Below are 56,432 nucleotides of genomic sequence, written 5' to 3'. Positions count from 1 at the left end.
CCTTGCAGGATGCGGAAACCTTTTCGGCGATCCGGCTGACCCTGATCGTCGCGGGCATCAGCGTGCCGTTGAACGTCGTGTTCGGCGTGGCTGCCGCCTGGGCGATCGCCAAGTTCGAGTTCAAGGGCAAGGCCTTCCTGACAACGCTGATCGACCTGCCCTTCTCGGTCTCGCCGGTCATATCGGGTCTGGTCTTCGTTCTGCTGCTCGGCGCCAACACCTATCTCGGCCAATGGCTGAGCGCCCACAGTATCAAGATCCTCTTCGCGGTTCCGGGATTGATCCTGGCAACCATGTTCGTCACCTTTCCCTTCGTCGCCCGCGAGCTCATCCCGCTCATGCAGGAACAGGGAACCGGCGACGAAGAGGCCGCGATCTCGCTTGGCGCCAGCGGCTGGCAGACCTTCTGGCACGTGACCTTGCCTAACATCAAATGGGGCCTGCTTTACGGCGTGCTTCTCTGCAACGCCCGCGCAATGGGCGAGTTCGGCGCCGTCTCGGTCGTGTCCGGCCATATTCGCGGCCAGACCAACACGATGCCGCTGCAGGTGGAAATCCTCTACAACGAGTATAATTTCACCGGGGCTTTCGCCGTTGCCACCCTGCTGGCGCTGCTCGCGCTCGTCACCCTTGTTTTGAAGACCTTGCTGGAAATGCGATACAGCGATGAAATCGCCGCGAGCCGGCGGCACTGAGGAATTAGAATGGAAGTTCGTGTTCAAAACCTACGCAAGGAATTCGATCGGTTTCCGGCTCTGCATGACGTGTCGCTCGATATCCGCTCCGGCGAACTGATCGCGCTGCTTGGTCCGTCGGGCTCCGGCAAGACGACGCTCTTGCGCCTGATCGCCGGGCTCGAAAGCCCGACTGACGGCCTGATCTACTTCGGCGACGAAGACGCGTCTCGCAAGAGCGTTCAGGAGCGCAATATCGGTTTCGTGTTTCAGCATTACGCGCTGTTCCGCCACATGACGGTGCTCGACAATGTCGCCTTCGGGCTCAAGGTCCGTCATTCCTCGCGCCGTCCTCCGAAGGACGAAATACGCCGCAGAGCGCTGGAACTGCTTGATCTCGTCCAGCTCCCCGGCCTCGAAAAGCGCTACCCCGCGCAGCTCTCCGGCGGCCAGCGGCAGCGCGTGGCGCTGGCGCGCGCCATGGCGGTGGAGCCGAACGTGCTTCTGCTCGACGAGCCGTTCGGCGCGCTCGACGCGCAGGTCCGCAAGGATCTTCGCAAGTGGCTGCGCGAGATCCACGACCGGACGGGGCACACGACCATCTTCGTCACCCACGATCAGGACGAGGCGATGGAGCTAGCAGACCGCGTCGTGGTGATGAGCCAGGGCGCGATCGAGCAGGTCGGCACGCCCGACGATGTCTACGATCACCCGAATTCGCCCTTCGTCTTCGGCTTCGTCGGCCAATCCAACTGTCTGAAGGTCAAGATTTCCAGCGGCGACATCTGGTTCGACGGGCGCTCGCTCGGCATCCGCGCCGAGGGCGAGGCTGACGGTGAGGCGAGCCTCTACTTCCGTCCGCACGATATCGAAATTCGCAATGGCGCCGAAGGCATCGCCGGTATCGTGACCAGCAGCCGCCGCGTTGCCGGCACGCGTCACGTGGAGATCGACATCGGGCAAGGCCATCCGCCGATCGAGCTTGAACTGCCGCCGGCGGCGGCAGGGGCCATTGACCACAGCGGCATTGCGTTTCGGCCGACCCGCTGGAAGCTCTTCAGGTCCGCCTGAGGAGCGCCAGCGGCCGGCTCAGCCATGAGGCGCGAACGTGCCTTGTGGTGGCCGGGGCGAGAAATGCGCCGATCGAAACGCTTGCCGCGTCTACTGACGCGGTTTGTCGGCGAAATGCTGTAGCGCGAATTCGGCGGCACGCTGGTTGGATTTGCGGGCATCGTCGAGCCAGAACGGAAACAGCTGCCATTGGTGGATCATTCCCGGCAGCACCTCCGTCGTCACATCGACACCGGCCTCCTTGGCCTTGTCGGCAAGACGCAACGTGTCGTCGAGCGAAATCTCCTTGGAACCGACCTGCATCAAGAGCGGCGGAAAGCCCTTCATGTCGGCATAGAGCGGCGATACGCGCGGGTCCGTGGGCGAGCGATCTCCGAGATAGGCCTTGCGCGCCGTCTCGATCTGCAATGCATTGCCGAACGGATCGTTGGCGGCGTTCGTCTTGATCGATGCGCCTGTGGCTGCAAGGTCGGTGACGGCGCTGATGGTGATGACGGCAGCAGGTGGCGGCCCGCGCAGCTTGATCTGCCGCAGCACCGCCTCGATCGCGAGGTTGCCCCCGACGGAATCGCCGAGCATGACGATGTTGCTGCTCTCATATCCGGAATCGAGCAGCCAGAGATAAGCGGTCAACGTGTCGTCGATCTGCGAGGGATAGGGATATTCCGGCGCCAGCCGATAATCGATCAGCAGCACATCCGCCGATGCCGCCTTTGCAAAGGACGCGGCCGACGCGCGATGCGTATCCAGTGAACCGCTGTAGAAGCCGCCGCCATGGACATAGAGGATGGCGCGCTTACCGAGCGAATAATGAAGCCGCGCCGGCCATATCAATTCGGCGCCGACGCCACCTGCGTCGACTTCCTTGATCTGCACCCGTGACGGGCCCGGTGTCTTTTGCATCAACTGTTCGAAAGCATCGCGACGTTCGGAAAGCGTACTGGCCTTGGCGTAATGCTCGCCCATCTTGTCCAGGAGCTTCGCGACCTGCGCTCTCGACGCCTCCGTCTGTACGGGTTCGTCGGCTGCAAGCGAGGGAACTGCAAGACAGAGCGAAAACAGGGTAGCGGCCGCAGCAATACGCAGTGCAGCCGCTACCGACCGGCCGGCCGCATCTCCATGATGGCGTGCGCTTCGCATTCCCAGACCTCTCCGTGCCGGCCCTGTGCCGATCCGCGCAGACCCTCTCATGACTGGAGGCTGTGTCAAGGTGCGCGAGGCGCCTATGGTAAACCGGCCGCGGTTGCGGCGCCGCCCGTTATCAAGCGGACTTGGCGTTTTCCTGCAGATTGACGAAGGCCTTGATCGGTAGATGATCGGAGGCGACGCGCGACAATGGCGTATCGTGAGCCTCGACCGTGGTCAGCACGCCCTTGCGGTTTGCCATGATGCGATCGAGCGCAAGCACCGGCAAACGCGCGGGAAAGCTCGGCACGGCGAGCGGCTGCGGACCGAAGATCGACTGAAACGAGTGAAGCGACGAGCGGTCGCCCAGGCGCCATTCATTCAGGTCGCCCAGCAAGATGGTCGGCATATCGGACTTATCAGCCATCAATTCGAGCAGCACTTTCGCCTGCTGTGCCCTCGAATGCCTCAAAAGGCCGAAATGCGCGGCGATGATCCGCAGCGCGCCACCCCGCTCGAGATCGAGTTCCGCGACGAGCGCGCCGCGCGGCTCCAGGCCGGGAAGCTTGATCTGGTGAACGTCTCGGACCAGCCCCTTCTTGAAGAGCACCACATTGCCGTGCCAGCCATGCGCCTTGTTCACGCCGCTGATCGGCACGGGCACCAACCCGCTTTCCCTTTCCAGGCGCGGCAGATCGAGAATGCCCGTCCGTTCGCCGAAACGCGTGTCCGCCTCCTGAAGGGCGATGACGTCGGCGTCGATTTCATGGATGACGCGGCTGGTGCGATCAGGGTCGAAGCGTCTGTCGTTGCCGACGCATTTATGCACATTGTAGGACGCGATCAGCGTGCCTTCCGGGCGTGACATTGGACTGGCATGAGCCAGTTCGACGCGCTTCCTGTGGTTTCGGATGGAAGCAAGAATGCTTGCTGGCAGATTGTTGTTCCTGGCATGCATCGCTGTTTTCCGGTGCTCCATGAAGCGAATGGGTTCCCTGGCTTCAGTATAGGCGCTCCGTTTGAAGTTGCCATGTTAAAGCACGCAAAAATCGCTCAGAGATAGGGCGAGCCGAGCCAGAGAACCTTGTTCAGCAGGCGCACCGGAAACGGCGCGGACCGCAAGCCTTGCAGCGTGACCGGCGCTGCGGAGCGGATCGCCTCGTCGATATGTTCCTCGATCTCGTTGGCGAAGCCCTCGTTCAAAACTTCGAGATCGATCTCGAAGTTCAGCCGCAGCGAGCGCGGATCGAGATTGGACGAGCCGACATAGGACCAGACGCCATCGATCGACAACAATTTCGAATGGCTGAACGCGCCGCTGGCGCGCCAGATGCGGCAGTAGTTGCTGACGATCTGATCGAACTGCGCAGTCATCGCCCTGTCGACCAGAACGAGATTGTTGGCGGCGGGAACCACGATATCGACCTCGACGCCCCGGCGCGCCGCCGTCGCCAGCGCGCTGATCAGCTCCCGATCCGGCAGGAAATAAGGCGACATGATCTTGATCGACGTGCGGGCGACCGAAAAGGCCCCCATCAGCATCTTGTGGTTCGTCTCCACCCTTCTGTCCGGTCCGGAAGCAACCACGCGCATGAAGACGGGATCACCCGGCTCCCGCTCAGGTGCTGCGATCCGCCACTCGTCGCCGGTCAGCTCCTCGCCCGTCGTGAAACGCCAGTCTTCAGCTGCGATATCGAACAGGTCAGCGACAACGGGCCCAGTGACCATAAAATGCGTGTCGCGCGCGAAGTCCTCGCCGGCAAACTCGCGCGTGAAACCCGCCCGGATGTTCATGCCGCCGGTGAGCGCCACCCGGCCGTCGACGATTACGATCTTTCGGTGCGTTCTCAGGTTCGCATAGGGCAAGCGCAGGCCGATGATGACATTGCCGTTGAACACAGAGACGGAAACACCGCCATCCTCAAGGTAACCGAGGATGCTCGGCACCGAGTAGCGGGCGCCAACGGCGTCGATCAGCACGCGGACCTGCACGCCGCGCTTCGTCGCCGCGATCAGCGCATCGGCGATCCTGAGGCCGATCGGGTCGCGATCGAAAATATAGGTTTCGAGCAGAACGCTTCGCTCGGCACCATCGATCGACGCCTTCATCGCGGCGTAGCAATCATCGCCGGTTTCGAGCATGTCGATGGTGTTGCCGGTCGCGATCGGGCTGCGGGCCACACGGTCGCCGAGCGTCTGCAGGGCGGCGAAACGACGTCCGAAACCGCTGATGACCATCTCGGCTTCGGCGTCGAAGGTCTCCAGTTCATCGAGATCGGCCTGCGGCATTAGCGCGTCGCGGCGCAGGCTCAAGGACGCTCGCCTTATGCGGTTGATGCCGGCGATGGCATAAAGCACGGCGCCAACGATGGGCGACAGGACGATGACGCCGACCCAGCCGATCGCGGCACGCACCTCTTCCTTCGTCATGGTCGCGTGGATTGCCGCGGCAGCCCCCATGAGCAACGAAATAACGAACAGGATATGCGGCCAATAGGTCGATATGAGATAAAACATGTCACCAAGATATAGCGGCAATTCAGGACTGTTCAATCACGCCCTTGGGTGGCACATACGGAACGCTATCGGCCGGTCTTCGGCGTGGTCTGATGACAGTATAACCGCGCCAGCCACGGCAACGGAATGCCCGTATTTGGGGCAGATGCCGTGCCTTCGTTAAGCATCGTGCTGCAACGCCACATATATTTTTGCAGTGTGTCAGAAATTACTTGAAACAATCCGATTCGTCTGGAACTCTTCAATCAGTATCGCGTTTGAACGATGGCATCCGTGCAGTGGAGATCGGCGATGACGGAAACTCAAAGAGAGTGGGTTCAGAAGCGCGCGTATGCGCTTTGGGAAGAGGAAGGCCGCCCCAGCGGGCGTGATCATGAACATTGGCAACAGGCGATGAAAGAGCGCGCCGCGCTCGAAGGGTCCGCCGCGTCCGCCGATGGCAAGGAAGTCAAGAGCAGAACGAAACGCGCGGCTCCCGAGATCAAGGTGAGTAGCGCCGCCAAGGCGACCAAAGCCGCGCCTAAGAAATCCTCGCCGCGAAAGTCGGCGTGATCTCTGCAAATTATTGATTTAAAAGGGCGCTTAAAGGGCGCCCTGTTTTCATTTCAGTCACATCTCTGCATTAATTCAGTCGTATTGAATGAATGCCAGCAAGATCTCCAGTCTCAGCGCAATTTCGGCCTTATTTAAAAGCGCTGTGGCGGCGGTTCCCAATGGAACAAAAGTGACCTTCTGACGGTTCTCCTGCAAAACTGGGAGAATGGTCATGAACCGCAGCTACTTCGACGTAATTCTCGTTTCCCTCATTGTAGCAGGTTGCTACATGTTCATCGCTCCGGTGTAAGATAAAATGCCGACCCTGGTCCTTGCTGCAACGGCTTATCTGGCGCTCGCCATGCTGCTTGTCGTCGTCGTCGACAATCTCGTGGCCTTCTTCTTCCGAGAAAAGCCAGCCGCCATTTCGATGCGCCGATCGGCATTCGAACGCATCGCAGCCGTATCGCGCTGGTATGGCCGCAAGTAACGAATGGCGGCGATGCCAATCGCCGATAATCTAAACAGGCGCGTCTGCACGACGATCCAGCGACCAGGCGCCCTCAGGGAGGCGCGGATGGCCTATCAACTCTACTATTGGGACGGTATTCAGGGACGCGGCGAGTTCGTGCGCCTCGCGCTCGAGGAAGCGGGCGCCGATTACGTCGACGTCGTGAGACATGAGCAGCCGGGCATGGGCACCGATGCCATGCTGGAAATCCTTGATCACGGGTCGGATTCGACGACCGCGTTTGCTCCGCCTTTTCTAAAGGATGGCGACATTCTGGTTTCGCACGTCGCCAACATCCTCTTCTACCTCGGCCCGAAGCTCGGGCTCGCTCCCGCAGATGAAAAGCTGTGCTACACCGCGAACGGGCTTCAGCTGACGATCACCGATTTCGTCTCCGAGGTTCACGATACCCACCATCCAATATCGACAGGGCTCTACTACGAGGATCAGAAGGCAGAAGCGAAGGCGCGTTCGACGGCGTTCATCGATGAGCGTATCCCGAAATATCTCGGCTATTTCGAGCGCGCGCTGCGGCAGAACCCCAGCGGCCCACGGCATATCGTTGGTTCGGAGCTGTCCTATGTCGATCTGTCACTGTTCCAGGTGATCGAAGGCCTTTGCTACGCATTTCCGAATGCGATGAAGGGATACCAGGGCCGCTATCCCGCCTTGGCCGATCTGCATGTCACGGTTCGCGAGCGCCCCCGGATCGCCGCCTATCTCGCCTCCCCTCGCCGGCTTGCCTTCAGCGAAGACGGCATCTTCCGTCACTATCCGGAGCTTGACGCAGGCAACTGATCTCCAATCTAATCCCGGCGGGACATCATCTTGGCCGGACGCGCGTCGGCCTTTCGATAAAACTGGGAGATCGTTTTCATGGCACATCTTGCGCAATTGCTTGCGGCAATCAAAATTCCCGATCTGGCCGGCAAGGCCGTTCTGATCACCGGCGCTTCGACAGGCATTGGCGCGGCACTCGCCAGAGCGCTTGCAGCACAGGAAATGAAGGTCGGAATTCACTACAACTCAAGCCGAGAGCAGGCAGAAGCGCTGGCAGACGAGATCAAGGCGGCGGGCGGTCACGTCCATCTCGTCCATGGCGACGTGTCGAAAGAGGGCGAAACCGAGCGCGTGGTCGAAGAGACCGCCAAGACATTCGGCCATCTCGATGGCTTGGTGAACAATGCCGGCGGCATGCTAGGCCGCAAGCCGACCTCGGAATTCACCGACGAGCATTACGAGAAGGTAATGGACCTCAACGCCCGCTCCGTGCTGGCCGCAACCCGCGCGGCCCACCCATGGCTGAAGAAGCAGGGCGGCTTCATCATCAACACCACATCGATTGCCGCGCGAAACGGCGGCGGTGGCGGCGCCATTCTCTACGCAGCCGCCAAGGGCTTCGTTTCCACCATCACCCGCGGCCATGCGAAGGAATTCGTGCCCGACCGCATTCGCGTCAACGCGGTGGCGCCAGGCGTGATCGCCACGCCGTTTCACGAGCGTTATACCAACGACGAGCAGATGGAGATGCAGCGCAAGTCGATCCCGATGGGCTTCGTCGGCACGCCCGAGTATTGCGTCGGCGCTTATCTGTTCCTCGCATCGCCAACACTGTCAGGCTACGTGACCGGCCAGATCATCGAGGTCAATGGCGGACAGTTGATGCCCTGATCTTTAGTGGCGCAAATCGATACGCCCTAGCGGTAGTCCAAGGAACTTTTGCAGCGCAACAACGTTCCCTGCAGGCTAACAACCAAGCGGGGGCGTTCCATGAGCTTTTCGTTTTCAGAACTCGACTTTCTCAAGCCTGAACTGGGTGCTGAATACACCGGCCAGGGAACGCATTTCGCGGTGTTTTCTGCCCATGCCGAACAGATGGAGCTCTGCCTCTTCTCGCCCGATGGCAAGGAGGAGGTAGCACGCATGGCGCTGCCAAAGCGCGAGGGTGACATCTGGTCCGGCTACATCGCCGGCGTTGGCCCGGGCACCGTTTATGGCTATCGCGCCCACGGCCCCTACGATCCGCAGGCCGGTCACCGCTTTAACCCGAACAAGCTACTGCTCGACCCCTATGCCAAGCAGGTGCTCGGCGAGCTCAAATGGGACGACGCGCTCTACGGCTATACGATCGGCGCCAAGGACGACGACCTCTCTTTCGACGACCGCGACAGCGCTCCCTATATGGTCAAGGGGATCGTGCAGGATCCGGATTTCGACTGGGATGGCGACCAGGCCATCCGCCGAACCTGGACGGACACGATCATCTATGAAGCGCATGTGCGCGGGATGACGATGACGCATCCCGATGTACCCGAGGAGCTGCGCGGCACCTTTCTCGGCATGTGCAGCGAACCGATCATCGACCACCTGACCAAGCTCGGCATCTCGGCGATCGAGCTGCTGCCGATCCAGCATTTTCCAAACGACCGCTATCTCCTGGAAAAAGGCCTTACCAATTACTGGGGCTACCAGACGCTCGGCTTCTTCGCGCCGCAGCCGCGATATCTGTCGGGAAGCAAGATCACCGAGTTCAAGACGATGGTGAAGGCGTTCCACGCCGCTGGCATCGAAGTCATCATGGATGTGGTCTACAACCACACCGCAGAGGGCAGCGAACGCGGGCCGACGCTTTCCTTCCGCGGCCTCGACAATGCCAGCTACTATATCCTCTCGCCCGACGATCCGCGACACACCTACGACACGACAGGCACCGGCAATACGCTAAACGTTGCCCACCCCATGGTCATGCGCATGGTACTCGACAGCCTGCGCTACTGGGTCGGCGTCATGCACGTCGATGGCTTCCGCTTCGATCTCGCCAGCACGCTCGGGCGCCAGGACCTCGACTTCGACCGCCAGGGTATCTTCTTCGGCGCGATCCGCCAGGACCCTATCCTGTCGGGCGTGAAGCTGATCGCCGAACCCTGGGATGTCGGCGAAGGCGGTTACCAGGTCGGCGGCTTTCCGCATCCGTTCCGGGAGTGGAACGACAAATTCCGCGACGACACCAGGCGCTTCTGGAAGGGCGACGGCGGCATGGCGCCCGACATCGCGTCGCGTCTTACTGGCTCGCAGCTGCAGTTCAACCACTCCGACCGCGCGGCGACATCGTCGGTCAACCTTCTATCCGCTCATGACGGCTTCACGCTGATGGATACGGTCTCGTTCAACGACAAGCACAACGAGGCGAACGGCGAAGATAACCGCGACGGTCACTCGGACAATCACTCCGACAACATGGGCGCCGAGGGTGCCGCCGACGATGCCGGCATCCGCGATGCCCGCGCCCGCCGCCGCCGCAACATGATGGCGACGCTGCTTCTCAGCCAGGGCATTCCGATGATCGTCGCCGGCGACGAGGTCGGCAACAGCCAGGGCGGCAACAACAACGCCTATTGCCAGGACAACGAAATCGGCTGGGTCGACTGGTCCGGTCTCGACGATCCCTTCCTCGGCTTCTGCCAGAAGATGATCGCGCTGCGCAAAGACCACCCCGAGCTTCGCCAGGAACGCTTCCTGACCGGCGCCGTCAGCGAGGATGGGCGCACCGAAATCGCCTGGTATCGTCCTGATGGCGAGCAGATGGGTGAAGAGGACTGGAAGGATCCGGAGCTTCGCCTGCTCAGCGTCTACATGTCCTACAGCGCCAACACGCCTGAGGCTGACAAGAGCGCTGGTGTGTTCATGGTGTTCAACGCCGGCGGAGACTGCGAGGTCCGACTGCCTCAGGTCAACGGGATCGAGGACTGGAGCCGTGTGCTGGCGACTGGTGCGGACGATCCATTCACCAGACTTGATGTCAATGAACCGCTGACGGTCGAGCGCGAAAGCGTGGCGGTGTTCGTTCCGAGGAGCGGCTAGGTCAACGGCGGCGAAAACGAAAACAAACGACATTATCGGGCGGCGCCGGCAACGGCGGCGCCCGATGTGCATATCGCACCGCAGCCATGCGCGACTAAAGATCGGCACCGAAAACGCCTCGTAGCGTCGTCGATACCATCCGCTTTTCCAGCCTGAACCTTCGACTTAAGTGGGATCGGCAGCCATTTGCATTCCCGTATGCGAATTCCCATATATTTTTTAGGAAAATCAGGATTCGACACTGCAAGCTGGCCAAAAGCGCACCGCAATTTACGAAAATCGAACCATAAGCTGTTGCTTTCTGCGACAAAACCCGGTTGCTTAAGAAATTCCACCGGTTGGATTGATAGGGTGGATGCGGTACGTAAAACAAGACGGCTTGTGGAATGCCACGCTTGGCATCAAATGATGATCACGTTAGCGCGGTGGGGTCGGACCATTTTGAAAAAGCGATGAGTAAAGATCTCTTTCAAGTAAAGTTCTGGGGCGTTCGCGGCAGTATCCCGGTCTCCGGACCTGAGTTCGATCGCTATGGTGGCAACACCTCCTGCATCGAGATTCGCTGTGGCGAACACCGTATGATCTTCGACGCGGGCTCCGGCGCCCGCGAAGCCGGGCTCTGCATGCTCAACGAGCAGGTCCGCGACGTCGATCTGTTCTTCAGCCACTGTCACTATGACCACATCATCGGGCTGCCCTTCTTCAAGGCCATCTACTATCCGTCGATCGATCTGCGCATCTGGTCCGGCCATCTCGATGGCAAGATGACCACGCGCGAGATGATCGAGCAATTCATCAGCCCGCCATGGTTCCCTGTGAAGACCGACATCTGCCAGGCGACGATGAGCTTCCGCGACTTTCACGCCGGACAAATCCTGGAGCCGCATCCCGGCGTCAAGATCAAGACCTTCATGCTGAACCACCCTGGCGGCGCGATCGGCTATCGTGTTGAGTATCAGGGCCGTTCCATCGCGCTGGTCTACGACATCGAGCACACGCCAGGCAGCCATGATCCCGTCGCGCTGGAAATGATGCGGGACGTCGATCTCGCCGTCTACGACTGCACTTACAACGAAGACGAAATGCAGCGCTTCAAGGGCTTTGGCCACTCGACGTGGCAGCACGGCATCGAACTGGCGAAGATGGCAGGCACGAAACAATTCGCGCTCTTCCACCACGCGCCCTCGCGCACCGATGCGCAGCTGGAAGACATGGAAAAGCAGGCGCAGGCCGCCTTCCCGAGCTCGTTCGCAGCTCGCGACAACCAGGTTCTTGAACTCTAGGATTAGACCAATGACGCCGCCGATTTCCAGGCGACGGCGGGATGGGCGCTCGTCTCGGCCAGAAGGTGGGCGAGGAACGCCCAGGCGGTCTCATCATGCACGAGATGGTGCGTGAGAATGCCGATCGGCTCCGCATCATCATCGAAGCGCGCCCGCAGTTCCTTCACCACGTCAGCTACCAGCTCCTCATGCGGCCTGCCGCCACGGATGCCGTGCCAGTTCATGATATCGACGTGGGTATTCAGCAGCCGTATTGGGCTGCCCGCCTTGGCGACTCCGTAGACGGACAGGGTCTCAAGGCCAAGTGCCGGCAACTTCGCGATAAGCGCGCCGTTGATCCGGTTCCAGGGCGGCACCAGCATCGAGATCAAGCGCGAGCCGAACAGCCGCTGCAGAATGGCAAAGCCGTCGCGCAACTCGCCGAGCACGATTTCCGGCGCGCGATGGGCGCCGAGTTCCTGCTTCTTCTCGTCAGGCCCTGCGTGATTGGTATGCGACCATCCATGCAAGGCCACCAGTACATGCGGCTCGTCAGCCAGCCGCGCCGCGAGTGCCTCGCCGGTGGACGCCGGAATGACGGCGAGCGTCAATGGCACGTTGGCGTCGGCGGTCACCTTCAGCAGCTGCTCCAGCGCCGGCGTCGGCTCGATCGCATCGTCGTCGCGAAGCCAGAAGCGGGCGGTCTTGCCGGCGGCCTGCCAACGGTCGAGCTCCGCCCGCAATGGCGCCCAGATGTCATCAGCCGTCATCATTGTTTTCCTATATATCTGCATAAAATCTCGTCGATCGCCTTTGCCGCAATCGCAAGCGATCGTTCGGCCAGAACGAAGCGGCGTGCCGCGTTCGCCATCTCGGTGCGTTTCAAGGCATCATCGAGCAAATCGCTGATCGCCGAAGCGTAGGCGGCGATATCCCCCTCAGCCGTCAGCAATCCGGTCAAGCCAGACTGGACGACTTCTGGAACGCCCGCCGTGTTCTGAGCGACCACAGGCAAGCCGGCCGCCTGAGCCTCAAGATAGGCAAGCCCATAGGCCTCACCGCAGCCCGGCCATACGTAGATGCCTGATCTTCCAAGGTCCGCAACGATATCGTCAGCACCACGCTCCCCAAGCCAATCGAGCCTCCCCGGCTCGAACGTTGAGAAAAGGCGCTCGACCTCACCGCGCATCGGACCGTCACCGACGATCGCCAGCGTCCACGGCTTGTTGCTTATCTTGGTCAGCGCTTCGGCGAGCATCGCGTAGCTCTGCATCTTGTCGCCGGCGCGCATCATCGCGACGGTAATCAGCCGTGTCGGCTCCGGCACTGGCTGGCGGCCCTCAAATGGCGTCGTGTCGATGAAAGGGGCGAGTACCGCGATGTGCGCCTCGGGGATTGCCCTTTCGAGGCCCTCTCGGTCGCGTCGCGTGAAGCCGATGTTGACCGCAGCGTCCCTGACCATCGCGCCGATCCGCGCCTGATATGGCCCCCAATCGGTCTGATCGCGCTTGGGGGAGTAGGATGCTTCCGCAGTGACAAGAGGAATGCCGAATTCCGCGCAAAGTGCCGGTCCGAATGGATCGACGGATTTGTAATAGGGGTGATAGCAGAACCAGAGATCGGGCTCGCCTTCGCCCGCCCACGCGGCCCGCAACCGCTGCAACTCCAAGGCCGCTTCGCCTTCGACCTTTGCCGCCGCTTCCGCCGTCGATGCGAAGCTGCGGAATTCGGATGCGACCTCGACCGTATGGCCGCCCACCTGCAAGGCGCGGATCAGCAGCCGCGCCATCAGCCGGTCTCCCGAGGGCACCGGATGGTTGGGCGATTTCAGCGGTGCGTAGAATGCTATGCGCATGTGGTCACGCACTTTGAGATGCAGTGTTCAAGACCGGCCCTGTGCCCGCCAGGCGAAAGTTTGCTATGGTCTTCATCCTTACGGCTTGCTGACGAACATGTGACGTGCACGGACGGTCGAAAGGCGGCAATAAAACCTCAATTGCCCTATCACTAGTGCAAATGTGATTTGGGTTTCAAGAACGGTATTGAATGGCGAGCGGCGCAGTCAGCAGCATTTTTTCGGAACGCTCGATCAGGCGTGCTCGGCTCGGCTCCGGCCTTGTCATGTTCGCCTTCGCGTTCCTGCATTTTTCCAATCATGCGCTCGGCCTCATTTCCGTTTCGGCGGCGGAAGATGGTAGACGGTTTTTCACCGCACTTTGGCGAAATCCGGTCGGCACGCTCGCACTCTACGGCGCGATCTTCACCCATATCGCGCTGGTCTTGCGCTCGATCTACATCCGCCGCAGCCTCGTCATGCCCAAGGGGGAGCTTGCCCAGATCATTCTCGGTCTGGCAATTCCCATCTTGTTGATCGACCACGTGATCGGCACGCGTGTCGTTCACGCGCTCTACGGCTACCGCGACAATTACGAAACGATCATGCGCACGCTGTGGATCAACGCGCCCGGCAATGGGCTGCGCCAGGTGGTCGCGCTCGTGTTCGTCTGGTTCCACGGCTGCATCGGCCTGCACTACTGGCTGCGTTATCGCAACTGGTACACGGATATCGCGGCGTCGCTGCTGGTCGTTGCCATTCTCGTGCCGGTTCTCGCCATTCTCGGCTTCATCGAGATGGGCCGCACCATAGCCGAGCCGGCATACGAGGGGATTGCAGATAGCAGTCGCTACGAATCCAACCTCAATTCGCGCTACATGAAGGACCCGGAAGCGATCGCGGAAGTCAGGATGATCCGCACCGGGCTATACGGCTCGTTCGCAGGCGCCTTGTTCCTCGTCGTCGCGGCCAGAACGCATCGCCGCTGGAGGGAACGTGTCGACCAGATCACCGTGCATTATCAGGGCGGGGAAGTGGTGCGCGTACCGCGCGGCTTCACGGTTCTTGAAGCAAGCAGACTTGGTGGGATACCGCATTATTCCGTCTGCGGCGGCAAGGGGCAGTGCTCCACCTGCCGGGTACAGGTGCTGAGCAATCTCGAGGCACTTCCTGCTCCCGACCGGATGGAGCAATCGACGCTGAAGCGGATCAACGCCGCACCCGATGTCCGGCTTGCTTGCCAGCTGCGCCCAACGCAAGACGTGACCGTGGTGCCGCTTCTGCTTCGCGCGACGGAGACCGCCCTGCCCGCCAACACGCAGGAGACGACGCCCGGCCGCGAGCGCGAGATCGCCGTTCTCTTCTGCGACATACGCGACTTCACGGCGCTGACCGAGGACCGCCTGCCCTTCGATATTGTCTTCCTGCTGAATCGCTATTTCGCGCTGGTCGGCAATGCGGTCGAGAAGGCCGGCGGGCGGGTCGACAAGTTCATCGGCGACGGCGCCATGGCGCTCTTCGGCATCGGCACCTCGCCCGAGGAGGCCTGTCGGCAAGCGCTGACGGCAGCGGCATCGATCGCGCGCGACATTGAAAAGCTGAGCGAGGAACTGTCGGACGAACTGTCCATGCCGCTGCGCATCGCCATCGGCATCCATACCGGCCCGGCGGTGGTGGGAACGCTGGGCTTCGGTCGTGCCCGCAGCACGACGGCGATCGGCGACATGGTGAACGTCGCCAGCCGCCTGGAGGCCGCCGCGAAGGAGTTCGAGGTAGCGCTTGTCGTCTCCGAGCCGGTTGCAGCACTCGCCGGTGCCGACATGGGCGGGATAGAAAGTCGTGAAATCAGCGTCAGAGGCCGCGCGCTGCCCTTGAAAGTCTATGTCATTCCGCGAGACAAGGCGATCGAACTGCTCGAAGGACAGACCTGATGCCCGGCCAATCGCGGCTGACCGCCAAATACTGGATGAAGCGCTGGCGCAAGATGCGCAACGCGATCGCCCGCAAGCTCTTCGATACGCGTACCGGCCGCCGCATCCTGATCGAAAGCATCGGGCCGCGCGTCGTCTCTATGACCGTCGATGCCGGCGACCACCTGATGACCTTCTCGCCTTCCGACTACATCGGCCGCAAGGTGTTCCGCAAAGGGCATTTCGAGCGCGATCACGTCGATCGCTTGTTGACGATCCTGCGCCAACGCGGCCTGTTGCGAGGTGACAGCCATCTGCTGGAGATCGGCGGCAATATCGGCACGCAGACGGTCTATTTCGCGCTCAGCGGCGCTTATCAGCACATCGTCACGATCGAGCCGGATCCGCGCAATTTTCCGCTGCTGCAGCTCAATCTGCGGCAGAATCGGCTCGACGAGAAAGTAACCGCGGTCAATTGCGCAGCCGGCGACATGTCGGGCGAGATCGATTTCTTCATGAATGCCAATAATCACGGCAAGAGCAGCGCGATCCGGCAGAGCGCCAGCGACACGAAGATCAGCGTCCCCGTTCGGCTGGTGACGGAGATCTTGGCCGATCTTTCGATCGACCCCGCCGCAATCGGCCTCGTCTGGATGGATATCGAAGGATATGAGCCGGTGGCGTGCCGGTCCATGCTACCGCTCTTATCGCGCCGCGTGCCACTCTACATGGAGTTCACGCCAAGCTTTTACGGCCCGGCACAGACAGGCGACTTCATCGCCACGCTTGCCGGTTTCTACGATCGCTGCCTCGTATTCTTTGAAGACGGAGAGAAGGAAATGGCCGTGCAGGACCTGCCCGGCGACATCGACCAGTACGACGTGCTGTTCCTGCCCTGATCAGCGCCGGCGGTAGAGGTAGTAGCGGCCTTCCTTGATACCTGCTGGAAGCGGCAGCGGTTCGAGTTCGGGCTGCTCGATCGGCAGGCCGCTGACGGCGATCCCGCCCGTTGCCAGAACGCCAACCATCAGTTGCGGCAGCCACGTCAGCGTCACCGCATCGATCTCGTCATGGCCGGTACCGATATCGGCATGCGCGAGAGCGGCGCCGATGCCGAGGAAGGCTTGGCCCGATTCGCGGATCTCACCGGTCACCATGTTCTCGGCCGGCGGCGTCGAGGACGAATAGGAGCGCACGTCGCGGTCGAAGGCAATGATGCGGCGACCGGGGAAATGCTCGCGCAGATGATCGTAGGTCCGGCCGTTGCCGAGCCCGAATTCGAGCACGGGACCTTCTATCTTTTGAACGAGATCGACGATGGAGTTCAGAATATCACGCTGGGCCGTCAAACGGCGAATGAAGCTGTCGAGGCGGCTCATTTGCGACTGTGTCCGTTCGTAGTTCATGAGAGCGGATGCAAAGACATCACGCTTGTGGGATGGATGCATGCCTGCTGTTGGCGTTTGCCGCAAAACCGATATCTCGCGGTTTCGCAGCCACGCGTTGCAAGCATGGATGTTGGCGACAGAGCTAGCGGCAAAGGGTCAAGCGTGCAAGCCGACATGCGCGGCTGCCTGCCAAACTCACATGAAGGTTATCGTCTTCGCCCCCGCGTGACCGATTGGAATTGAGCAAGATCGGTCCGCGCCGAAAATGCCATTGCCGCAGATCGGCCTGTCTGTTCTAACTCTCATATGAACGACATTCCCGACGACAGCTTCTTTGCCAGCGTGCCGGTCTTCGACCAATTCGAGGGCGTGACAGATACGAACAATTATCGCCGCCTGCCTGATGATTGGGTGTTGGCGGTTGCCGATATCGTCGGGTCGACGCAGGCGATCATGGATGGTCGCTACAAGGACGTGAACATGGCCGGCGCGAGCGTCATCTCCGCCGTGCTCAACGCGCTCGGCAAGGGCGACTACCCCTTCGTTTTCGGCGGCGATGGCGCGATCGTCGCCCTGCCCGGCTCTATGGAAACAGCGGCGCGCGAAGCGCTTGGGGCGGCCCAGCGATGGGCCGAGGAGGATCTGCTGCTGACGCTGCGCGTTGCCCTGGTGCCGCTCAGCGACATCAGGCGAGAGGGGCTGGACGTGCGCGTCGCCCGATATTCGGCAAGCCCCTTCGTCAGCTACGCGATGTTCGCGGGCGGTGGCGGCAACTGGGCCGAGCGGCAGATGAAGGAAGGACGCTACGCCATCGAGCCGGCACCGGCGGGCGCGCGCCCGGATCTGACTGGCCTTTCCTGTCGCTGGAACCCGATCGAATCCCGCAATGGCGAGATCGCCTCGATCATCGCGGTGCCGGGCGACCGTGGCGTGACGCCGGAGTTCCGGCAGCTGGTGAGCGACGTGGTCGCCATCTCCGCCGAACAGAGCCGCGACGCGCATCCGGTTCCGGCCGATGGGCCGGCGCTTGGCTTCTCGCTGAAGGGCATCAACCGGGAGGTCCGGGCGACGGCGCCGCATGCGGGGCGGCTGCGGCAGCGAATCATCATCATGCTGCAGGTCGCGCTGACCGTGATCCTGCACAAGCTGAATTTGAAGTTCGGCACCTTCGACGCCCGGCTCTACAAGCGCGACGTCGCCGGCAATTCCGACTTTCGCAAATTCGACGATGGCCTGAAGATGACGCTCGACATCGATGCGCATCGCCTCGGCCTGATCCGGGCGCTTTTGGAGAAGGCGCAGGCTGACGGCATCGCGCGCTATGGCCTTCACAGCCAGACATCGGCACTGATGACGTGCTTCGTGCCGACGCCGCTATCGCGCGATCATATGCATTTCATCGATGGAGCAAGCGGCGGCTACGCTGTCGCCGCCAGCCAGATGACCGGCAAGACGCTGTCGATCGACGAAATCACGCCTTGATGATGGTCTCGGCGGTAATCCCGAGCCGCGCGAAGACGTTGCGCGTGTCGACGATCAGCGCGCCGCTTTCGGCAAGACGCTTGTAGTCGACGCCATCGTGATCCGTTGCGATCAGGATCGCGTCATAGCCTGCAAGCACCTCATCGGTGAGCTCTACGGACTGACGCCCCTTCAGCGCCTGATACTCACGCGTGGACGGGATCTCCGGCACATGCGGATCGTGATAATCCGCACGGCCACCACGTTCCTCGATCACCTCGATCAGCCGCAAGGACGGGCTCTCGCGAATATCCGCGACGTTTTTCTTGTAGGCGAGGCCGATCATGAGAACGCGCGAGCGGCTGAGCGCCTTGCCGACGCGGATATCCAGCGCTTCGGCAAGCTTGCCGACCACATAGCGCGGCATCGCCGAGTTGATCTCGCCGGCAAGCTCGATGAAACGCGTCGGCAGTTCGTATTCGCGTGACTTCCAGGTGAGGTAGAAGGGATCGATCGGGATGCAATGGCCGCCCAGCCCCGGCCCCGGATAGAACGGCATGTAGCCGAACGGCTTGGTCTTGGCCGCATCGATCACTTCCCAGACATCGATGCCCATGGCCGCGTAGACCGTCTTCAGCTCGTTGACGAGGGCGATATTGACGGACCGGAAGATGTTTTCCGTCAGCTTGACGGCTTCCGCAGTCGCATTTGACGACACCGGAACCACCGTCTTCACGGCAGCGCCATAGAAAGCCGACATCAGCGACAGGGCCTGAGCGCCGTCGCCGGCAACAACCTTCGGGATCGTGGCCGTGTTGAAGTGCTGGTTGCCGGGGTCTTCGCGTTCCGGCGAGAAGCCGACGAAGAAATCGGTTCCGGATTTCAGGCCGGTCTTCTCGAGGATGACCTTCACCACATCATCGGTCGTTCCAGGATATGTCGTCGATTCCAGCACGACGAGTTGGCCCTTGCGGAGATGCTCGGCAATCGTGCGCGATGTCGCTTCGACGAAAGATAGATCCGGATCGCGGTGCTTGGTGAGCGGCGTCGGCACACAGATGACGATAACATCGCAATCGGCAAGGCCGGAAAACTCGGTCGTCGCGGCAAACCGGCCGGCATCGATCTGAGCCTGCAGATCGGCGCTGGTGACCGCGTCGATATAGGAGCTGCGCGCATCGATGGCGACGATCTTCTTCGGGTCGACATCGAAGCCGGTGACCGCGAAGCCGCTACGGGCGATCGCCATGGCGAGCGGCAAGCCGACATAGCCGAGGCCGATGATGCCGGCGCGCGCCGTGCGGGTCTCGATCTTGTTGGAAAGATCGTCGAATACAGAGGTGCTTTGCAAAGCGGGTCTCGCCTGAAACAGAAAGGAACCCTGATCTAGTGTAAGATCGCGGCGAATTAAACCCGCCAAACGGCATATTGGGCAACTGACGCGAACGTGAACACGCGGTGTCGTCTGGCAGGCTGTTCGTCGCGGTGTTGCTGAAATGACTCGGCCTCCCGCAGACATTTGACGGAGCAGCGGAATTTGGTCCGCGCCCATTGTCTCGCGCGTATGGCGGACCTATCTAGAGTATATAACCAACCACCAAAAGGCAGCTTATCCGGCCGCATTCACCTGTGGCCTGACAGGTACCTCCGCCGCTGTGGCGGATCGTTGACACAATAATACTGCTCGTTCATCCTCATTTCGCCTGGCGCACATGGTGCGGCTGGACGATTATCCGACGTTTTTCGGGGGTGACGCGCCTTATGAGGATATTGGCAGGCATGGGCGCGATCGATACTCGGGTTTCTTCAATTCTACTGGACCGTGTTGCCGAGTGGCTGACGAATTCGTCGCTCGCTGGCGACGATCTCGAAAACATCGTCCGCGGCTTCTGCGAGCGCATCGCGGCCGCCGGCCTTCCGATCGCGCGCGTTCACCTCACCTTCTCGATGCTGCATCCCTTGTATGATGCGCTGAGCTTCACCTGGCGGCGGGCAAGCGGGGTGACGATCGAGGGGTATCGCCATGCGGCAGGGCAGAAGCCGGACCGGTTCCTGCAGAGCCCCTACTATTATCTCCTCGACAACAATCTGCAGCATATCCGTCGCCATATCCCGGCCGATGGGCCGGTGGAGTTTCCCGTGTTCGCCGATCTGCGCGCCGAGCGGGTCACCGACTATCTCGCTTTCGTGCAGCCTTTCGGCGATGGCTCTGTGCAGGGCATGATGGGTTCGTGGTCGACAGACAGCCATTCCGGCTTTTCCGACGACATGATCGACGCCCTGTTGCGCATGCAGAACCACCTCGCCGTTGCCGCCAAGATGGCGGTGCTCGGCAAGCTCGCCAACAACATGCTGACCACCTATCTCGGCGGCGATGCGGGCAAGCGCGTGTTGAACGGCCAGATCCGACGCGGCGATGGCGAAACCATCCGCGCAGCGCTCGTGATGGGCGACATGCGCCAGTCCACCGTTTATGCCGAGAAGGAAGGCCGCCAGAATTACATCGATACGCTGAACCAGTTCTTCGATGCGATCGCCGCACCTTTCAACCGCAATGGCGGCGAGATCCTGAGCTTCATCGGTGATGGATTCCTGGCCGTTTACCCCTGCGGCCGCCACAAGGACCCGTCGAAAATCGCTTGCCAGTCGGCCTTGTCTGCCGTTCACCAGGCGCAATCGCGGGTGGCCGAACTCAACAGCGAGCGGCAGGCGAATGGCCTCGGCAAGATTGCCTACGGGATAGGGCTGCATGTGGGCAACGTCATGTTCGGCAATGTCGGCTTGAAGGACAGGCTCACATTTTCGGCCTTCGGCTCAGCCGTCAACGAGGTCCAGCGGCTGCAATCGCTGACCAAGAAATATTCGCGCGAGGTCGTCGCGAGCCAGGCCTTCGCCGGCTATTGCGGCGGCGAATGGACGACGCTGGGCGAGGAAAAGCTGCGTGGGGTGCGCCAGAAGATCACGGTGCTGCAGCCGCATGCGCCGGCCCCGCATCCGCATGCCGAGCAAAGCTTCCACGACGTGCCCCAGGACGCACTGTCGGAGGCCGAGCAGGTTATCCTCCTGCACCGCGATGCGCGCAAGCATGCCAAGGCGCCAACGGCGGACAAGTTCATGCAATAGTCGCTCTAGGCAGAGTGCCTGGGTCAGGCTGGATAAAACTGCGGAAATCTCCCCAATTTCAATGTGTTCGTCATCAACTGGACACCCTGATTGCCGTACGCTAGTGTCTTCGTAACGGGAACGAAGAAAACTGGGGAATTTCATTGGTATGGCGTCCGCGTCCGATCTGCTGCGCATCGAAAATCTGGATATCTCCTTCTCGGTTTTCGGCGACAAGCTGCGTGTCGTAAAGAACGCAAATTTGCGCATTTTGCCCGGCAAGGTGACGGCGCTGGTTGGCGAGTCCGGTTCGGGCAAGTCGGTCATCAGCCAGAGCATCATGAGCATTCTGCCCAATCCTGCGCAGGCGTCGGGCAGCATTCTCTTCACCGACCCTCTCGATGGTAAAGCCACCGATATCCTGAAATATTCGCGCGACAGCGAAGAGATGCGCGATCTGCGCGGCCGCCGGATGGCGACCATCTTCCAGGAGCCTATGACGTCGCTGTCGCCGCTGCACACGGTGGGCAACCAGATCAGCGAGTCGCTGCTGATCCACACCGACGCGACGAAGAAGGAAGCGCGGCAGAAGACGGAGGAGATGCTCGGCCTCGTCGGCTTCGCCAATCCGAAGCGCACATTCGACATGTACCCCTTCGAGCTCTCAGGCGGCATGCGCCAGCGCGCCATGATCGCCATGGCGCTTATCTGCAACCCCGCTTTGCTGATCGCTGACGAGCCGACCACCGCGCTCGACGTGACGATCCAGGCGCAGATCCTCGAACTGCTGCGCGATCTGCAGCACAAGCTCGGCATGGCGATGCTGCTGATCACTCACGATCTCGGCGTCGTCGCCAACATGGCCGACGAAGTGGTTGTGATCTACCATGGCGAGATCATGGAAGCCGGGCCAGTGGAATCGATTTTCCGCAATCCGCAGCACCCCTATCTCAAGGGCCTGATGGCCGCCGTTCCGCACTTCGACATGAAGGAAGGCGAGCGGCTGAAAGCGCTGCGTGACGTTCCGGTCAATCTCGAATCTCTGGTCGGCAAGAAGAAGGCCAAGGTGGCGGCCGAGGGACCGGAAGTGTTGCTGTCGGTCAACAATCTGACCAAGACCTTCAAGACACGCAACCGCGGCCTGTTTGGCATGCGCGATCACGCGGGCGTCCGCGCTGTCGACGATGTCAGCTTCGATATTCGCCGTGGAGAGTGCCTTGGCCTCGTCGGCGAATCCGGCTGCGGCAAGACCACCGTCAGCAAGATCCTCATGCGGGCGATGTCGCCGGACAGCGGCTCGGTGATCTTCAACGACGGCAAGGATGTCGTCGATGTCCTGTCCGTCACAGGGGATGATCTGCAGGAGCTGCGCACCAATATCCAGATGGTCTTCCAGGACCCTGTATCGTCGCTGTCCCCGCGCATGACCGTGCGCAACATTCTCAGCGAGCCGCTCGAAATCCACGACCGTGGCGACAGCGCGGAGCGCAATCGCAAGGTCGAGGCGCTGATGGGCGCGATCGGGCTGGATAAGCGCTATCTCAACCGCTACCCGCACAGCTTCTCCGGCGGCCAACGCCAACGCATCGGGATCGCGCGTGCTCTGGCACTCGGACCGAAGCTCATCATTCTCGACGAGCCCGTCTCGGCACTCGACGTTTCGGTCCAGGCGCAGATCCTCAATCTCCTGAAAGATCTCCAGAAAGAACTCGGGCTGACCTATCTGTTCATTTCGCACAACCTCGCTGTGGTCGACTACATGGCCGATCGCATTGCGGTCATGTGCAAGGGCCGCATCGTCGAGATCGCGCCGCGCGAGATCATCCTGCGCGATCCCGTTCACCCCTACACCAAATCGCTTCTGGCAGCCGTCCCCTTCCCCGATCTCGACCGTCCGCTCGACTTCGAGGCGTTGCGCAAGAATGGCGCGGCTGACAAGCAGAATTGGGGCGTGACCTTTACCGCCGAGCACGACGACGCATCGGAACTCGATTATGCCGATCTCGGCAACGGGCATTTCGTGCGTGCGCGAAAAGGCGCCGATGCGAAGGAGTTGCGCGCATGGTAACGCGTCGTGGCTTCATCGGTGGACTGGTTGGCGCGGCGATTTCACCATCGCTGGCGCAAGCGGTGGGCGATCGGGATATCGAGCCTGAATTCCTGCGCGACTGGCTGCGTGCAGATCGCATCCCGCCGATGGTGGAGCGCCTGCCGACCCACCCGAGAATCATCAACATGAAGGCCACCGGACGGCAGCCCGGCGTCTATGGCGGCACCGTGCGCACGATCATCGGCAGCGCGAAAGACATCCGCTACATGACGGTCTACGGCTATTCCAGGCTGATCGGCTACGATACCAAGCTGCAGTTCCAGCCCGATATCCTGATGGGCTTCACCTCGGAAAACGATTCCGTCTTCACCTTCCATCTTCGCGAAGGCCATCGCTGGTCCGACGGATCGCCGTTTACGGTGGATGATTTCCGCTACTGGTGGGAAGACGTCATCCTCAACAAGGACCTGACGCCGGGAGGCGGCGCGCTGGAGCTTCGCCCGCATGGCAACCTGCCGCGCTTCGAGGTGATTGATCCGCTAACCGTGCGCTACACCTGGGATCGGCCGAACCCGAACTTCATGCCGGCGCTTGCCGGCCCGCTGCCGCTGGTCATCTACGGGCCGGCACACTATCTGAAGCAATTCCACAAGAAGTATCAAGACGATTTTCGTCTGTCCGCGCTGATGAAGCAGAACCGGGTCAAGAAATGGGCCGATCTGCACATCAAGATGTCGCGCGCCTCGCGCCCCGAGAATCCCGACCTGCCATCGCTCGACCCGTGGGTCAACACGACGCCGCCGCCGGCCGAACAGTTCGTCTTCGTGCGCAATCCATTCTTCCACCGGATCGATGAGAACGGCGTGCAACTGCCCTATGTCGATCGTTTCATCATGAGCGTCAGCTCGTCCTCGATCATTGCCGCCAAGGCGGGCGCGGGCGAATCCGACCTGCAGGCCACCGGCGTCGATTTCAACGACTACACCTATCTCAAGGACGCGGAAAAGCGCTTCCCAGTGAAGGTCAATCTCTGGAAGCAGGTGCGCGGCTCGCGAGTGGCCCTGCTGCCCAACCTCAACTGCGCCGACGATGTCTGGCGCAAGCTTTTCCGCGAGACGAGCTTCCGGCGCGCGCTTTCGCTGGCCGTCGATCGGCACGAGATCAACATGGTAGCCTTCTATGGCCTCGGCAAGCCGAGCGCCGACACCGTTTTGCCGGATAGCCCGCTGTTCAAGCAGGAATATGCCGACGCCTTCATCGCCCACGATCCTGATGAAGCCAACCGCCTGCTCGACGAACTGGGGCTGACCCAGCGCGACAGCGAAGACATCCGCCTGCTGCCGGACGGGCGCCGCGCCGAGATCACGGTGGAAACGGCGGGCGAGAGCAACCTCGACACCGACGTGCTCGAACTGGTGCGCGATCACTGGCGCGAGGTCGGCATTGCACTTTACACCCGCACCTCGCAGCGCGACGTCTTCCGTGACCGAGCCATGAGCGGACGCATCATGATGTCGATCTGGTTCGGCATCGATAACGGGGTGGCGACCGCCGACATGTCGCCGAGCCAACTTGCGCCGACCATGGACGACCAGCTGCAATGGCCTCTCTGGGGCATGTATCATTTGTCCGCCGGACAGGCTGGAACCGCGCCTGACCTGCCGGAAGCCGAGCAGCTCGTCAGCTTGCTCAGCCACTGGGGCGCGACCTCTCATTTCGAGGAGCGCCAAGCGATCTGGCACCAGATGCTGTCGCTCTATACGCAGCAGGTCTTCTCGATTGGATTGATCAACAGTACGCTGCAACCCATTCTAAAATCAGCGAAATTGCAAAACGTGCCGGAGCAAGGCCTCTATGGGTTCGATCCGACATCCTATCTCGGCATCTACATGCCTGACACCTTCTGGTTCAAGGAGGCCTGAGCGATGTTGAGATATATCCTCTGGCGCATCGCCGCCATGGTGCCCACGCTGTTCATCATCTCGGCGCTGGTCTTCACCATCATCGAACTGCCGCCTGGCGACTTTTTCGAAAGCCAGATCGCGGAATTGCGTGCGCAGGGTGAAAGCGCCAACCTGCAGGAAATCGAGGAACTCAGAAAGCAGTACGGTTTCGACAAACCGGCCGTGGTTCGCTATTTCTACTGGGTCGGCGGCATGCTGCATGGCGACTTCGGCTATTCGTTCGAATACCAGCTGCCGGTCTCGGAAGTCGTGGGCGACCGGTTGTGGCTGACCATTCTGGTCTCCTTTACGACGATCCTTCTGACCTGGCTGATCGCCTTTCCGATCGGCATCTATTCCGCCACCCATCAATACAGCTGGGGCGATTACGGCCTGACGCTGTTCGGCCTGCTCGGCATCGCCATTCCGAACTTCATGCTGGCGCTGATCCTCATGTATTTCGCGAACATCTGGTTCGGGGTTTCGATCGGCCACTTGATGGACCAGAAGTACCTCGCCGAGCCGATGAGCTGGGAAAAGGCGAGATCGATCCTCTCGCATCTGTGGATCCCCGTGATCATCGTCGGCACAGCGGGTACCGCAGGCATGATCCGGCGGCTGCGCGCCAATCTGCTCGATGAGATGCAGAAGCAGTATGTCGTGACGGCGCGCGCCAAGGGTCTTCATCCGCTGCGCGCGTTGCTCAAATATCCGCTGCGCATGGCGCTGAATTTCTTCGTGGCCGATATCGGCTCAATCCTGCCGTCGATCATCTCAGGCGCGGAAATCGTCGCGATCGTGCTGTCGCTTGAGACCACCGGCCCGATGCTGATCAAGGCGCTTCAGAGCCAGGACATGTATCTCGCCGGCTCCTTCCTGATGTTCCTGGCCTTCCTGAATGTCATCGGCGTGTTGATATCGGATATTGCCCTTGGCTTCCTCGACCCGCGTATTCGCCTGCAAGGCAGGAGCACCAAATAATGTCGCCCTTGCCCCCACCCGGCGCACCGATGCCGCACTATGTCTCGACCGCGCCTTTCGATCCGATGGCGACCGAAACCATGACGGCGGCACAATCGCGCATCCACTTGGCTTCGCAGAAGCAGCTGATGTGGTGGAAGTTCAAGCAGCACCGCCTGGCGCTGGCCTCGGCGGTCTTCCTGATCGCCGTCTACCTGATGATCATCGTCGTGGAATTCGTGGCGCCCTACGGGCTGCACACCAAGAACGTCGATTTCATCCACTCGCCGCCGCAGCGTGTGCACTTTTTCAATGACGGCAAGTTCGTCGGCCCATTCGTCTATGGTCGCACCATGTCGCTGGATATGGATACGCTGCACCGGCTCTACAGCGACAAACCCGGCGATGTGCAGCCGATCCGCTTCTTCTGCCGCGGCGACGCCTACAAGTTCTGGGGCGTGTTCGATTCCAACCTGCATATGGTCTGCCCCGCCGAGGGCGGCCAGATGTTTCTGCTCGGGACCGACCGGCTGGGCCGCGACGTGCTTTCGCGCATTCTCTACGGTGCCCGCATCTCGCTGACGATCGGCCTGATCGGCATCTCGATCAGCTTCTGCCTCGGCATCGTCATCGGCGGCCTTGCGGGCTATCGTGGCGGCGTGTTCGACCTGATCGTGCAACGCCTGATCGAAGTGCTACAATCGCTGCCGAGCCTGCCGCTATGGATGGCGCTGGCGGCGATCATGCCGGTGACGTGGAGCCCGCTCGTCATCTATTTCGGCATTACCATCATTCTCGGTATCATCGACTGGACAGGCTTGGCGCGCGCCGTGCGCTCGAAACTGCTGGCGTTGCGCGAGGAGGATTATGTGCAGGCCGCCCAGCTGATGGGCGCCAGCACCCCGCGCGTGATCGGGCGACACCTAGTGCCGGGCTTCATGTCCCACCTGATCGCCTCGGCGACGATCTCCATTCCCAGCATGATCCTGGGCGAGACCGCGTTGAGCTTCCTTGGGCTTGGTCTTCGCCCGCCGATCACCAGCTGGGGCATTTTGCTGACGGAAGCCAAGAGCGTAAGTGTTATTGCGTTCTATCCGTGGTTGCTTTTCCCGATTATACCTGTGGTCTTGGTGATTTTGGCGTTCAACTTTCTGGGAGACGGGTTGCGCGATGCGGCTGATCCCTACAAATAACGGCCGACGACTGATCTACCCCCGATCGGTCGCCAGCGCCGTTGAAAGCGGCGGTGCTAGATGATGTATAGCCCGGAAGGAATGTCCATGGCCCGGCGCCTGGAAGACGCACGCATCCTGATGTACAGTCACGACACGTTCGGGCTCGGCCATCTGCGCCGCTGTCGCACCATCGCGCATGCCTTGGTCGAGGACTATCGCGGCCTGAACATCCTGATCATCTCGGGTGCGACGATCGCCGGTGCGTTTGACTATCGCGCCCGCGTCGACTTCGTGAAGGTCCCAAGCGTCATCAAGCTTCGCAACGGCGAATATACGTCGATGGCAAGCCACATCGATCTTCAGGATACACTGAAGATGCGCGAATCGATCATCCGCCACACGGCCGAAACGTTCCAGCCCGACATCTTCATCGTCGACAAGGAGCCGATGGGACTGAAGGGCGAGGTCGAGGAGACGCTGAACTATCTGAAGGCACGCGGCACGACGCTTGTGCTTGGTCTGCGCGAGATCATGGATGCCCCTCACCTGCTCGACGCCGAGTGGAAGAAGAACGGCGTGATGCAGAAGATCGACCAATATTACGATTCGATCTGGGTCTATGGCCCGCCTGATTTCTATGACCCGCTTGTTGGTCTCGATGTGCCCGCGAGTGTTCGCCGCAAGATGGACTTCGTCGGTTTCCTGCAGCGCAGCGTCTCGGCCAACAAGACCTCGATCAATGCCCGCAGCGACGATTACATTCTCGTCACGACAGGCGGCGGCGGCGATGGCTCGGATCTCGTACACGACGTGATGAACGCCTATGAGCAGGACCCGACCTTGCAGCAGAAAGCACTGGTCGTGCTCGGTCCCTACATGCCGGTCGCCGAACGCACGACGCTGGTCCAGAAGGGATCGAAGATCCCCTATATCCAGGTGATCGAGTTCGACAATAACATGGAAGAGCTGATCGCCGGCGCCGCCGGCGTGGTGGCAATGGGTGGCTACAACACCTATTGCGAAATCCTCTCCTTCGACAAGCCGGCGCTGATCGTGCCCCGCGTCAAGCCGCGCGAAGAGCAACTGCTGCGCGCCCAGCGCGCCAGCGATCTTGGCCTTGTCGAGATGCTTCTGCCGGAAGCATCGGCCGACGCTGCCGTCATGGCCGATGCGCTGAAGCGCCTGCCGCACCGCCAGCCGCCCTCGATGAGCGGATCCAACATGCGGCTTGAGGGCCTCAACCATATTTCCGAGACAGTCGGCAGCTGGCTCGACAACCGTGGCCGCCACCTTTCCGTCGTCGGCGCCGAGTGAAAGTCACATCATTGCCGCCACGCCGGAAATTGCTTGTCGTCCTGAAGGGCTATCCACGCCTTTCGGAAACCTTCATCGCGCAGGAACTGCTGGGCCTCGAAAAGGCCGGTTTCGACCTGACCCTGATCTCCATGCGTCGCCCGACCGACAAGAAGCGCCATCCCGTCCATGACGAGATCAAGGCGCGTGTCGTCTACCTGCCGGAATATCTGCACGAAGAGCCGCTCAGGGTGTTGAAGGGGCTGTTTGCCAGCTTCAGGAAGCCAGGCTTCGGCGCGCTGATGAAGCGCTTTTTCAAGGACTTGCCACGCGACATCTCGCGCAATCGCTTCCGCAGGCTCGGTCAGGCCATGGTGCTTGCCCGGGAATGGCCGGATGGCGGAGAGTGGCTGCATGCGCATTTCATCCACACCCCCGCCTCCGTCACCGAATATGCGAGCCTCTTGACCGGCGTGCCGTGGACCTGTTCGGCGCATGCCAAGGACATCTGGACATCGCCCGACTGGGAGCTGACGGAAAAGCTTTCCAGCGCTCGATGGGCCGTGACCTGCACCCGCAACGGCTACCAACACATGCGCACGCTGACATCGCGCAAGGACGCGGTGCATCTGAGCTATCACGGCCTCGATCTCGCGCGCTTCGGCCATTTCCCCGGCGAGCGATCCGGCCAGGATGGTAGCGATCCGACGAAGCCCGTCTTTCTGCTCAGCGTCGGGCGCGCGGTGGAGAAAAAGGGCTATGACACCTTGCTGCGTGCGCTCGCGCTCCTGCCCAGCGATCTGAACTGGCGTTTCGAGCATATTGGCGGCGGTGACGAATTGGCGAAGCTGAAGGCGCTGGCGAGCGAACTCAAGCTCTCCGAGCGCATCACCTGGAAGGGCGCGCTCGCCCAGGAAGACGTGCTGGATCACTATCGCCGCGCCGATCTCTTCGCGCTTGCCTGCCGCATTGCCGCCAATGGCGATCGCGACGGATTGCCGAACGTTCTCGTCGAGGCTTCCAGCCAGCGATTGCCCTGCATCTCGACCTCGGTTTCCGGCGTGCCGGAGCTACTGGTCGACGGCGAGAATGGGCTGCTGGTCGAACCAGATGATCCCAAGGCGCTGGCGAAAGCGCTCGAGACAGCCATTCGCGATCCCGGCTTGCGGCAGAGGCTGGGCGACGCGGCCGAAATGCGCGTGCGCAGCCATTTCGACTACAATGCCAGCATCGATCAGCTCAGCCAGCTGTTCCAACAGGAGTGGCAGAAAGCATCATGAGCGCTCCGAGGGTCTTCTTCTACGTTCAGCACCTGCTCGGTATCGGCCATATCGCGCGCGCAAGCCGCATCGCCAATGCCCTGCAGAACGACGGCTTCGATGTCACGGTTGTGACCGGCGGCCTGCCCGTCACCGGCTTCCCGGCGGCGCGGCTGAAGACGGTGGCTTTGCCGCCGGTGGTGGCCAGCAATGCCGGATTCTCCGGGCTGGCCGATGAACGGGGCGTCGCGGTTGACCAGGATTTCCTCGAACGGCGCCGCGATCTGCTGCTTCAGGCGTTTCACGATGCGCGGCCTGACGTCGTCATTATCGAGGCTTTTCCGTTTGGACGCAGGCAGATGCGCTTCGAACTTCTGCCTTTGATCGAAGCCATCGAAGCATCGAACCCTCGACCGAAGCTCTTGAGCTCCGTGCGCGACATCTTGCAGGAGAACCGCAAGGCTGGGCGCGACGCCGAGACCGTCGGTCTGGTGCAGGCGCATTTCGATGGCGTGCTCGTTCATGGCGACCCCGACTTCGTCCGCCTCGAAGACACCTTCCCGCTGACAGCTGACATCGCCGACAAGGTCTCTTACACCGGGATCGTGGCGCCGCCTCCGCCGGAGCCTGCGTCGGAGACATTCGACATCATCGCATCCGCCGGCGGCGGCGCGGTTGGGATGGAGCTTTTGAACGCAGCCGGCCAAGCCGCGAAGGTGCTCCCGGCCGATCTGCGCTGGCTGTTGATCAGCGGCCCGAACCTGCCGGACGCGGATTTCGCGACGCTGTCGCAGGCTATCCCATCCAACGTCACGCTCGTCCGGTTCCGCAAGGATTTCCCCTCTCTGCTTGGCGCCGCGCGCGTGTCCATTTCGCAGGCCGGCTACAACACGGTTGGCGACCTCTTGCGGACCGATTGCCGTCCGATCCTCATCCCGTTCGTGGCGGGCGGAGAGACAGAGCAGACCGTCAGGGCCGAGCGCCTTGCCAAGCTGGGATTAGCCGAGTTGCTGCCTGAAAAAGGGTTGACGGCGGATCATGTGGCGGCGGCGGTGAGTGCAGCACTTGCGGCCCCAAAGCGTCGCACCACCGGCATTGATATCGACCTCGAAGGCGCCAGACGAACGGCCGAAATCATTCGCGCTATGCTCGCGTGAAACTCTCGCCCTTTATGAAAATCATGTGATATAAAACAGACTCTCGCGTGAATCGGCATCCAGTAATACACGCCGCTTCGCGTTGTTTTTATTAAGCGATCCGGTAGCATGATCCTGTTCTCGGTACCACCGCCCTCTCGTGCAGGATTGATGTCTCAAATTTTCCCGACAATCGACGGTTAGCAATGGAAAAAAGCCTCGCGCGATATATCTGGTCGAACACGCGGCTGCAGCAGCTTTGGATTCTGGCGGTCGTCGCGCTCTCCATGGTGCCCTACTTCCTGTCGTTCGACCTGCCCAAGCAGATCGTCAACGGACCTATTCAGGGCTCTGGCTTCGAGGGTGAAGGCGCCACGCAGACCTTCATGCATCTGTCCTACACCTTCCCGCTGATCGGAAAGGTGGAGTTCTTCCAGGGTGTTCAGCTCGGCCGCGAGCAGATGCTGATGGCGCTCAGCCTGGTTTTCCTCGCGCTCGTGGTACTCAATGGTCTCTTCAAGTTCTACATTAACACCTACAAGGGCCGGCTTGGCGAGCGCATGCTGCGGCGTATCCGCTTCCAGCTGATCGACCGTGTTCTGCGCTTCCCGCCCAATCACTTCAAGCGCGTGAAGTCCGCTGAAATCGCCACCATGATCAAGGACGAAGTCGAGCCCATGGGCGGCTTCACCGGGGACGCCTTCGTCTCGCCCGCCCTGCTCGGCGGTCAGGCGCTGACGGCGCTTGCCTTCATCATCGTGCAGAACTTCTGGCTGGGCATGATCGCCGCTGGGATCGTTGGTGTTCAGGCCGTGGTCATCCCCCGCATGCGCAAGCGCCTGTTGGAACTCGGGCGTCAGCGACAGTTGACGGCGCGCGAGCTTTCCGGCCGCGTCGGCGAGATCGTCGACGGTATCGGCACGATCCACGGCAACGACACGTCGAACCTCGAACGTGCCGACATCGCCGCGCGCCTCGGGCTCATCTTCTCGATCCGCTACGATCTCTATCAGTGGAAGTTCCTGGTCAAGTTCCTCAACAACTTCCTGGCGCAGGTAACGCCGTTCCTGTTCTACGCGATCGGCGGCTATCTGGCGCTTCAGGGCCGGCTCGATATCGGGCAGCTGGTGGCGGTCATCAGCGCCTACAAGGATCTTCCGGGCCCGCTGAAGGAACTGATCGACTGGGACCAGATGCGCCAGGACGTGCAGGTCAAGTACCAGCAGGTCTACGAGCAGTTCAATGTCGAGCCGCTGATCGACGACAGCATCCACAAGGTCGCGATCGAAGAGGTGGCGGCTTTGGCGGCACCCATCATCGTCACCAACCTTGCCGTCAGCGACGACAGCGGCGCCAAGCTGATCGATCACGTCTCGGTCGAAATCAAGCCGAACGAGACGGTGGCCGTCGTGGGCCCCAATTCGAGCGGTGCGGAAGCCTTCGCCGAAGCGCTCGGCCGCGTGGTTTGGCCCAACTCGGGCCGTATCACCATCGACGGAAAAGACCTGCTGGAATTGCCTGAATCTGTTTCCGGCCGCCGGATTTCCTATGCCTCGTCGGATCTCTATTTCTTCCAGGGGACGCTGCGCGACAACCTTCTCTATGGCCTGAAGCATGCGCCGCTAAAGGATCCCGAATACGACGAGCAGACGGCCCAGGAAGCCAAATGGCATGCCGCCGAAGCGATCAAGGCCGGCAACCCGACGCTCGATCCGAACAGCGACTGGGTGGACTACCGCGCCGCGGGCGCCACCGGCCCAGGCGATATCCTGACGGCCATGCGGCCGGCTCTCGATGCCGTGCTCATCACAGAGGACATTCTCGACCTCGCGCTGCGCTCGACTGTCGACACGCACGTCCACACCAAGCTTGCAGAGCATATCGTCGATCTGCGCGCAGCGCTGCGCGAGAAGATGCAGCAGTCGGAGCTCGGCAACATCGTCGTTCCCTTCGACTTCGATAGCTACAACGCACAGGCGACCGTCGGCGAGAACCTGCTTTTCGGCTCGATGAAGCGGCCGATCATGAACAACAGGCGTCTGGCGGCGCACCCCTATTTCCAGACGCTGTTCCGGGAAACAGGACTGAGCAACGACCTCTACGCCATGGGTCTGGAGATTGCCGAGAACGCGGTCGAACTCTTCCACGATCTGCCGCCGGACCACCCGTTCTTCCAGCAGCTGACCTTCATGACGGCGGACGACATTCCGACCTATCAGGCGCTGTTGCAGAAGCTGAGCAGCCGGAAGTTCGACGACGCGACGCCGGAAGAGCGCTCGGCCATCATCCGCTTGAGCTTCGCCTATATCGAACCCCGCCACCGCTTCGGTCTGCTGACTGACGAGTTGACCGCTAAGATCGTCAGCGCGCGCAAGCAGTTCCACGAGAATATTCCGGATGATCTGGCTGCCGTCATCGAGCGGTACGACCCCGAGCATTTCATCTCGTCGGCAAGCCTGATGGACAACGTGCTGTTCGGCCGTATCGCCTACCAGCGCGCCGACGCGTCCGAGAGCATCCGCTCGATCATGGTCGGTCTCTTCGAAACGCTCGATCTTTTCGACGACGTCCTGTCGATCGGCCTGGAGTTCGATGTCGGCTCCGGCGGCAAGCGGCTGACGATGGTCCAACGCCAGAAGCTGAACCTCGCAAGAACACTGCTCAGGCGTTCCGACTACATCATTCTAAACCGGCCGCTGTCGGCGCTGGATCAGCGCGTGCAGGACCAGATCACCAACAACCTCGTCAACGAGCTGCATCACGAGGGCGAGCGACCCGCGATCGTGTGGGTTCTGTCGAACGCCAGATTGGCCGCGCTTTTCGATCGAATCCTGCTTTTCGACCGCGGAAGCCTGGTCGAGGCCGGCAATTTTCCGGAACTTTCCGAACAGAACGGGATGTTCAAGGAACTGTTATCGTAATATTCTACAGGGGCTACAAAAGTGACGTCCTGCCAAAAAGGACGCACGTCATTCTAGCAAGCGCGCCGCGAGCGCGCAGGGAGAAAATAAGCTCATGCTGCTGAGAGACGAAGTCGAGATGCTGCGGCGCGTGCCGATCTTTTCGCGGATTGCGCCAGCCAAGCTCAAACTTTTGGCCTTCACCTCGGACCGCATGACGTATAGCGCCGGTCAGGATCTGTTCCGACAGGGAGATCCGGGGGACGCAGCCTATGTGGTGCTTTCGGGAACAGCCGATATTCTCGTTCGCTCTCCCGCCGGCGATATCAAGGTCGCCGATGTCGATCCCAATTCCATCGTCGGTGAGATCGCGATCCTCTGCGACGTCTCACGTACCGCAACCGTTCGCGCCACGTCGGCGCTTGAAGTGTTGCGCATCAGCAAGGAGCATTTCCTCAAGTTGTTGAGCGACTTTCCCGAGATGGCCGTCGAGATCATGCGCGTCCTCGCGGACCGCCTGAACCACACGACAGCCGAACTGACCGCTGCGCGCGCCGCAAAGAAGCCGGAACCGGTGAACTAGGTCGTCGCATCATCGTTTCCATGCGTGCTTAGGCGAGCATAACGGCTGCCAAGAAGCTTCTGGCAGTGTTCGCCCTCCCCTTTTTTACAGACCCGATTTCATTCAACATGGCATGGCTATTGTGGTTCAAATCTGGCCGCATCTCCCCTATATGATCGGGAGACAACGAAAGGCCATTTGCATGACGTCCCTCGATCAGATCATCGACGATTTCACCTTCCTAGACGACTGGGAAGATCGCTATCGCTATGTGATCGAACTCGGCAAGGCGCTGCCTGATCTCGCGGACGAGAAGAAGACCTCCGCCAATAAGGTCATGGGCTGCGCCAGCCAGGTGTGGCTGGTAACGCAAGTATCCGACGACAGCGACAATCCCGTGATGACCTTCGAGGGCGATTCCGACGCGCATATCGTGCGCGGGCTGGTGGCGATCGTGCTCGCCACCTATTCCGGCAAGACGGCTTCGGAGATCGCCGCACTCGACGCTTTCGAGGTGTTCGGCAAGATGGGTCTCGTCGAGAACCTGTCGGCGCAGCGTTCCAACGGGCTGCGCTCGATGGTCAACCGCATCCGCGAGGAAGCGCGGCTGCGGGCGGCGGCGTAAGGGCAGGCCTTTCTTTTCAAATTGAACGATCAGGACCAGAGTTCCGGGCGATAATCCGGCGCGCCCCAGTGCTCCATGCGCGGGCGGCGGGACGGCGGTTGCGGATTGTAGTGGCGCGAGAGGGCCATGAGTGCGGTTCGCAGCATCAGCTTGGCGGAGCGCACCGGCCATTGCCGCTCGCGCTCGACCGTCTCCAGCCCCTTCATGAAGCAGCAGACATCCAGCGCCACGCCGGACAGTTCCGGCCCCAGCGCCTCCAGCGCGCGGTTGACGGCAAGGCGGGCGGCGACGGCGCTGTCGGTCAGATCCGCCATGCCGCCGCGCCCGCTGCTGGCGCGGCTTGAAAGGCGCGGCTCCCAGGAGGCGGTGACGCGCGGCTGCAGCTGGGCGCGGGTGAAATCCAAATGCAGCCTCTCGCCGGCCTTGATCGCCGCCTCCGGCATGAAGGCAGCGCCATCCCGGTCCTTCAGACGCTCGAGGCTTGCGAGCGGCGATTCGTCCTTGTTGACCCGCAGCCGCCTGACGACGCCGTCTACCTCGCGCGCGCTCGTCTCGATATCCGCGTGCTGGGTGAGAAAGGCCTCATCGGCCTCGGCGGCCGCGCGGCGCAGATAGGCGCGGGCTTGATTGGATGCGCGCATCAATTCGCCCTGCTCGTCGATGAGGCCGGAGGCGAGAGCTTCGGCGATCAAGCTCAAGGGAAAGCCGGCGGTCGTTCCGTCGGCGAAGAGGAGGTTGATATCGCTCCCCTCGCCCTCAAGTCGCCGTGCCTCGCTGCGGATCAGCAGCTTCAGCAGTGTCACAAGCGGCTTTTGCGACGCGGCCGGCTTCGTCTTGGTCTTTGCCGATTTACTCATGGCTGTATCCTCCGCCGGACCGGAAGATGGAATTGACGGTGCGCTCGACGGCGGCGACGAATTCGTCATAGGCGGGGTCGTCGCGGCGATCCTCGACCACGTGGCAGGCATGGCTGACCGTGGTGCGATCGCGGCCGAAGCCGGTGCCGATCTCATGCAGCGGGATCTGCAGCGCGACATGGCAGACATACATGGCGATTTGCCTGATGTGGCAAAGCGTGCGGCGGCGGTCGCGGCGCATTTGCACGCGCTGCCCGGCGATCATCACCATCTCGGTCGTGACTTCCTGGCAGATGCGGCAGACGGTGCGCACGGCATCCGTCGCCGACGGCGGGCGATCACCCCTTGAGAGGACGGTCTGCTCTTCCCCGTAAAGCGGGGACAGCGGCGCATTCGCGGCGCCGGGCGGGGAAAAATGTCCAATCGGCATATGAATACTCCTATGAATAGGAATTAATTCATACACGCTATATAGGAACGGGGACAACCGAAAGCGCGCCTTGATCGATTTCGGCTGATTCCGCTCACGAATTTTAACAGGAGTCGAAATTTTCTGGGATTATTTTCCTCGTCGCTTTAACTCCTTCTTTGCTTGCCGCATGTCTTTATCCCGAAACCGGTGTCCACTTTCGGGAGACATGCGCAGACACGAAAAAGCCGGGCTCTCGCCCGGCTGATCGTGATCGTTCAATGCGACAAATCTATCAGCCGCGGCCGCGCTTGCGGCGCTGGCCGAGACCCATTTCCTTGGCAAGGCGCGAGCGCGCCTCGGCATAGGCAGGCGCTACCATCGGGTAGTCGACCGGCAGATCCCACTTTTCGCGATATTCTTCAGGCGAGAGGCTGTGGTGAGTCATCAGATGGCGCTTCAGCGACTTGAAGTTGCCGCCGCACTCGAGGCAGGTGATCTGCTCATCCTGGACGGACTTGCGCACAGAAACAGCAGGCTTCTGCTTTTCAACGACAGCCATGGCCGGTGTCGGCGTCGATGTGTTGCTCAACGCCGAATGCACGTCCGAAATAAGATTGGCGAGGTCGCCAACCGGCACGACGTGGTTGCTGACATACGCTGCGACGATATCCGCGGTAAGCTCGACCAGCAATTCTGGCCCGCTTCCGGCTGCAGTATCCGTCATATTTCGTTTCTCCTGTTTGCATGCTCAAAAGGTCTAGAGCCTCCTTGGCTCAGGACCGCTATCGTAGAGCGAACAGCAAAAAACTCAGTCTGCGGCTACATGTTTCGAAAAACTGAAATCCACCCCTAGATTCCTGAGGCCGAAACCCGTTCTTATACTGCCTGATCTTGCATTAGTACGCACACACCCGCACACGACCCTCAATTAAACATTGAAATTCAAAGCGACCGAGGAATTATGCAATGTGATTCTAATTCAATATCAGAACTCTACTTGAGCATCAATTATCACCGTTTTGCGAAAACGCCAATTAATATTTCATATATATCCGTCAAAAAACGCCTCTATCCCAAGAATTAGTATAGCGCGAAGGAAACATTAATCATCCTCACATCTGCTTAAAACTGCAAAAAACTGCTTAAAATCTTGAATATATAGCACTCTTACCTTTCAAGAAGATCGTCACGCACCGAAGGCGGTAACAGACGATAACCTGTCTTGTGTGCCGCCCTGGCCAAGAGATGAGCGGCGACCGGCGCCGTCAGTATAAAAAACACGAAACCAGCAAGCGAACGTGCAAATACGGCGATTTCTCCTGATTCGATCCCGGCCGCAAATAATAACAGACCCGAGCCCACCGTTCCGGCTTTCGACGCGGCGTGCATGCGCGTGTATAAATCCGGCAATCTGACTATACCAAGGGCTGCCACCAGCGCGAAAAGCGCGCCCGACAGGAGCAGCACGGAAACGACGATGGCGGTGATGTAATCCATCATGTCCTGTCCTTCTTCGTTTTGCGCGCGGGCGCGGTCTTGGGTTTCAGCTTGGCATCGCTCTTCACCTTCGCATCGGGCTTTTTCGAGGCCGGGCGGATGGTTTTATCCGCTTGCGCGGCCATGGGTCCAGCCGAACCCGGCCGCGGGCCGCGCGACAGAACGAAGCGGGCGAAGGCGACGGTGGCGAGAAAGCCGACGAGGCCGAGCGAGATGGCGATATCGATGTAGAGCGCAAAGCCGGTCTTGACGGCGACGACGGCGAGGAAGCCGATTGCCGTGCCTGACAGCGTGTCGAGCGCCAGGATGCGGTCCGGCAAAGTCGGCCCGACGATGACCCGCCAGGATGCGACGAGGAAGGTGACCGCGAGGATGACGAGGGCTGCGGATGCTGACATGGAGACGATCGCGTCGGGCGTCATCGGAAGGCCTCCATGATCTTGCGCTCGAAGCCATTGGCGATATCGCGCCTGATCGCGTCCGGATCGGCGCAATCCAGCGCATGGACGTAGAGCGTCTTATGGTCGTCGGAGACATCGACCGACAGCGTGCCCGGCGTCAGCGTGATCATGTTGGCGAGCAGCGTGATTTCGAAATCGCGGTCGACGGTCAGCGGAAAGGCGAAGATGCCGGGTTTCAGGTTCATCTCAGGGCTGAGCACCGTCGTCGCCACCTTGATGGCGGACAGTGCGAGTTCCTTGATGAACAGCAGCGCCAGCGACATGATCGCCCAGAGGCGCCAGAGGTAGGCCTTGGCTCCGAAGGGTTCGCGCACGAGGAAGAGCGCCAGCGCGCCGAGTGCGAAGCCCAAGACAAGGTTGTGGGCCGAGGTGCTGCCGCTGAGTGCGGCCCAGGCGATCGCGAGCAGGAGATTGAGAAGCACGGCGATCATGGCGCGACGCCTCCCGGGAAGACGGATTCGATATAGGGATAGGGATCGGTGAGCTCGGTGGCGACGGATTGCGTCAGCGCCAGCAGACGTTCCGGCAGCAGGCCGAAGCCGACGATGAAGACGGTGAGAAGCAGAAGCGGCAGTATCGTCCGCCAGCCGGTGGCGACATGGGTTTCGGCGCTTTCGGTGGCCGGGCGCCAATAGGCGAGCAGGAACACGCGGCCGAAACAGATCGTCGTCAGGAAGCCGCTGACGAGCACGGCGGCCGCCAGCCACCAGGCGCCGACATCGAGCGAGGATTTGACCAGAATGAGCTTCGGCCAGAAGCCGGAAAATGGCGGCAGGCCGCAGGCGGCGAAGAAGAGGATGAGCGAGATTGCGGCGAAGAGGCCATTGCGGCGATAGAGGCCACCCAGCCTCGTCAGAGAGAAACTGCCGCCGAGAAAGGCCATCTGGCCGGCCGCGAGATAGAGTGCCGTCATCAGCAGCATGGAATGCAGCGCGTAGAAGACGGTGCCGGACAGCGCCCCTGTCGTGCCGATGGCGATGCCGATCAGCATGTTGCCGATGCCTGATATGACGACATAGCCGAGCAGCTTTCTCACATCATCCTGCGCCAGCGCGCCGAGCGCGCCCAAAATGGCGGTGACGGCACCCGTGATCGCGATCAGCAGGCTGAGCTCCTCGCGCTCCAAGGGGAGCAGCACGACCAGCACGCGGATCAGCGCGTAGATGCCGACCTTGGTGAGCAGGCCGGCAAAGAGTGCCGACACGACGATGCGCGGGGTGTGATAGGAGGCAGGCAGCCAGAAATTGACCGGAAAGGCGGCAGCCTTCATGGCGAAGGCCAAGAGGAAGAGGGCTGCCAGTGTCGTCAGCGGCGCGGTTTCACTGAGTTCGCCGGCCTTGCTGGCGATATCGGCCATGTTGAGCGTGCCGAAGATGGCATAGAGGATGCCGACGGCGATCAGGAACAGCGTGGTGCCGAGGAGATTGAGGACGGCGTATTTCATCGCGCCGTCGATCTGCTTGCGCTCGGAGCCCAATATCAGCAGGCCGAAGGACGAGATCAGCAGCACCTCGAACCAGACATAGAGATTGAAGACGTCGCCGGTAAGAAACGCGCCTGTGACGCCGGCCATCAGCATGATCAGGAACGGGAAGAAGCCGTAGCGGCGGTTGTTGTCGTCGATATCGGAGAGCGCGTGGATGCCGCCCGCCAAGGCCGCAATCGCCGCGGTCAGCGCCATGACGGCGGAGAGCGTGTCGACGGTGAAGGCGATACCGAACGGTGGCAGCCAGCGGCCCATGACCATGGTGAGCGGGCCGTCGGCCATCACTTTGACGAGGAGTGCGGCGTCGAGGGCGACGAGCAGCGCGAGGCCGGGGATGGCGAGTGAGGCCTGAAGGCGCACAGAGCCGCGGGCCATCAGGAGGATGGCGCCGAGTGTAATGCAGAGCGCTACAGGGGCGATGACGAGCCAGTGAGCGATCGGCACGGGGGATGTGACGAGGGCTGCGGAGAGGTCGGGTATGGGTTGGGTGGGGGTGGCCATTTAGGGGGTGGCCTCGCATGGGTGCGGTGCGGATGCGCTTGGGCGTGGTGCGGGGATGCCCTGCTCTTTCCACGGTGCTGCCGCTGAACAGTGCGGTGCTGGCGGTCGGCGTGGTGCGGATACACCCCCCTCTGCCCTGCCGGACATCTCCCCCACAAGGGGGGAGATTGCCTGGGCTCGGCCGCTCGCTCCACGTTCATTGGTTGGCTGGGAGTCAGCCGCGAGTCGATCTCCCCCCTTGTGGGGGAGATGCCCGGCAGGGCAGAGGGGGGTAACCCGCGGCACAACACCCCTCATCATCAATAGCCCACCGGCGGCGACGTCGGCTGGTCGGGCTCGGCCACCCGCATCTCGTCGGTATTGTCAGTGCCGATGTCCTGATAGGCGCGGTAGGTCAGCACCAGCAGGAAGGCGAGCAGCGAAAAGGAGATGACGATCGCCGTCAGGATCAGCGCCTGCGGCAGCGGGTTGGCTGACCCCGATGGCAGCGCGTCGAGGCCGTCGGGGATGATCGGCGGCACTTCGCGGGTGAGCCGGCCCGATGTGAAGAGCAGGAGGTTGACGGCGTTGCCGAGGATGGCGATGCCCAGCATGATGCGGATCGAGAATTTCGACAGCATCAGATAGACGGCGGCGGTGAAGAACAGGCCGACGAGGATGGCGAAGAGCGGCTCCATCATTCGACCTCCCGTTCTTCCAGCGACAGCGCGATCGAGGTGACCGCACCGACCACGACGAGATAGACGCCGATATCGAACAGCATGACGGATGACAGCGGCACCTCGACGCCAGCAATCCTGGGATAGATCCAGAGGCCGGTCATGAAGGGCACGGCGAAAAGGATCGAGATGAGGCCGGCCAGAGAGGACATCAATAGGCCGGCGCCTGCGATCGACAGCGGGTGGAAGACGATGGCGCGGCGCACGGCACCGGTACCCCTGATGATGCCGAAGATCGCCAGCGCGGAGGCCGCGATCAGCCCGCCGATGAAGCCGCCGCCGGGCTCATTATGGCCGCGCAGCAGCACGAACACCGAGAAGAGCAGCATCAGCGCGGTCAGCACGGGGGCGATGGTGCGGGAGATCAACGTATTCATGGGCGCTCCACTCCGAGATCATCGGGCGCATCGGGGTCGTTTGCGGCAAGCTTGCGCTCGGCCCCTGCCCGGACGCGGATCAGCGCCAGGATGGCAAGGCCGGTCATGGAGACGACGGCGATCTCGCCGAGCGTGTCGGTGCCGCGGAAATCGACGATGATGACGTTCACGACATTGGCGCCGTGGGCGATGGTTTTCGAATAGGTGTTGAAGAAATCGCTGAGCGTGGCGCTGAATGGCGCCTCGGTCGCCTTCATCAACAGCAGCGTCAGGCCCACGCCGCAGGCGAGCGCCACCGCGCCGTCGAAGAGCATCTGGCGAAGAGGGCGTGGATCGGTGTGCGAGAGGCGCAGCCGCGTCATGACCAGCGCGAGGATGACGACCGAGAGTGTCTCGACCATGAACTGGGTGAAGGCGAGATCCGGCGCGCCGAAGAGCAGGAAGATCAGCGCCACGGCAAAGCCCTGGATGCCGAGCGAGACGATCGCCGTCAGCCGGTCGCGGGCAATGATCACGGCGACGAGCCCGATGACTGCGAGCAGGAAGACGCCCCATTCATGAATCTGCACGCCCGCCGGCCAGGCCGGCAGCGACGGCCCCTCGCCGAACAGCCAGAGCGGCAGGAGCAAGGTGGCCGCGACCGCGAGGAAGGTGCAGGTGACGTAGATCTCCAGCCGGCCGGGCTGCAGGATGCGGGTGACGCGCACGGAGAAGGAGACGAGGCCCGACATGGCGTTGTCGAAGCCCTGGTCCGGTCCCGGCCCCAATCTCTGCAACAGCGCCGCCATCAGCGCGCGGGCGCGATCGAGCTGCCAGTAGACGGCGATGCCGAGCGCGATGGTGAAGAGCGACAGCAGCAGCGGCAGCCCGATATGCGGCGCGAGCGAGCTCTCGATCGTGGTCGTCGCGCCCCTGATGGACGAGGCCATCGGCGAGGAGATGAAGCGGTGCGTGGTCGCTGAAAACAGCGCCGCGAGAAGGCCGAGCATGGCCAGCACGGCGGGGCCGAGCCAGAGAAGCGGCGGGGCTTCGTGCGGATGCTTCGGCGTTTCGACCGGGGCGCCGAGGAAGGGTTTCAGGGCGACGGCGAAGGCGATGGCGAACATCAGCACGTTGGCCGCAATCACCAGAATGGCAAAGAGGATCGAGCGCGGATCGCCATCGGCAAGGGCCGCATAGATCTCCTCCTTGGCGAGAAAGCCCGCGAATGGCGGCAGGCCGCCCATCGAGAGGGCGGCGGCGAGCGCGATTAGAAAGGTGAGCGGCATTGCCGTCCTCAACCCTCTGAGGCGGGTGACGTCGCGGGTGCCGGTCTCGTGGTCAATGATCCCCGACACCATGAACAGCGCGCCCTTGAACAGCGCGTGGGCGACCAGATAGAGCGCCGCCGCCTCGATGGCATAATCGGAGCCGAAGCCGGTCAAGAGAACCAAGAGGCCGAGCGAGGAGACGGTGGTGTAGGCGAGCTTCAGCTTCAGGTCGGTCTGGCGGATGGCGAGCAGCGCGCCGACGAGAAGCGTGACGCCGCCGAAGAGCGGCAGGATGAACATCCAAGGTGCCGTGCCGCCCATGACGGGATTGAGGCGCATCAGGAGATAGACGCCGGCTTTGACCATGGTCGCCGAATGCAGATAGGCAGAAACCGGCGTCGGCGCTTCCATGGCGTTGGGCAGCCAGGCGTGAAACGGATATTGCGCCGACTTGGTGAAGGCGCCGCCGAGGATGAGCAGCAGGATCGGCATGTAATAGGGGTTGGCGCGCAAGAGATCGCCCGATTGCAGCAGCACCGAGAGCTCGGACGCGCCTGTCGTGCTCCAGATCATCAACAGGCCGGCGAGCAGCAGCAATCCGCCGCCGCCGGTGATGACCAGCGCCTGCAACGCTGCGCGGCGCGAGGCCCCGCGGCGGTGATCGAAGCCGATCAGCAGGAAGGAGGTGATCGATGTCAGCTCCCAGAAGACGAAGAGCATCAGGAAATTGTCGGAGACGACAAGACCGAGCATCGCGCCCATGAACAGGAAGATGAAAGAGAAGAAGCGGCCGAGATCGGGATGGCCCTTCAGATAACCGCCGGCATACAGCACGACCAGGGTGCCGATGCCTGATATCAGCAGCGCGAAGGTGACCGACAGACCGTCGAGCATCCAGGCGAAATCGAGATTGAGGCTCGGCGCCCAGGCATAACCGCCGCGAATGACGGTTCCGGCCGCGATCTCCGGCAGAAGGCTTGCGAAGCGCAGGAAAGCAAGAAGCGGCGCGAGCGCCAGCAGCCAGGCGGCGTTGTGGCCGAATGCGCGGACGAGAAACGGTGCAAGGACGGCGCCAAGAAATGGCAGGCACAGAGCCGCAAACGTCAATGCCGTGCCATCGGCCATCCAGCCTCCCCTACCCCTCGAAATCCGCGAATCCGAAGCAAATCAGATGCCTCAAGGTTTAGAAGAAGAGCGCCGCCATCTCAAGCTTTGATCGGCCAAATGAGGGTTTGGACGCATCGCGCGCGGGGACGGATGGCGGCGCAAAGAGGATTGATCAGCCGGCTCTCGTCAGGCGCGGCATGCGTCTTGGCGCGAGCAGCGCATGCAGGAAAAACGCGGTCAGCAGCAACGGCCAGAGCGAACAGGCGGCAAGGCCGAAGCCGCGCGCCAGCGTCCATCCGCCCCTCATGGCCCAGCCTTCGAGCGCCGTCATCAGCATGAAGATGCTCGAGATCGCGCAATAGGCGCTGACAACAATTGTATCGCTCATCTCAGCACCCCCCGATGCTTTCCATTGCCCCGATGATTGGGCCCGATGCTTGCGTTTCATCAAGTATAGCCAGGATCAGGGGCGACATTAGCTGGCTCTTATGATGAGCCGGCGTTCATCCGAACGGGCGATGCGATGAAGGGCGCCGCAGCCGAGCTTGAGACGAGCGGCAGACGGCGTTTCGTGGTAGTCTCCTCGCGATAGCAAATGCCAATCATCAAGGGAGGATGAGGCGATGCTGGAAGCGGACAAGATCTTTGCCGGCTCCGTTCCGGCAAATTACGACCGCCACATGGTGCCCCTGATTTTCGCGTCCTATGCCGCCGACCTAGCGCGGCGGGCAGCCGCCCTCAAGCCAAAGGCGGTGCTCGAGATCGCGGCCGGCACCGGCGCCGTCACACGGGCGCTGGCGCCATTGCTCCCGCCTGGCGCGACCTATATCGCGACCGATCTCAACCAGGCCATGCTCGACTACGCCCGCTTGCACCAGCCGGCCGACGACCGTGTCGTCTGGCGACAGGCCGATGCCATGGCGCTACCCTTCCAGGATGCGAGTTTCGACCTCGTCTGCTGCCAGTTCGGGGCGATGTTCTTTCCGGATCGACCGGCCGCCTATCGCGAGGCACGGCGGGTGCTCAAGCCAAACGGCCGGCTTCTGTTCAGCGTCTGGGACCGGATCGAGACCAATGTGTTCGCCGACGACGTGACCAAGGCGCTCGCCACCGTGTTTCCTGACGACCCGCCGCGCTTCGCCGAGCGCACGCCGCACGGCTATCACGACCGCAACCAGATCCGCGACGATCTCGCGCGCGCCGGATTCCGCGAGATCGATATCGACACACGCGCCGATATCAGCCGCGCGCCGTCCGCCCGCCAGGTGGCGGTCGCCTATTGCCAGGGAACGCCCTTGCGCGGCGAGATCGAGGCGCGGAACCCCGCGAAGCTCGAGGCTGCCACCAGGGCGGCGGAGGCGGCGCTCGCGGGCAAGCACGGCAACGGCGAGATCGCCGCGAAGATCCAGGCGCATGTGATCCTGGCTTCGGGGTAGGTTTGTCTCATCCAGCCCATTGCGCGGCCCGGCCTCTCTGGCGCATAGGAAGATTCAAAACGGAATCAATCCTTTAGGGAATCGCAATGAACCTTATCGAAGAGCGCGTGGCGATGGCGCGAGCGGGTACAAACCCTTATGTCATTTGCCGCATGCGTTCCGGCTGGCTTGTGATCGGCGACGTGCAGCCGCTGCCAGGCTACTCTCTGCTGCTGGCGGATCCCATCGTGCCCAGCCTCAACGATCTCTCTCCCGAAGCACGCGCCGCCTTTCTCGGCGACATGGCGATCGCGGGCGACGCGCTGCTTTCCGCCACCGGTTGCGCCCGGGTGAACTACGAGATCTGGGGCAATGCGGAGCCTGCGCTGCACGCGCATATCATGCCGCGCTATCTGACCGAGCCCGAGGACAAGCGCCACCGCCCGGCCTGCATGGGCTATTCGTGGGCAGAGGCAGCGAAATCCGGCGATGGCGAGGCCGCGCTGGTCGCTAAGCTGCGAGAGTATATCGAGGCGCAGCGGGCTGTGATCTGATCGACACGGCGGCCGCGAACTCGACCTTCGGACGCGCGCGGTCCCTTGATCGTTCGCGTCAACAGCACCACATTGCCGAGGAAATCAAAAAACACTCGCCGCAAGCCACAGCTGCGTGAAAGGAGCACTCCATGGCCGATACGACGATCGCCAAGGTTCACAAGACCGATGCCGAGTGGAAGGAACAGCTCACCCCCGAGCAGTACCGCATCACCCGCCAGCACGGCACCGAACGGGCCTTTACCGGCCCCTACTGGGATTCATTCGAAACGGGGCTCTACAGCTGCGTTTGCTGCGACGCGCCGCTGTTTCGCTCCGACACCAAGTTCGACGCCGGCTGCGGCTGGCCGAGCTATTTCGAGGCGGTTTCGCCCGAGGCGGTGACTGAATATCGCGATACCAGCCACGGCATGGTGCGCACCGAAATCCGCTGCGGCAATTGCGAGGCCCATCTCGGCCACGTCTTCCCCGACGGCCCACCGCCCACAGGCCTGCGCTACTGCATCAACGGCCACTCGATGGTGTTTACGCCGGACAAGTGATGGCGATTCGGATTGATGACGCCCGCCGCGGGAGACCGTGGCGGGCGTTTTGCGTTTGTGTGGGAAAGCAGCCCTCTCCGCCGTGGTGCTCCGACTAACACCGCGTACGACGTCGCGAAGGAAACGATTTAGCTTCAATATGCTACATACGCTTCCCACATACCAGCCGTCATGCTCGGCCTTGTGCCGAGCATCTAAGCACGTCTCCCGGAATGCAACGGTGATGGTGCTTTCGAGGTCGCCCATGCGATGCCCGGCCCGTGCACTGAGTAATCCATTCACGTCCAGCCTGTTGCACCGTGGTTAGATCCTCGGGACGAGCCCGAGGATGACTCCGCGAGGGAGGAAACGCGGGCGTTTCAATGGGTTGCCGGGTCGAGGCTCCGCCGTTTCGATCATTTACTGACGCCGGCCACATACTCAGCCGTCATGCTCGGCCTTGTGCCGAGCATCTAAGCACGTCTCCCGGAATGCAACGGTGATGGTGCTTTCGACGGGCGCCCATGCGATGCCGGCGCGCGCACTGGGTGGTCCATTCACGTCCAACCCGTTGCACCGTGGTTAGATCCTCGGGACGAGCCCGAGGATGACGTCGCGAGGGAGGAAACGCTTGCGTTTCAATGGGTTGCCGAATTCATACCTCACCGTTTCAATGGCGTTCCCGCGCGCGCCTCACTCCGTCGTCAGCCCGGCACCCGCAACTCCATGAACGTCAGGTCCAGCCAGCGGCCGAACTTGGTGCCGACTTCGTGGAAGGTGCCGCCGTTGCGGAAGCCTAGTTTTTCGTGCAGCGCGATGGAGGCCTGGTTGCCGGCCTCGATGCCGGCGATCATGACGTGGATGCCGGTTTCGCCGGCGCGCTTGATCAGCGCCGTCATCAATTGCTTGCCGATGCCCACCCCTTGGTGATCCTTTTCGACATAGACGGAGTGCTCGACCGTGTGGCGGAAGCCCTCGAAGGCGCGCCAGTCGCCATAGGAGGCGTAGCCTGCGATCTTGCCGTCCCTCTCGGCGACCAGAACCGGGAAGCCGCGGGCGCGGCGCATGGCGAACCATTCCCGGCGGTTGTCGAGACCGACCACCGTTTCGTTCCAGATCGCCGTCGTGTGCTCCACCGCGTGGTTGTAGATATCGCGGATCGCGGCCAGATCGGCTTCGGTGGCGTCGCGGATGAGGGTGGCTTGCGTCATGATGGTCTATCCACTATAAATTCACTATGTCCACTATATCAGACAATTTCGATCGCTGTCTAGGCGATCGCGTCCGCGCCGAGCGGGAATTGCGAGGATGGTCGCTGAGCGACCTCTCGGACCACTCCGGCGTATCGCGGGCGATGATCCACAAGGTGGAGCGCGGCGAGAGCAGCCCGACGGCCTCGCTTTTGGGCAAGCTCTGCGGCGCCTTCGGGCTGACGGTATCGTCGCTGATCGCGCGCGCCGAGGCGGGCAGCCAGCGGCTACGCCGGCGCGAAGACCAGCCGCTGTGGACCGATCCGGAGACCGGCTATACGCGGCGTCATGTTTCGCCGGATGGCAGCCCGTTCGACATCGTCGAAGTCGAACTGCCCTCAGGTGCCCGCGTCGCCTACCCGGCCGCATCCTTCGTGTTTCTGCGGCAATGCATCTGGGTGACCGAGGGGGCGCTCACCTTCATCGAGGGCGAGATGGTGCATGCGCTGAAGACAGGCGACTGCCTGTTGCTCGGGCCGGCGGTGGATTGCGAGTTTCGCAACGATAGCGACGCGGCCTGCCGCTATGTGGTGACGCTGACGAAGACTGGATGAGGTTCCGTGAGCCTAGGCCGGGCTCATGCTGAAGCAGGTGAGCACCGCGGTGTAATGGACCGCGGCGGCGGCGACGACGAAGCCGTGCCAGATGGCGTTCTGGAAGCGAAGCTTTTCCCAGACGTGGAAGATCACGCCGAGCGAATAGATGATGCCGCCGATGACGATCAGGAGCATCGAGGCATAGGGGATGCGCTCGGCGACCGGGCCCGCGACCATCACGCCGCTCCAGCCCATGGCGAGATAGAGCAGGATCGCCAGACGATCATAGCGGCCGGGGAAGACGCATTTCAGGAACACGCCCATGAAGGCCACGGCCCAGATGCCGATGAGCATGCCGAGAAGTAGCGGATTGTCGGCGCCGCGCTCGAGGAACGGGGTGTAGGTGGCGGCGATCAGGATGAAGATCGAGGAATGGTCGAGCCGGCGCAGGAACCACTTGGTGCGCGAGACCGGCCAGGCGTTGTAGGAGAACGAAATGCCGAGCGTCAGCACCAGGCCGAGGCTGTAGATCCAGGCGGCGGCCAGTTCGCCATGCGAGGACCAGACGGTGGCGTAGAAGATCAGCACGGTGGCGCCGACCAGCGCGAGCGCCAGCCCGATGCCGTGGACGATGCCATCGGCGATCAGCTCATATTTGTCATAAGCCCAGCGGATGCCGTTGAACTCGCCCATGCAGACCATGCCCCATTCGTTACACCGGGATCGTCGCATCGAAATGGTTTGCGCGCAACACAAGCGCTGTGTGTCCGGTATAAATCTTCGTGAAGCCGGATGAGACGGGAGGCCGTGGCAGCCTCCCGCATCTCCGCCTCCCGTTTATGGCGTTGCCGCTACCCCTTGCGGCGGTCGACCAGCACCGAGCATTTGGCATGGCGCACGACGCGGTCGGCGGTGGCGCCGATGAAGTAATTGCTGAAATCGGGCATGTGCGAGGAGAGGATGATGAGGTCGGCCTGGTTGGCCTCGGCCGAGGCGATGATGCCGCTGGCGGGCCGGCCATGGCTGATCTCGACGCGGGCGGGAATGCCGGTGCTGACGATCAGCCCCTGCAGCTTCTCCTCAGCATCCTTGGCGGCGTTTTCGATCAGGTCGACGGGGATATCGACGCCGAGATAGGTCGGGATGTCCTCAACGACGTTGAGCAGGATGATCTCGCCGCCGCTGTCGAGCAGCGAGGCGGCCTTGCGGAAGGTCATGTCTCCATTGGCCAGCGCGCCGATTTCGACCGCGACGATGATCTTCCTGTACATGATGCAACTCCTCTGTGACTGCATGTAATGGTGACAATATCCTCCTGAAATACATATGGCGCTTTGATTGAGATCAAGCTGGAAGCTCGATCGGGACCAATCCAGTGCGCGGAAGTCGTCAATGGATATCGAACGCTTCATCGTCAAAAACGGGACTTCTGTGAACAATCGCGATGCGCCATATAGGATGCAAGTACAGCGGCCAGAGGACCCATCACACGCATGAACCGGCGAACCTTCCTTGGCATCGCTATGGGCAGCAGTTTGCTGCCCGAGGGCAGCATCTTTGCTGCCGGCGCCGGTACGCCCTCCTTATCCCGGGCAGGAGACCCTAAGATGACCACCACACAGACTTCCTACGCGCTGACGCGCCCTGCCTATGTCGATCACTCGCATCTGGTCGTGACCGACCTCCCGACCGTTTCGGCCTTCTACCAGTCGATGCTCGGGCTTAAGGTCATCGAGAAGACGGCGAGCGGCGAAGTGCTTGGCGTCGGCGAAACGCCGCTTTTGACGCTGACGACGGGCAAGGATGTGCGCACCGCGCCGCGCAACGCCGCAGGCCTCTTCCACACCGCTTTCCTGATGCCATCGCGCGTCGAGTTGGCCCGGTGGTTGCGCCATGCCGCGCATAACAATGTGGTTCTCGACGGCGCGTCCGACCATCTGGTCAGCGAGGCAATCTATCTCTCCGACCCCGAGGGCAACGGCATCGAGATCTATTCGGACCGCTCGCCCATGCAATGGAAATTCCACCAGGATGGCCAGGTGGAGATGGCGACCCACCGGCTCGACCTGCAGGCGCTCTATGAGAGCGCGCCACAGGATACTTGGACCGGCATGGCCGATGGCTCGGCGATCGGGCACATCCACCTGCAGGTCGGCAATATTCCCGAGGCCGACCAGTTCTATCGCGACGTTCTCGGCCTGAAGATCATGGCGCGCTATCCCGGCGCCAGCTTCTTTGCCACCGGCGACTACCACCACCATGTCGCCGCCAACATCTGGAACAGCCGCGGCGCGGGCGCCCGCACCGAGGCGATGACCGGGCTTTCCGACTACGCGCTGCGCTTCAACGACACCGCAGCGCTTGATAAGGCCGTCGCCAAGCTCGACGAACTCGAGATCAAGAGCGAGAAGCGCGACGGCGGCGTGTTCCTGCGCGACCCGTGGGGGATCGGGCTGACGCTGTCGGCTTGATCAGGGAATACGACACGTCTGGCGAATGACGCCAAACACTCCACCCTCATCCCGGCCTTGAGCCGGGATCCAGCAGCGTCGCGTCCGCGACGCGGAAGAGTCTTTTCAACCCAAGGACTTGGGTTGGCTGGATTCCTGTGACAAGCACAGGAATGAGGGAGAGATGATGACAACCCTCACGTCGGCCATGCCGGTGCGGCCGGGCTTTCGAGGTGGTCGGCGAAGAGGGTTTCGGTGAGGTAATCGACCAGCACGCGGACCTTGGGCGACAAATGCCGGTTCGAGGGCCAGAGCATGTGGAACTGGCCGGGGCCGTCGATATGATCGTCGAGCACGGTGCGCAGCCGGCCTTCCGCCAGCCGGCGCCTTGCCAGGAAATCAGGCATGCAGCCGATGCCGAGACCGGCCTCCACCGCGCCGCCCAACGCTTCCATATTGTTGCAGACGAGCAGGCTGCGGATTGCCAGTTCAGGCGCGCCTGATGGCATGGCAAGCGGCCAGTCCTGCAGCTTGCCGCTGTTGGGAAAGAGAAAGCGGATGGCGGCGTGGCCGGCGAGATCGGCCGGGGTCTTCGGCGTGCCGTGCGCCTCCAGATAATCGGGTGCTGCGCAGAGCAGCATGCGGAACGGCCGCAGCGCCCGCGACATCAGCCGGGAATCCTGCAGGTCGCCGCTGCGGATCGCCACATCGACGCCCTCGTCGATCAGATCGACGATGCGGTCGTTGAAATCGAGATCGAGTTCCACTTCCGGATAGAGGCGAACGAAGCCGGGGACGACGGGCAGCAGAAGATGATAGCTGACCAGCGGCAGACTGAGGCGTAGCCGGCCGCGCGGGGTGGCGACGGCAGCCGCAAGAGAGGCCTGCGCGTCCTCGAGATCGTCAAGCACGCGGCGGCAGCGCTCGTGGAACAGCCGCCCCTCCTCCGTCAGCCTTATGCTGCGCGTCGAGCGCTGGAAGAGCCGCACGCCGACCTGCCGTTCGAGCGTCGTCACCGCCTTGCCGACGGCGGACGCCGACAGGCCGAGCACGCGCCCGGCGGCGACGAAGCTGCCAAGATCGGCGGTTTTCACGAAGGCCGACAAGCCGCTGAGCTGATCCATATTGCGCTTTCCACGCTCTCTATTCGAGCAAATTTTTCCACGATGAACGGCACTATAGGCCACTTATCGCACGATTGAAGCGAATTTATCTTGTCTGTGCTTTCGGCGATAGGCCTCCCGCTGTCGCCGCGCTTCACCTTTCACACAGGCGGATTTCTCATGACACGACAACTCTCGACACCGCTTGGCGCCACCGGCGCAAGCCAAGCCGGCAACATCAGGAAGATCATGGCGCTGATCGGCATCTGCGCTGCCGCGGCCGCCATGCCGCTGACCTTCACCGGACCGGCGGTGGCGCTGCCGGCGATCAGCCGTGATCTCGGCGGCAGCCCGATCGCGCTCAACTGGGTGACCAATGCCTTCATGCTGACCTTCGGCAGCAGCCTGATGGCATCAGGCGCGCTCGCCGACAGCTATGGCCGCAAGCGCATCTTTCTCACGGGCCTCGTGGCCTTCCTGCTGTTTTCCGCAGGCCTCGCCTTCGCGCCCGATATCGTCTGGTTCGACGTGCTGAGAGCGTTGCAGGGCATGGGTGCCGCGGCCGCCTTTTCCGGCGGCATGGCGGCGCTGGCGCAGGAATTCGACGGCAATGCGCGGATGCGGGCCTTCAGCATCGTCGGCTCCAGCTTCGGCGTCGGCCTCGCCTTCGGACCGATCGCCTCCGGCTTTATGGTCGACAGCTTCGGCTGGCCGGCGATCTTCGCGCTGGTCGTGGGGCTCGCCACCATCGCCTTCATTCTCGGCTCCATCTTCCTGCACGAGACGCGCGATCCGGAGGCCACGGGGCTCGACTGGGCGGGTGCGGCAAGTTTCACGCTGGCATTGGCGTTGTTCACCTATGGCGTGCTACTGGCGCCGGAGAATGGCTGGGGCAGTCCTTCCGTCGTGGCGCTGCTTGTCGCCTCGGCCGCACTTTTGGCGGGCTTCTGGCTGATCGAGCGGAGAACGGCGCGGCCGATGCTCGACCTGACGCTGTTTCGCTATCCGCGCTTCGTCGGCGTGCAGCTCTTGGCCGCCGCACCGGCTTATGCCTTCGTGGTGCTGCTCATCCTGCTTCCCGTGCGCCTCGTCGGTATCGACGGCATGAGCGAGGTCGGCGCCGGACAGATGATGATCGCGCTATCCGGCCCGTTGCTGGTGCTGCCCATCGTCGCCGGCCTGTTGACGCGCTGGTTTACGGCGGCCGTTATCTGCGGCGTCGGGCTGCTGATCGCGGCGGGTGGACTGTTCTGGCTGTCGACCATTCCGGCGGGCGTACCGACCTCGCAGCCGATGCTTCTGATCGGGCCGCTTCTGACGATCGGCATCGGCATCAGCCTGCCCTGGGGCCTGATGGACGGACTTGCCGTGAGCGTCGTGCCGAAGGAACGGGCCGGCATGGCGACGGGGATTTTCAGCACGACCCGCGTTGCCGGCGAAGGCGTGGCGCTCGCCATCGTCAGCGCGGTGCTTTCGGCGCTGGTTGGCGCCCGGCTTGGGTCAGGTCTTGGTGGGTCAGGTGAAGAGGCGGCGCGTGCGGCGCAGCGGTTGGTGACCGGCGATCTTGGCGCCGCGGCGGCCGTGATGCCTCAGATGGGTCGCGAGGCGCTGGCGCTGAACTATGCGCAGGCCTTCAGCACGCTGCTGATCCTCTTGGCGAGCATCACCATTTTCACGGCGGTCGTGGTGGTGGCGTTTCTCGGCCGCAAGGAGCCGGAGACAGTCTCGGAAGCGGCCGTTTGTGACAGTCCGGCGAGCTAAAATATCGGATCTGGCAGGGCCGCGACGGTGCTCCGATCGGGCACGAAACGCAGCGGCCCTGCCTCCCCGCCGTTGCGTTCCTGATGATGCGCCTCAGATGAGGCGAGAATTCGGCATTCCCGCTTTGACACAGGCGGAACCGGAATGAGTTTCGCGGCGTTCTAGGTGCGAAGCACAGGGGCTTCCGGGGAACGACTATTCATGGGTATTGCCAACGGCATTCGCAAACAGGCGAGCAAGATCGCGATCGGAGAGCGGCGGGTCAGTTCATGGGCGAAAAACATGACCGACGCAGAGGAAGCCTTAATACAGGCGCCGGTGCGGCGTTTGGAGAAGGATGGCCTAGACATTTCAATGGCCTGGGCGATCATCGGCATCTTCGTGATCCTCGCTCTTTCGGCCGTCTATATGATGTCGCTGGTTCTGATCCCGCTGACGCTTGCCATTGTCGTCGGCATGATCCTCGGGATGCTCGCGGAGAAGCTGACGAAGCTCGGCGTGCCCCGCATCACCAACGCCGTGATCCTATCCTCGGCCGTGGCGCTCATCATCTTCCTCGTCGCCAATTCGCTTGCAGGCCCGCTGACGACGCTTGCCAACGAGGGCCCGGACTTTGCCGAGAAGACGGCGAACCGGCTGATGCCCTATCTTGAGCGCATCAAGTGGCTGCATATCACGCCCGAGACCTTCCAGAGCGGCCCGATGTCGGCAGAGAAGCTCCTGGAGAATACCGGCAACATCCTGCATCTCGTGACGGCGAACCTGACGCCGGCCCTGGTGCAGGCGCTGATCTTCTTCGCCGCACTTCTGCTCTTCCTGATGGGCCGCGTCAGCCTGCGCAAGTCGATCATCATGGTCTTTCGCGAGCGCTCGCAGCGGCTCGCCGCCATCCGCGTCATCAGTAGCGTCGAGCAGGTGCTCGGCTTCTATTTCGCCACCGCCTCCGTCATCTATGCATGCCTCGGCGTCGTCATGACCATCATCGCCTATGCCGGCGGCTTGCCGTCGCCGGTGCTCTGGGGCTTCTTCGCGTTTCTCTCGAGCTTCATCCCCTATCTCGGGATCACCATGATGACGCTCGCGATCGCGATTGCCGGCATCATCACGCATGATGCGCTCGTCGTCGGGCTGATCCCGGCAGCGGCCTTCTTCACCGTCCATCTTCTGATGGAAAACCTGATCTTCCCGGCGGTGATGGGACGGCGGCTGGAGATCAACGCCTTCGTGGTGTTCCTCGCCATTCTGTTCTGGACCTGGATGTGGGGCGCCGTCGGCGCTATGCTGGCGCTGCCTCTGTCGCTGATCGTCATGACCATCATCGACGAGCTGTTCATCGAAGAAAAGCAGCAGCCGCAACTGCCGAAGTGAGGCCGCCATGTCCGAGATAGAGCTGAAAAGCCTGAGCCAGGATCGATTGACGAGCGGCCGTTCGCCCTGGGGGAACGGTGTCAGCCGCCCGGTATTCGCACCGCTCACCGATCATCTCCAGGTCGATGCCCTCGTCATCGGCGGCGGCGTGACCGGGGCGCTGATGGGGCAGCACCTGGCCGAGCGCGGCCTGTCGGTTGCGATCGTCGACCGCGAAAATCCGGGGCTGGGAAGCACGGCCGCCAGCACCGCGATGCTGCAATGGGAGATCGACAAGACGCTGACGGAGCTCGAGCAATTCTACGGCTTCGAGCGCGCCGTCGGCATCTACAGGCGCAGTGCGGCGGCTGTATCCGGTCTCGCCAAGCTGATTGCCGCCTACCGCATCGACTGCGCCTTCCAGCCGCGCCGGTCGCTTTATCTCGCCAGGAACCACGAGGGCGCGCGCGATCTCGCGGTCGAGGCCGAACTCAGGCAGCGCGCCGGGCTTCCGAGCCGCTACCTCGAACATTGCGATCTCTTCACCGAATTCGAGATCGACCGCGACGCCGGCATCCTGTCGCGCGGCTCGGCGGAGGCCGATCCGCTGCTCCTCACATGGGCGCTACTGCGAATGGCTAACAAGGATGGCGCGCGGCTCATCGATGCCTCCGTGACGAGGCTGCACAGCGAGGGCAACCGCGTGACGGCGGAAACCGACGGCGGCTTCGTGATCGAGGCGAAGACGGCGGTGCTCGCCACCGGCTACAGCCTGCCAGATATCGCGATGCCGAAACTGCACCGCACGACGTCGAGCTGGGCGATGGCGACCGTGCCGCAGGAGCCGGGCACGCTGTGGCGCGACCAGGCGCTGATCTGGGAGGACAGCCACCCCTATCTCTACATGCGGACCACGCATGACGGCCGCATTGTGGTCGGCGGCGAGGATGACGACACGGTCGATCCGGCGGCGCGCGACGCCAAGGCGCCGGAGAAGATCATGACGATCCGCGAGAAGATGAAACTGATCTGGCCCCGCGCCGACACCCGCGTCGCCACCGCCTGGTGCGGGACCTTTGGCGAAACGGCGGATGGCCTGCCGCTGATCGGGCCGGTGCCTTCATTGCCGCATGTCTACGGGGCTTATGGTTATGGCGGGAACGGGATCACGTTCTCGTATCTGGCGACGCAGGTGATCGGGGCGATGATGTCGGGGACGTATCGCGATTGGTTCGATGATTTTGCGATGGATCGGGATGGGCCGGGCGGTGGTTCGCGGCGGGATGAGACGGCAAGGGTGGAGATGGTGGTGCGGTAGAGTGGGGTTGGTGGGTGTGGCCCTTGGTTGAGGTTGTGCCCGTGGCCCCCTCATCCGCCAGCCGGCACCTTCTTGGATGATCAAAATATGAGATAGTTGTTTCTGCCGGGCGGGTGGCCACCCGCCCGGCAGCTGGTTGTCGGATCGTCACCTTCTCAGCCGTTCGGGGCTGTGGGGAGCAGGATCGCAACCGGCTCTTCATCAGGCCCGTGTGGTTGCAGGAACCTTGGGGTTCGTATCCAAGACAGGGACGACGAAGATGACCGATAATAGCATGATCTGTGCCGGAATCGATGTCGGCAAAAGCCATCTCGACATCGCCATCCATCCCGGTGACGCGCGGCTGCGGGTCGCCTA

The 56,432-nt window shown here is 62.0% G+C and carries 53 protein-coding genes (1 of these 53 running past the window's edge); 30 read left to right on the top strand and 23 right to left on the bottom strand.

Annotation, left to right across the window (positions count from 1 at the left end; genetic code table 11):
* On the top strand, positions 1-695 hold the 3' portion of the coding sequence (gene cysW, locus D460_RS0124405; RefSeq protein ID WP_018901224.1) for a sulfate ABC transporter permease subunit CysW. Its footprint begins 181 nt before the window's first position; the window shows 695 of its 876 coding nt (coding positions 182-876); its start codon lies off the left edge, out of view; the stop codon is at positions 693-695.
* 9 nt (positions 696-704) lie between these two features.
* Positions 705-1,745 (top strand): sulfate/molybdate ABC transporter ATP-binding protein, encoded by a 1,041-nt coding sequence (locus tag D460_RS0124400; RefSeq protein WP_018901223.1) that lies wholly within the window; start codon positions 705-707, stop codon positions 1,743-1,745.
* A gap of 90 nt (positions 1,746-1,835) precedes the next feature.
* Here the strand turns inward: D460_RS0124400 and D460_RS0124395 are convergent, their stop codons facing one another.
* The 3 genes from D460_RS0124395 to D460_RS0124385 all read right to left on the bottom strand — a co-directional run bounded on the left by D460_RS0124395 (position 1,836) and on the right by D460_RS0124385 (position 5,387).
* A complete protein-coding gene (locus D460_RS0124395) occupies positions 1,836-2,885 on the bottom strand; it encodes an alpha/beta hydrolase (RefSeq protein WP_018901222.1) in 1,050 nt (349 codons plus the stop codon).
* Between the two features lie 121 nt (positions 2,886-3,006).
* Positions 3,007-3,828 carry an endonuclease/exonuclease/phosphatase family protein gene (locus D460_RS0124390; RefSeq protein WP_018901221.1) on the bottom strand — a complete coding sequence of 274 codons (822 nt, stop codon included), beginning with the start codon at positions 3,826-3,828 and terminating at the stop codon, positions 3,007-3,009.
* A gap of 95 nt (positions 3,829-3,923) precedes the next feature.
* A complete protein-coding gene (locus D460_RS0124385) occupies positions 3,924-5,387 on the bottom strand; it encodes a phospholipase D-like domain-containing protein (RefSeq protein ID WP_018901220.1) in 1,464 nt (487 codons plus the stop codon).
* Positions 5,388-5,678: 291 nt separating this feature from the next.
* On the opposite strand from D460_RS0124385, the gene D460_RS0124380 reads away from it, so the two are divergent.
* The gene (locus D460_RS0124380; protein ID WP_018901219.1) at positions 5,679-5,939 is read left to right on the top strand and encodes a DUF2934 domain-containing protein; all 261 of its coding nucleotides are present in this window, start codon (positions 5,679-5,681) and stop codon (positions 5,937-5,939) included.
* Between the two features lie 75 nt (positions 5,940-6,014).
* Here D460_RS0124380 and D460_RS36110 read toward each other — a convergent pair whose 3' ends face one another.
* Positions 6,015-6,155, bottom strand: a complete 141-nt coding sequence (locus D460_RS36110) for a hypothetical protein (protein WP_018901218.1) — start codon at positions 6,153-6,155, stop codon at positions 6,015-6,017.
* Positions 6,156-6,237: 82 nt separating this feature from the next.
* Here D460_RS36110 and D460_RS36515 point away from each other — a divergent pair, with 82 nt between their 5' ends.
* The 5 genes from D460_RS36515 (at position 6,238) to D460_RS0124350 (ending at position 11,576) form a co-directional block, all read left to right on the top strand.
* Positions 6,238-6,411, top strand: a complete 174-nt coding sequence (locus tag D460_RS36515) for a hypothetical protein (RefSeq protein ID WP_018901217.1) — start codon at positions 6,238-6,240, stop codon at positions 6,409-6,411.
* A gap of 87 nt (positions 6,412-6,498) precedes the next feature.
* The gene (locus D460_RS0124365; protein ID WP_018901216.1) at positions 6,499-7,230 is read left to right on the top strand and encodes a glutathione S-transferase; all 732 of its coding nucleotides are present in this window, start codon (positions 6,499-6,501) and stop codon (positions 7,228-7,230) included.
* Positions 7,231-7,308: 78 nt separating this feature from the next.
* Entirely contained in the window at positions 7,309-8,103 is a 795-nt protein-coding gene (locus D460_RS0124360; protein WP_018901215.1) for an SDR family oxidoreductase, read from the top strand.
* Between the two features lie 99 nt (positions 8,104-8,202).
* Positions 8,203-10,293, top strand: a complete 2,091-nt coding sequence (gene glgX / locus D460_RS0124355) for a glycogen debranching protein GlgX (protein ID WP_018901214.1) — start codon at positions 8,203-8,205, stop codon at positions 10,291-10,293.
* A gap of 452 nt (positions 10,294-10,745) precedes the next feature.
* The gene (locus D460_RS0124350; protein ID WP_018901213.1) at positions 10,746-11,576 is read left to right on the top strand and encodes an MBL fold metallo-hydrolase; all 831 of its coding nucleotides are present in this window, start codon (positions 10,746-10,748) and stop codon (positions 11,574-11,576) included.
* 2 nt (positions 11,577-11,578) lie between these two features.
* On the opposite strand, the gene D460_RS0124345 is transcribed toward D460_RS0124350, so the two are convergent.
* Together D460_RS0124345 and D460_RS0124340 are read right to left on the bottom strand one after the other, a co-directional pair.
* Positions 11,579-12,325, bottom strand: coding sequence for a polysaccharide deacetylase family protein (locus D460_RS0124345; RefSeq protein WP_018901212.1), 747 nt, complete (start codon positions 12,323-12,325; stop codon positions 11,579-11,581).
* The gene (locus D460_RS0124340; protein ID WP_026283488.1) at positions 12,325-13,410 is read right to left on the bottom strand and encodes a glycosyltransferase family 4 protein; all 1,086 of its coding nucleotides are present in this window, start codon (positions 13,408-13,410) and stop codon (positions 12,325-12,327) included. Before D460_RS0124340 ends, D460_RS0124345 begins: the two co-directional genes overlap by 1 nt.
* Before the next feature lie 191 nt (positions 13,411-13,601).
* On the opposite strand from D460_RS0124340, the gene D460_RS0124335 reads away from it, so the two are divergent.
* Together D460_RS0124335 and D460_RS0124330 are read left to right on the top strand one after the other, a co-directional pair.
* Complete coding sequence (locus D460_RS0124335) at positions 13,602-15,320, top strand: adenylate/guanylate cyclase domain-containing protein (protein WP_018901210.1); 1,719 nt, start codon at positions 13,602-13,604, stop codon at positions 15,318-15,320.
* A complete protein-coding gene (locus D460_RS0124330) occupies positions 15,320-16,198 on the top strand; it encodes an FkbM family methyltransferase (RefSeq protein WP_018901209.1) in 879 nt (292 codons plus the stop codon). Before D460_RS0124335 ends, D460_RS0124330 begins: the two co-directional genes overlap by 1 nt.
* Here the strand turns inward: D460_RS0124330 and D460_RS0124325 are convergent, their stop codons facing one another.
* Positions 16,199-16,678: a class I SAM-dependent methyltransferase gene (locus D460_RS0124325; protein ID WP_018901208.1), complete on the bottom strand. Its 480-nt coding sequence runs from the start codon at positions 16,676-16,678 to the stop codon at positions 16,199-16,201.
* 315 nt (positions 16,679-16,993) lie between these two features.
* Here D460_RS0124325 and D460_RS0124320 point away from each other — a divergent pair, with 315 nt between their 5' ends.
* Positions 16,994-18,169, top strand: a complete 1,176-nt coding sequence (locus D460_RS0124320; RefSeq protein WP_018901207.1) for a DUF3095 domain-containing protein — start codon at positions 16,994-16,996, stop codon at positions 18,167-18,169.
* Here D460_RS0124320 and D460_RS0124315 read toward each other — a convergent pair.
* Positions 18,159-19,499 carry a nucleotide sugar dehydrogenase gene (locus tag D460_RS0124315; protein WP_018901206.1) on the bottom strand — a complete coding sequence of 447 codons (1,341 nt, stop codon included), beginning with the start codon at positions 19,497-19,499 and terminating at the stop codon, positions 18,159-18,161. The genes D460_RS0124320 and D460_RS0124315 overlap by 11 nt on opposite strands.
* 428 nt (positions 19,500-19,927) lie before the next feature.
* Here D460_RS0124315 and D460_RS0124310 point away from each other — a divergent pair, with 428 nt between their 5' ends.
* From D460_RS0124310 to D460_RS0124260, 11 genes are all read left to right on the top strand, one after another.
* Entirely contained in the window at positions 19,928-21,271 is a 1,344-nt protein-coding gene (locus D460_RS0124310; protein ID WP_018901205.1) for an adenylate/guanylate cyclase domain-containing protein, read from the top strand.
* A 148-nt stretch (positions 21,272-21,419) separates the two neighbouring features.
* Positions 21,420-23,318, top strand: a complete 1,899-nt coding sequence (locus D460_RS0124305; RefSeq protein WP_018901204.1) for an ABC transporter ATP-binding protein — start codon at positions 21,420-21,422, stop codon at positions 23,316-23,318.
* Positions 23,312-25,222 carry an ABC transporter substrate-binding protein gene (locus tag D460_RS0124300; protein WP_018901203.1) on the top strand — a complete coding sequence of 637 codons (1,911 nt, stop codon included), beginning with the start codon at positions 23,312-23,314 and terminating at the stop codon, positions 25,220-25,222. Before D460_RS0124305 ends, D460_RS0124300 begins: the two co-directional genes overlap by 7 nt.
* Positions 25,223-25,225: 3 nt before the next feature.
* Positions 25,226-26,224: an ABC transporter permease gene (locus D460_RS0124295; protein WP_018901202.1), complete on the top strand. Its 999-nt coding sequence runs from the start codon at positions 25,226-25,228 to the stop codon at positions 26,222-26,224.
* Positions 26,224-27,396: an ABC transporter permease gene (locus tag D460_RS0124290; protein WP_018901201.1), complete on the top strand. Its 1,173-nt coding sequence runs from the start codon at positions 26,224-26,226 to the stop codon at positions 27,394-27,396. Before D460_RS0124295 ends, D460_RS0124290 begins: the two co-directional genes overlap by 1 nt.
* Positions 27,397-27,483: 87 nt before the next feature.
* Positions 27,484-28,692 carry a glycosyltransferase family protein gene (locus D460_RS0124285; protein WP_018901200.1) on the top strand — a complete coding sequence of 403 codons (1,209 nt, stop codon included), beginning with the start codon at positions 27,484-27,486 and terminating at the stop codon, positions 28,690-28,692.
* Between the two features lie 11 nt (positions 28,693-28,703).
* On the top strand, positions 28,704-29,951 hold the full coding sequence (locus tag D460_RS0124280) for a glycosyltransferase (protein ID WP_026283486.1): 1,248 nt from the start codon (positions 28,704-28,706) through the stop codon (positions 29,949-29,951).
* Complete coding sequence (locus D460_RS0124275) at positions 29,948-31,087, top strand: glycosyltransferase (protein WP_018901198.1); 1,140 nt, start codon at positions 29,948-29,950, stop codon at positions 31,085-31,087. Before D460_RS0124280 ends, D460_RS0124275 begins: the two co-directional genes overlap by 4 nt.
* A 185-nt stretch (positions 31,088-31,272) precedes the next feature.
* The gene (locus D460_RS0124270; RefSeq protein ID WP_018901197.1) at positions 31,273-33,987 is read left to right on the top strand and encodes an ABC transporter ATP-binding protein; all 2,715 of its coding nucleotides are present in this window, start codon (positions 31,273-31,275) and stop codon (positions 33,985-33,987) included.
* A gap of 94 nt (positions 33,988-34,081) precedes the next feature.
* Positions 34,082-34,549: a cyclic nucleotide-binding domain-containing protein gene (locus D460_RS0124265; protein ID WP_018901196.1), complete on the top strand. Its 468-nt coding sequence runs from the start codon at positions 34,082-34,084 to the stop codon at positions 34,547-34,549.
* Between the two features lie 181 nt (positions 34,550-34,730).
* Positions 34,731-35,153 carry a SufE family protein gene (locus D460_RS0124260; RefSeq protein WP_018901195.1) on the top strand — a complete coding sequence of 141 codons (423 nt, stop codon included), beginning with the start codon at positions 34,731-34,733 and terminating at the stop codon, positions 35,151-35,153.
* A gap of 29 nt (positions 35,154-35,182) precedes the next feature.
* Here the strand turns inward: D460_RS0124260 and D460_RS0124255 are convergent, their stop codons facing one another.
* From D460_RS0124255 to D460_RS0124205, 11 genes are all read right to left on the bottom strand, one after another.
* Positions 35,183-36,010 carry a DUF6456 domain-containing protein gene (locus D460_RS0124255; protein ID WP_018901194.1) on the bottom strand — a complete coding sequence of 276 codons (828 nt, stop codon included), beginning with the start codon at positions 36,008-36,010 and terminating at the stop codon, positions 35,183-35,185.
* Positions 36,003-36,440, bottom strand: coding sequence for a helix-turn-helix domain-containing protein (locus tag D460_RS36870; RefSeq protein ID WP_018901193.1), 438 nt, complete (start codon positions 36,438-36,440; stop codon positions 36,003-36,005). Before D460_RS36870 ends, D460_RS0124255 begins: the two co-directional genes overlap by 8 nt.
* A 274-nt stretch (positions 36,441-36,714) precedes the next feature.
* On the bottom strand, positions 36,715-37,146 hold the full coding sequence (locus D460_RS0124245; protein WP_018901192.1) for a MucR family transcriptional regulator: 432 nt from the start codon (positions 37,144-37,146) through the stop codon (positions 36,715-36,717).
* A 443-nt stretch (positions 37,147-37,589) separates the two neighbouring features.
* Entirely contained in the window at positions 37,590-37,922 is a 333-nt protein-coding gene (gene mnhG, locus D460_RS0124240) for a monovalent cation/H(+) antiporter subunit G (RefSeq protein ID WP_018901191.1), read from the bottom strand.
* A complete protein-coding gene (locus D460_RS35380) occupies positions 37,919-38,341 on the bottom strand; it encodes a cation:proton antiporter (protein WP_018901190.1) in 423 nt (140 codons plus the stop codon). Before D460_RS35380 ends, mnhG begins: the two co-directional genes overlap by 4 nt.
* A complete protein-coding gene (locus D460_RS0124230) occupies positions 38,338-38,811 on the bottom strand; it encodes a Na+/H+ antiporter subunit E (RefSeq protein ID WP_018901189.1) in 474 nt (157 codons plus the stop codon). The genes D460_RS35380 and D460_RS0124230 overlap by 4 nt, the downstream gene beginning before the upstream one ends.
* The gene (locus D460_RS0124225; protein WP_026283485.1) at positions 38,808-40,367 is read right to left on the bottom strand and encodes a Na+/H+ antiporter subunit D; all 1,560 of its coding nucleotides are present in this window, start codon (positions 40,365-40,367) and stop codon (positions 38,808-38,810) included. Before D460_RS0124225 ends, D460_RS0124230 begins: the two co-directional genes overlap by 4 nt.
* Positions 40,368-40,666: 299 nt before the next feature.
* Positions 40,667-41,044 (bottom strand): Na+/H+ antiporter subunit C, encoded by a 378-nt coding sequence (locus D460_RS0124220; RefSeq protein ID WP_018901187.1) that lies wholly within the window; start codon positions 41,042-41,044, stop codon positions 40,667-40,669.
* Positions 41,044-41,463 (bottom strand): Na(+)/H(+) antiporter subunit B, encoded by a 420-nt coding sequence (locus D460_RS0124215; RefSeq protein ID WP_018901186.1) that lies wholly within the window; start codon positions 41,461-41,463, stop codon positions 41,044-41,046. Before D460_RS0124215 ends, D460_RS0124220 begins: the two co-directional genes overlap by 1 nt.
* Positions 41,460-43,838: a putative monovalent cation/H+ antiporter subunit A gene (locus D460_RS0124210; protein ID WP_018901185.1), complete on the bottom strand. Its 2,379-nt coding sequence runs from the start codon at positions 43,836-43,838 to the stop codon at positions 41,460-41,462. Before D460_RS0124210 ends, D460_RS0124215 begins: the two co-directional genes overlap by 4 nt.
* Positions 43,839-43,992: 154 nt before the next feature.
* Complete coding sequence (locus D460_RS0124205; RefSeq protein ID WP_018901184.1) at positions 43,993-44,208, bottom strand: hypothetical protein; 216 nt, start codon at positions 44,206-44,208, stop codon at positions 43,993-43,995.
* 235 nt (positions 44,209-44,443) lie between these two features.
* Between D460_RS0124205 and D460_RS0124200 the strand changes: the two genes are divergently transcribed.
* From D460_RS0124200 to msrB, 3 genes are all read left to right on the top strand, one after another.
* Positions 44,444-45,256: a class I SAM-dependent methyltransferase gene (locus D460_RS0124200; RefSeq protein ID WP_018901183.1), complete on the top strand. Its 813-nt coding sequence runs from the start codon at positions 44,444-44,446 to the stop codon at positions 45,254-45,256.
* A gap of 86 nt (positions 45,257-45,342) precedes the next feature.
* Positions 45,343-45,789 carry a hypothetical protein gene (locus D460_RS0124195; RefSeq protein ID WP_018901182.1) on the top strand — a complete coding sequence of 149 codons (447 nt, stop codon included), beginning with the start codon at positions 45,343-45,345 and terminating at the stop codon, positions 45,787-45,789.
* Between the two features lie 131 nt (positions 45,790-45,920).
* Positions 45,921-46,331, top strand: coding sequence for a peptide-methionine (R)-S-oxide reductase MsrB (gene msrB / locus D460_RS0124190; RefSeq protein ID WP_018901181.1), 411 nt, complete (start codon positions 45,921-45,923; stop codon positions 46,329-46,331).
* Positions 46,332-47,014: 683 nt separating this feature from the next.
* Here the strand turns inward: msrB and D460_RS0124185 are convergent.
* On the bottom strand, positions 47,015-47,521 hold the full coding sequence (locus tag D460_RS0124185; RefSeq protein WP_018901180.1) for a GNAT family N-acetyltransferase: 507 nt from the start codon (positions 47,519-47,521) through the stop codon (positions 47,015-47,017).
* Positions 47,522-47,547: 26 nt separating this feature from the next.
* Between D460_RS0124185 and D460_RS0124180 the strand changes: the two genes are divergently transcribed.
* A complete protein-coding gene (locus D460_RS0124180; protein WP_026283484.1) occupies positions 47,548-48,114 on the top strand; it encodes an XRE family transcriptional regulator in 567 nt (188 codons plus the stop codon).
* 12 nt (positions 48,115-48,126) lie between these two features.
* On the opposite strand, the gene D460_RS0124175 is transcribed toward D460_RS0124180, so the two are convergent.
* Positions 48,127-48,798 carry a hemolysin III family protein gene (locus tag D460_RS0124175; RefSeq protein ID WP_018901178.1) on the bottom strand — a complete coding sequence of 224 codons (672 nt, stop codon included), beginning with the start codon at positions 48,796-48,798 and terminating at the stop codon, positions 48,127-48,129.
* Between the two features lie 149 nt (positions 48,799-48,947).
* A complete protein-coding gene (locus D460_RS0124170; protein ID WP_018901177.1) occupies positions 48,948-49,367 on the bottom strand; it encodes a universal stress protein in 420 nt (139 codons plus the stop codon).
* 222 nt (positions 49,368-49,589) lie between these two features.
* Here D460_RS0124170 and D460_RS0124165 point away from each other — a divergent pair, with 222 nt between their 5' ends.
* A complete protein-coding gene (locus D460_RS0124165; protein ID WP_026283483.1) occupies positions 49,590-50,567 on the top strand; it encodes a VOC family protein in 978 nt (325 codons plus the stop codon).
* A gap of 176 nt (positions 50,568-50,743) precedes the next feature.
* Here the strand turns inward: D460_RS0124165 and D460_RS0124160 are convergent, their stop codons facing one another.
* Positions 50,744-51,670 (bottom strand): LysR family transcriptional regulator, encoded by a 927-nt coding sequence (locus tag D460_RS0124160; RefSeq protein WP_018901175.1) that lies wholly within the window; start codon positions 51,668-51,670, stop codon positions 50,744-50,746.
* Positions 51,671-51,898: 228 nt separating this feature from the next.
* Between D460_RS0124160 and D460_RS0124155 the strand changes: the two genes are divergently transcribed.
* The 3 genes from D460_RS0124155 to D460_RS0124145 all read left to right on the top strand — a co-directional run bounded on the left by D460_RS0124155 (position 51,899) and on the right by D460_RS0124145 (position 56,075).
* Positions 51,899-53,410 carry an MFS transporter gene (locus D460_RS0124155; protein WP_051110828.1) on the top strand — a complete coding sequence of 504 codons (1,512 nt, stop codon included), beginning with the start codon at positions 51,899-51,901 and terminating at the stop codon, positions 53,408-53,410.
* Between the two features lie 201 nt (positions 53,411-53,611).
* Entirely contained in the window at positions 53,612-54,778 is a 1,167-nt protein-coding gene (locus D460_RS0124150) for an AI-2E family transporter (RefSeq protein ID WP_018901173.1), read from the top strand.
* A 7-nt stretch (positions 54,779-54,785) separates the two neighbouring features.
* Entirely contained in the window at positions 54,786-56,075 is a 1,290-nt protein-coding gene (locus D460_RS0124145) for an FAD-dependent oxidoreductase (RefSeq protein WP_018901172.1), read from the top strand.
* Positions 56,076-56,432: the final 357 nt, after the last annotated feature.

This window comes from Rhizobium sp. 2MFCol3.1 (assembly GCF_000377565.1).
Classification (GTDB): Bacteria; Pseudomonadota; Alphaproteobacteria; order Rhizobiales; family Rhizobiaceae; genus Rhizobium.
Note: the sequence above shows the minus strand (reverse complement) of the source record. Positions and strands in the feature narration are given on the sequence as shown.

Excerpts from the sequence above, each read along its gene's own strand:
- D460_RS36870 (WP_018901193.1), bottom strand. The coding sequence starts at position 36,440 with ATGCCGATTGGACATTTTTCCCCGCCCGGCGCCGCGAATGCGCCGCTG.
- D460_RS36515 (WP_018901217.1), top strand. The coding sequence starts at position 6,238 with ATGCCGACCCTGGTCCTTGCTGCAACGGCTTATCTGGCGCTCGCCATG.
- D460_RS0124345 (WP_018901212.1), bottom strand. The coding sequence starts at position 12,325 with ATGACGGCTGATGACATCTGGGCGCCATTGCGGGCGGAGCTCGACCGT.
- D460_RS0124155 (WP_051110828.1), top strand. The coding sequence starts at position 51,899 with ATGGCGCTGATCGGCATCTGCGCTGCCGCGGCCGCCATGCCGCTGACC.
- D460_RS0124245 (WP_018901192.1), bottom strand. The coding sequence starts at position 37,146 with ATGACGGATACTGCAGCCGGAAGCGGGCCAGAATTGCTGGTCGAGCTT.
- D460_RS0124265 (WP_018901196.1), top strand. The coding sequence starts at position 34,082 with ATGCTGCTGAGAGACGAAGTCGAGATGCTGCGGCGCGTGCCGATCTTT.
- glgX (WP_018901214.1), top strand. The coding sequence starts at position 8,203 with ATGAGCTTTTCGTTTTCAGAACTCGACTTTCTCAAGCCTGAACTGGGT.
- D460_RS0124230 (WP_018901189.1), bottom strand. The coding sequence starts at position 38,811 with ATGATCGCCGTGCTTCTCAATCTCCTGCTCGCGATCGCCTGGGCCGCA.
- D460_RS0124335 (WP_018901210.1), top strand. The coding sequence starts at position 13,602 with ATGGCGAGCGGCGCAGTCAGCAGCATTTTTTCGGAACGCTCGATCAGG.
- D460_RS0124210 (WP_018901185.1), bottom strand. The coding sequence starts at position 43,838 with ATGGCCGATGGCACGGCATTGACGTTTGCGGCTCTGTGCCTGCCATTT.
- D460_RS0124260 (WP_018901195.1), top strand. The coding sequence starts at position 34,731 with ATGACGTCCCTCGATCAGATCATCGACGATTTCACCTTCCTAGACGAC.
- D460_RS0124255 (WP_018901194.1), bottom strand. The coding sequence starts at position 36,010 with ATGAGTAAATCGGCAAAGACCAAGACGAAGCCGGCCGCGTCGCAAAAG.
- D460_RS0124200 (WP_018901183.1), top strand. The coding sequence starts at position 44,444 with ATGCTGGAAGCGGACAAGATCTTTGCCGGCTCCGTTCCGGCAAATTAC.
- mnhG (WP_018901191.1), bottom strand. The coding sequence starts at position 37,922 with ATGATGGATTACATCACCGCCATCGTCGTTTCCGTGCTGCTCCTGTCG.
- D460_RS0124350 (WP_018901213.1), top strand. The coding sequence starts at position 10,746 with ATGAGTAAAGATCTCTTTCAAGTAAAGTTCTGGGGCGTTCGCGGCAGT.
- D460_RS0124145 (WP_018901172.1), top strand. The coding sequence starts at position 54,786 with ATGTCCGAGATAGAGCTGAAAAGCCTGAGCCAGGATCGATTGACGAGC.
- D460_RS0124205 (WP_018901184.1), bottom strand. The coding sequence starts at position 44,208 with ATGAGCGATACAATTGTTGTCAGCGCCTATTGCGCGATCTCGAGCATC.
- D460_RS0124380 (WP_018901219.1), top strand. The coding sequence starts at position 5,679 with ATGACGGAAACTCAAAGAGAGTGGGTTCAGAAGCGCGCGTATGCGCTT.
- D460_RS0124300 (WP_018901203.1), top strand. The coding sequence starts at position 23,312 with ATGGTAACGCGTCGTGGCTTCATCGGTGGACTGGTTGGCGCGGCGATT.
- D460_RS0124395 (WP_018901222.1), bottom strand. The coding sequence starts at position 2,885 with ATGCGAAGCGCACGCCATCATGGAGATGCGGCCGGCCGGTCGGTAGCG.
- D460_RS0124175 (WP_018901178.1), bottom strand. The coding sequence starts at position 48,798 with ATGGTCTGCATGGGCGAGTTCAACGGCATCCGCTGGGCTTATGACAAA.
- D460_RS0124400 (WP_018901223.1), top strand. The coding sequence starts at position 705 with ATGGAAGTTCGTGTTCAAAACCTACGCAAGGAATTCGATCGGTTTCCG.
- D460_RS36110 (WP_018901218.1), bottom strand. The coding sequence starts at position 6,155 with ATGACCATTCTCCCAGTTTTGCAGGAGAACCGTCAGAAGGTCACTTTT.
- D460_RS35380 (WP_018901190.1), bottom strand. The coding sequence starts at position 38,341 with ATGACGCCCGACGCGATCGTCTCCATGTCAGCATCCGCAGCCCTCGTC.
- D460_RS0124215 (WP_018901186.1), bottom strand. The coding sequence starts at position 41,463 with ATGAATACGTTGATCTCCCGCACCATCGCCCCCGTGCTGACCGCGCTG.
- D460_RS0124285 (WP_018901200.1), top strand. The coding sequence starts at position 27,484 with ATGGCCCGGCGCCTGGAAGACGCACGCATCCTGATGTACAGTCACGAC.
- D460_RS0124165 (WP_026283483.1), top strand. The coding sequence starts at position 49,590 with ATGAACCGGCGAACCTTCCTTGGCATCGCTATGGGCAGCAGTTTGCTG.
- D460_RS0124160 (WP_018901175.1), bottom strand. The coding sequence starts at position 51,670 with ATGGATCAGCTCAGCGGCTTGTCGGCCTTCGTGAAAACCGCCGATCTT.
- D460_RS0124195 (WP_018901182.1), top strand. The coding sequence starts at position 45,343 with ATGAACCTTATCGAAGAGCGCGTGGCGATGGCGCGAGCGGGTACAAAC.
- D460_RS0124340 (WP_026283488.1), bottom strand. The coding sequence starts at position 13,410 with ATGCGCATAGCATTCTACGCACCGCTGAAATCGCCCAACCATCCGGTG.
- D460_RS0124360 (WP_018901215.1), top strand. The coding sequence starts at position 7,309 with ATGGCACATCTTGCGCAATTGCTTGCGGCAATCAAAATTCCCGATCTG.
- D460_RS0124180 (WP_026283484.1), top strand. The coding sequence starts at position 47,548 with ATGTCCACTATATCAGACAATTTCGATCGCTGTCTAGGCGATCGCGTC.
- D460_RS0124320 (WP_018901207.1), top strand. The coding sequence starts at position 16,994 with ATGAACGACATTCCCGACGACAGCTTCTTTGCCAGCGTGCCGGTCTTC.
- D460_RS0124170 (WP_018901177.1), bottom strand. The coding sequence starts at position 49,367 with ATGTACAGGAAGATCATCGTCGCGGTCGAAATCGGCGCGCTGGCCAAT.
- D460_RS0124325 (WP_018901208.1), bottom strand. The coding sequence starts at position 16,678 with ATGAGCCGCCTCGACAGCTTCATTCGCCGTTTGACGGCCCAGCGTGAT.
- D460_RS0124185 (WP_018901180.1), bottom strand. The coding sequence starts at position 47,521 with ATGACGCAAGCCACCCTCATCCGCGACGCCACCGAAGCCGATCTGGCC.
- D460_RS0124330 (WP_018901209.1), top strand. The coding sequence starts at position 15,320 with ATGCCCGGCCAATCGCGGCTGACCGCCAAATACTGGATGAAGCGCTGG.
- D460_RS0124385 (WP_018901220.1), bottom strand. The coding sequence starts at position 5,387 with ATGTTTTATCTCATATCGACCTATTGGCCGCATATCCTGTTCGTTATT.
- D460_RS0124275 (WP_018901198.1), top strand. The coding sequence starts at position 29,948 with ATGAGCGCTCCGAGGGTCTTCTTCTACGTTCAGCACCTGCTCGGTATC.
- D460_RS0124365 (WP_018901216.1), top strand. The coding sequence starts at position 6,499 with ATGGCCTATCAACTCTACTATTGGGACGGTATTCAGGGACGCGGCGAG.
- D460_RS0124305 (WP_018901204.1), top strand. The coding sequence starts at position 21,420 with ATGGCGTCCGCGTCCGATCTGCTGCGCATCGAAAATCTGGATATCTCC.
- D460_RS0124270 (WP_018901197.1), top strand. The coding sequence starts at position 31,273 with ATGGAAAAAAGCCTCGCGCGATATATCTGGTCGAACACGCGGCTGCAG.
- D460_RS0124290 (WP_018901201.1), top strand. The coding sequence starts at position 26,224 with ATGTCGCCCTTGCCCCCACCCGGCGCACCGATGCCGCACTATGTCTCG.
- D460_RS0124390 (WP_018901221.1), bottom strand. The coding sequence starts at position 3,828 with ATGCATGCCAGGAACAACAATCTGCCAGCAAGCATTCTTGCTTCCATC.
- msrB (WP_018901181.1), top strand. The coding sequence starts at position 45,921 with ATGGCCGATACGACGATCGCCAAGGTTCACAAGACCGATGCCGAGTGG.
- D460_RS0124310 (WP_018901205.1), top strand. The coding sequence starts at position 19,928 with ATGGGCGCGATCGATACTCGGGTTTCTTCAATTCTACTGGACCGTGTT.
- D460_RS0124225 (WP_026283485.1), bottom strand. The coding sequence starts at position 40,367 with ATGGCCACCCCCACCCAACCCATACCCGACCTCTCCGCAGCCCTCGTC.
- D460_RS0124295 (WP_018901202.1), top strand. The coding sequence starts at position 25,226 with ATGTTGAGATATATCCTCTGGCGCATCGCCGCCATGGTGCCCACGCTG.
- D460_RS0124220 (WP_018901187.1), bottom strand. The coding sequence starts at position 41,044 with ATGGAGCCGCTCTTCGCCATCCTCGTCGGCCTGTTCTTCACCGCCGCC.
- D460_RS0124150 (WP_018901173.1), top strand. The coding sequence starts at position 53,612 with ATGGGTATTGCCAACGGCATTCGCAAACAGGCGAGCAAGATCGCGATC.